The 57,671-nt window shown below is 71.5% G+C and carries 54 protein-coding genes and 1 tRNA gene (2 of these 55 cut by a window edge); 39 read left to right on the plus strand and 16 right to left on the minus strand.

Going from position 1 to position 57,671, the window contains the following annotated elements; all coding sequences use genetic code 11:
• The 13 genes in view from hutH to NYF13_RS29240 are tightly spaced (at most 17 nt apart) and all read left to right on the plus strand, a layout consistent with a single transcriptional unit that may run on beyond the window.
• Positions 1-1,142 carry the 3' portion of a histidine ammonia-lyase gene (hutH, locus tag NYF13_RS29180; protein WP_315661102.1) on the plus strand. The gene continues 394 nt to the left of window position 1, outside the view, so 1,142 of the gene's 1,536 nt are visible here — the last part of the coding sequence; its start codon lies off the left edge, out of view; its stop codon occupies positions 1,140-1,142.
• Complete coding sequence (locus tag NYF13_RS29185) at positions 1,142-1,384, plus strand: acyl carrier protein (protein ID WP_315661103.1); 243 nt, start codon at positions 1,142-1,144, stop codon at positions 1,382-1,384. Before hutH ends, NYF13_RS29185 begins: the two co-directional genes overlap by 1 nt.
• A gap of 2 nt (positions 1,385-1,386) precedes the next feature.
• On the plus strand, positions 1,387-2,499 hold the full coding sequence (locus NYF13_RS29190; protein WP_315661104.1) for a hypothetical protein: 1,113 nt from the start codon (positions 1,387-1,389) through the stop codon (positions 2,497-2,499).
• A complete protein-coding gene (locus NYF13_RS29195; protein ID WP_315661105.1) occupies positions 2,496-3,422 on the plus strand; it encodes a TauD/TfdA family dioxygenase in 927 nt (308 codons plus the stop codon). Before NYF13_RS29190 ends, NYF13_RS29195 begins: the two co-directional genes overlap by 4 nt.
• On the plus strand, positions 3,412-4,875 hold the full coding sequence (locus tag NYF13_RS29200) for an AMP-binding protein (RefSeq protein ID WP_315661106.1): 1,464 nt from the start codon (positions 3,412-3,414) through the stop codon (positions 4,873-4,875). Before NYF13_RS29195 ends, NYF13_RS29200 begins: the two co-directional genes overlap by 11 nt.
• Positions 4,872-5,825, plus strand: a complete 954-nt coding sequence (locus NYF13_RS29205; protein ID WP_315661107.1) for a TauD/TfdA family dioxygenase — start codon at positions 4,872-4,874, stop codon at positions 5,823-5,825. Before NYF13_RS29200 ends, NYF13_RS29205 begins: the two co-directional genes overlap by 4 nt.
• Positions 5,822-6,889, plus strand: a complete 1,068-nt coding sequence (locus NYF13_RS29210; protein ID WP_315661108.1) for a hypothetical protein — start codon at positions 5,822-5,824, stop codon at positions 6,887-6,889. Before NYF13_RS29205 ends, NYF13_RS29210 begins: the two co-directional genes overlap by 4 nt.
• Positions 6,890-6,906: 17 nt before the next feature.
• Entirely contained in the window at positions 6,907-8,898 is a 1,992-nt protein-coding gene (locus NYF13_RS29215; RefSeq protein ID WP_315661109.1) for a carbamoyltransferase C-terminal domain-containing protein, read from the plus strand.
• Positions 8,868-10,298 (plus strand): condensation domain-containing protein, encoded by a 1,431-nt coding sequence (locus tag NYF13_RS29220; RefSeq protein ID WP_315661110.1) that lies wholly within the window; start codon positions 8,868-8,870, stop codon positions 10,296-10,298. The genes NYF13_RS29215 and NYF13_RS29220 overlap by 31 nt, the downstream gene beginning before the upstream one ends.
• Positions 10,291-11,790, plus strand: coding sequence for an AMP-binding protein (locus NYF13_RS29225; protein WP_315661111.1), 1,500 nt, complete (start codon positions 10,291-10,293; stop codon positions 11,788-11,790). Before NYF13_RS29220 ends, NYF13_RS29225 begins: the two co-directional genes overlap by 8 nt.
• Positions 11,759-11,995, plus strand: a complete 237-nt coding sequence (locus NYF13_RS29230; protein ID WP_315661112.1) for an acyl carrier protein — start codon at positions 11,759-11,761, stop codon at positions 11,993-11,995. The genes NYF13_RS29225 and NYF13_RS29230 overlap by 32 nt, the downstream gene beginning before the upstream one ends.
• Positions 11,992-13,182 (plus strand): MFS transporter, encoded by a 1,191-nt coding sequence (locus NYF13_RS29235; protein WP_315661113.1) that lies wholly within the window; start codon positions 11,992-11,994, stop codon positions 13,180-13,182. The genes NYF13_RS29230 and NYF13_RS29235 overlap by 4 nt, the downstream gene beginning before the upstream one ends.
• Entirely contained in the window at positions 13,179-13,409 is a 231-nt protein-coding gene (locus NYF13_RS29240) for a hypothetical protein (protein ID WP_315661114.1), read from the plus strand. The genes NYF13_RS29235 and NYF13_RS29240 overlap by 4 nt, the downstream gene beginning before the upstream one ends.
• A gap of 73 nt (positions 13,410-13,482) precedes the next feature.
• Here the strand turns inward: NYF13_RS29240 and NYF13_RS29245 are convergent, their stop codons facing one another.
• The 7 genes from NYF13_RS29245 to NYF13_RS29275 form a co-directional block, all read right to left on the minus strand.
• Positions 13,483-13,884, minus strand: a complete 402-nt coding sequence (locus NYF13_RS29245; protein WP_315661115.1) for a VOC family protein — start codon at positions 13,882-13,884, stop codon at positions 13,483-13,485.
• Positions 13,885-14,245: 361 nt separating this feature from the next.
• A complete protein-coding gene (locus NYF13_RS29250; RefSeq protein WP_315661116.1) occupies positions 14,246-15,277 on the minus strand; it encodes an LLM class F420-dependent oxidoreductase in 1,032 nt (343 codons plus the stop codon).
• Positions 15,274-16,110 (minus strand): SDR family oxidoreductase, encoded by an 837-nt coding sequence (locus NYF13_RS29255; RefSeq protein ID WP_315661117.1) that lies wholly within the window; start codon positions 16,108-16,110, stop codon positions 15,274-15,276. The genes NYF13_RS29250 and NYF13_RS29255 overlap by 4 nt, the downstream gene beginning before the upstream one ends.
• Positions 16,110-16,991, minus strand: a complete 882-nt coding sequence (locus tag NYF13_RS29260; RefSeq protein WP_315661118.1) for an amidohydrolase family protein — start codon at positions 16,989-16,991, stop codon at positions 16,110-16,112. The genes NYF13_RS29255 and NYF13_RS29260 overlap by 1 nt, the downstream gene beginning before the upstream one ends.
• Positions 16,992-17,069: 78 nt before the next feature.
• Positions 17,070-18,659: an AMP-binding protein gene (locus NYF13_RS29265; RefSeq protein WP_315661119.1), complete on the minus strand. Its 1,590-nt coding sequence runs from the start codon at positions 18,657-18,659 to the stop codon at positions 17,070-17,072.
• Positions 18,660-18,739: 80 nt separating this feature from the next.
• Positions 18,740-19,471, minus strand: a complete 732-nt coding sequence (locus NYF13_RS29270; protein WP_396287759.1) for an AraC family transcriptional regulator — start codon at positions 19,469-19,471, stop codon at positions 18,740-18,742.
• Between the two features lie 190 nt (positions 19,472-19,661).
• Positions 19,662-20,462: a serine hydrolase gene (locus tag NYF13_RS29275; protein WP_315661121.1), complete on the minus strand. Its 801-nt coding sequence runs from the start codon at positions 20,460-20,462 to the stop codon at positions 19,662-19,664.
• A gap of 169 nt (positions 20,463-20,631) precedes the next feature.
• Between NYF13_RS29275 and NYF13_RS29280 the strand changes: the two genes are divergently transcribed.
• Together NYF13_RS29280 and NYF13_RS29285 are read left to right on the plus strand one after the other, a co-directional pair.
• Positions 20,632-21,318 carry a response regulator transcription factor gene (locus tag NYF13_RS29280; RefSeq protein WP_315661122.1) on the plus strand — a complete coding sequence of 229 codons (687 nt, stop codon included), beginning with the start codon at positions 20,632-20,634 and terminating at the stop codon, positions 21,316-21,318.
• Entirely contained in the window at positions 21,315-22,973 is a 1,659-nt protein-coding gene (locus tag NYF13_RS29285; protein ID WP_315661123.1) for an ATP-binding protein, read from the plus strand. The genes NYF13_RS29280 and NYF13_RS29285 overlap by 4 nt, the downstream gene beginning before the upstream one ends.
• Positions 22,974-23,277: 304 nt before the next feature.
• On the opposite strand, the gene NYF13_RS29290 is transcribed toward NYF13_RS29285, so the two are convergent.
• Positions 23,278-24,345, minus strand: coding sequence for an aldo/keto reductase (locus NYF13_RS29290; RefSeq protein ID WP_315661124.1), 1,068 nt, complete (start codon positions 24,343-24,345; stop codon positions 23,278-23,280).
• 117 nt (positions 24,346-24,462) lie between these two features.
• Here NYF13_RS29290 and NYF13_RS29295 point away from each other — a divergent pair, with 117 nt between their 5' ends.
• The 6 genes from NYF13_RS29295 to NYF13_RS29320 all read left to right on the plus strand — a co-directional run bounded on the left by NYF13_RS29295 (position 24,463) and on the right by NYF13_RS29320 (position 31,533).
• On the plus strand, positions 24,463-25,296 hold the full coding sequence (locus NYF13_RS29295) for a helix-turn-helix transcriptional regulator (RefSeq protein WP_315661125.1): 834 nt from the start codon (positions 24,463-24,465) through the stop codon (positions 25,294-25,296).
• A gap of 74 nt (positions 25,297-25,370) precedes the next feature.
• Positions 25,371-26,237, plus strand: a complete 867-nt coding sequence (locus NYF13_RS29300) for a helix-turn-helix transcriptional regulator (protein ID WP_315661126.1) — start codon at positions 25,371-25,373, stop codon at positions 26,235-26,237.
• 242 nt (positions 26,238-26,479) lie between these two features.
• Positions 26,480-27,394, plus strand: a complete 915-nt coding sequence (locus NYF13_RS29305; RefSeq protein ID WP_315661127.1) for an MBL fold metallo-hydrolase — start codon at positions 26,480-26,482, stop codon at positions 27,392-27,394.
• Between the two features lie 25 nt (positions 27,395-27,419).
• Positions 27,420-28,394: a fumarylacetoacetate hydrolase family protein gene (locus tag NYF13_RS29310; RefSeq protein ID WP_315661128.1), complete on the plus strand. Its 975-nt coding sequence runs from the start codon at positions 27,420-27,422 to the stop codon at positions 28,392-28,394.
• 95 nt (positions 28,395-28,489) lie between these two features.
• On the plus strand, positions 28,490-30,028 hold the full coding sequence (locus NYF13_RS29315) for a CocE/NonD family hydrolase (RefSeq protein WP_315661129.1): 1,539 nt from the start codon (positions 28,490-28,492) through the stop codon (positions 30,026-30,028).
• Between the two features lie 68 nt (positions 30,029-30,096).
• Positions 30,097-31,533 carry an amidohydrolase family protein gene (locus NYF13_RS29320; RefSeq protein WP_315661130.1) on the plus strand — a complete coding sequence of 479 codons (1,437 nt, stop codon included), beginning with the start codon at positions 30,097-30,099 and terminating at the stop codon, positions 31,531-31,533.
• A gap of 514 nt (positions 31,534-32,047) precedes the next feature.
• Here NYF13_RS29320 and NYF13_RS29325 read toward each other — a convergent pair.
• Positions 32,048-33,298, minus strand: coding sequence for an MFS transporter (locus NYF13_RS29325; RefSeq protein WP_315661131.1), 1,251 nt, complete (start codon positions 33,296-33,298; stop codon positions 32,048-32,050).
• A gap of 76 nt (positions 33,299-33,374) precedes the next feature.
• On the opposite strand from NYF13_RS29325, the gene NYF13_RS29330 reads away from it, so the two are divergent.
• Entirely contained in the window at positions 33,375-34,115 is a 741-nt protein-coding gene (locus tag NYF13_RS29330) for a helix-turn-helix transcriptional regulator (protein ID WP_315661132.1), read from the plus strand.
• A 239-nt stretch (positions 34,116-34,354) separates the two neighbouring features.
• Here NYF13_RS29330 and NYF13_RS29335 read toward each other — a convergent pair whose 3' ends face one another.
• Positions 34,355-35,836 carry an FAD-dependent monooxygenase gene (locus NYF13_RS29335; RefSeq protein ID WP_315661133.1) on the minus strand — a complete coding sequence of 494 codons (1,482 nt, stop codon included), beginning with the start codon at positions 35,834-35,836 and terminating at the stop codon, positions 34,355-34,357.
• A 76-nt stretch (positions 35,837-35,912) separates the two neighbouring features.
• Here NYF13_RS29335 and NYF13_RS29340 point away from each other — a divergent pair, with 76 nt between their 5' ends.
• The 5 genes from NYF13_RS29340 (at position 35,913) to NYF13_RS29360 (ending at position 40,105) form a co-directional block, all read left to right on the plus strand.
• Positions 35,913-36,536 (plus strand): TetR family transcriptional regulator, encoded by a 624-nt coding sequence (locus NYF13_RS29340; RefSeq protein WP_315661134.1) that lies wholly within the window; start codon positions 35,913-35,915, stop codon positions 36,534-36,536.
• Positions 36,537-36,587: 51 nt separating this feature from the next.
• Positions 36,588-36,746: a hypothetical protein gene (locus NYF13_RS29345; RefSeq protein ID WP_315661135.1), complete on the plus strand. Its 159-nt coding sequence runs from the start codon at positions 36,588-36,590 to the stop codon at positions 36,744-36,746.
• Between the two features lie 1,072 nt (positions 36,747-37,818).
• A complete protein-coding gene (locus NYF13_RS29350; RefSeq protein WP_315661136.1) occupies positions 37,819-38,691 on the plus strand; it encodes a DUF2637 domain-containing protein in 873 nt (290 codons plus the stop codon).
• A 589-nt stretch (positions 38,692-39,280) separates the two neighbouring features.
• The gene (locus NYF13_RS29355; RefSeq protein ID WP_315661138.1) at positions 39,281-39,592 is read left to right on the plus strand and encodes a hypothetical protein; all 312 of its coding nucleotides are present in this window, start codon (positions 39,281-39,283) and stop codon (positions 39,590-39,592) included.
• Between the two features lie 228 nt (positions 39,593-39,820).
• Positions 39,821-40,105 (plus strand): hypothetical protein, encoded by a 285-nt coding sequence (locus NYF13_RS29360; protein WP_315661140.1) that lies wholly within the window; start codon positions 39,821-39,823, stop codon positions 40,103-40,105.
• A gap of 247 nt (positions 40,106-40,352) precedes the next feature.
• On the opposite strand, the gene NYF13_RS29365 is transcribed toward NYF13_RS29360, so the two are convergent.
• Together NYF13_RS29365 and NYF13_RS29370 are read right to left on the minus strand one after the other, a co-directional pair.
• The gene (locus NYF13_RS29365) at positions 40,353-40,775 is read right to left on the minus strand and encodes a Scr1 family TA system antitoxin-like transcriptional regulator (RefSeq protein WP_315661141.1); all 423 of its coding nucleotides are present in this window, start codon (positions 40,773-40,775) and stop codon (positions 40,353-40,355) included.
• Positions 40,776-41,773: 998 nt separating this feature from the next.
• Positions 41,774-41,847 (minus strand) — tRNA-Leu (locus NYF13_RS29370).
• Between the two features lie 162 nt (positions 41,848-42,009).
• On the opposite strand from NYF13_RS29370, the gene NYF13_RS29375 reads away from it, so the two are divergent.
• The 6 genes from NYF13_RS29375 to NYF13_RS29400 all read left to right on the plus strand — a co-directional run bounded on the left by NYF13_RS29375 (position 42,010) and on the right by NYF13_RS29400 (position 48,061).
• Positions 42,010-42,621 carry a TetR/AcrR family transcriptional regulator gene (locus tag NYF13_RS29375; protein ID WP_315661142.1) on the plus strand — a complete coding sequence of 204 codons (612 nt, stop codon included), beginning with the start codon at positions 42,010-42,012 and terminating at the stop codon, positions 42,619-42,621.
• Between the two features lie 90 nt (positions 42,622-42,711).
• The gene (gene kynU / locus NYF13_RS29380) at positions 42,712-43,944 is read left to right on the plus strand and encodes a kynureninase (RefSeq protein WP_315661143.1); all 1,233 of its coding nucleotides are present in this window, start codon (positions 42,712-42,714) and stop codon (positions 43,942-43,944) included.
• A gap of 166 nt (positions 43,945-44,110) precedes the next feature.
• On the plus strand, positions 44,111-45,142 hold the full coding sequence (locus tag NYF13_RS29385; protein ID WP_315661144.1) for an iron-siderophore ABC transporter substrate-binding protein: 1,032 nt from the start codon (positions 44,111-44,113) through the stop codon (positions 45,140-45,142).
• Positions 45,139-46,149 (plus strand): iron ABC transporter permease, encoded by a 1,011-nt coding sequence (locus tag NYF13_RS29390; protein ID WP_315661145.1) that lies wholly within the window; start codon positions 45,139-45,141, stop codon positions 46,147-46,149. The genes NYF13_RS29385 and NYF13_RS29390 overlap by 4 nt, the downstream gene beginning before the upstream one ends.
• Positions 46,146-47,177: an iron chelate uptake ABC transporter family permease subunit gene (locus NYF13_RS29395; RefSeq protein ID WP_315661146.1), complete on the plus strand. Its 1,032-nt coding sequence runs from the start codon at positions 46,146-46,148 to the stop codon at positions 47,175-47,177. The genes NYF13_RS29390 and NYF13_RS29395 overlap by 4 nt, the downstream gene beginning before the upstream one ends.
• A complete protein-coding gene (locus tag NYF13_RS29400; RefSeq protein ID WP_315661147.1) occupies positions 47,174-48,061 on the plus strand; it encodes an ABC transporter ATP-binding protein in 888 nt (295 codons plus the stop codon). The genes NYF13_RS29395 and NYF13_RS29400 overlap by 4 nt, the downstream gene beginning before the upstream one ends.
• A 46-nt stretch (positions 48,062-48,107) precedes the next feature.
• Here the strand turns inward: NYF13_RS29400 and NYF13_RS29405 are convergent, their stop codons facing one another.
• Positions 48,108-49,070, minus strand: coding sequence for an Lrp/AsnC family transcriptional regulator (locus tag NYF13_RS29405; protein ID WP_315661148.1), 963 nt, complete (start codon positions 49,068-49,070; stop codon positions 48,108-48,110).
• Between the two features lie 85 nt (positions 49,071-49,155).
• Here NYF13_RS29405 and NYF13_RS29410 point away from each other — a divergent pair, with 85 nt between their 5' ends.
• Positions 49,156-50,631 carry an FAD-dependent monooxygenase gene (locus tag NYF13_RS29410; protein WP_396287745.1) on the plus strand — a complete coding sequence of 492 codons (1,476 nt, stop codon included), beginning with the start codon at positions 49,156-49,158 and terminating at the stop codon, positions 50,629-50,631.
• A gap of 28 nt (positions 50,632-50,659) precedes the next feature.
• Here the strand turns inward: NYF13_RS29410 and NYF13_RS29415 are convergent, their stop codons facing one another.
• The 3 genes from NYF13_RS29415 to NYF13_RS29425 form a co-directional block, all read right to left on the minus strand.
• The gene (locus tag NYF13_RS29415) at positions 50,660-51,331 is read right to left on the minus strand and encodes a TetR family transcriptional regulator (protein WP_315661149.1); all 672 of its coding nucleotides are present in this window, start codon (positions 51,329-51,331) and stop codon (positions 50,660-50,662) included.
• A 123-nt stretch (positions 51,332-51,454) separates the two neighbouring features.
• The gene (locus NYF13_RS29420; RefSeq protein ID WP_315661150.1) at positions 51,455-52,234 is read right to left on the minus strand and encodes an isocitrate lyase/phosphoenolpyruvate mutase family protein; all 780 of its coding nucleotides are present in this window, start codon (positions 52,232-52,234) and stop codon (positions 51,455-51,457) included.
• A gap of 81 nt (positions 52,235-52,315) precedes the next feature.
• Positions 52,316-52,765, minus strand: a complete 450-nt coding sequence (locus NYF13_RS29425; RefSeq protein ID WP_315661151.1) for a helix-turn-helix domain-containing protein — start codon at positions 52,763-52,765, stop codon at positions 52,316-52,318.
• Positions 52,766-52,856: 91 nt separating this feature from the next.
• Here NYF13_RS29425 and NYF13_RS29430 point away from each other — a divergent pair, with 91 nt between their 5' ends.
• The 5 genes from NYF13_RS29430 to NYF13_RS29450 form a co-directional block, all read left to right on the plus strand.
• A complete protein-coding gene (locus NYF13_RS29430) occupies positions 52,857-53,450 on the plus strand; it encodes a dihydrofolate reductase family protein (protein WP_315661152.1) in 594 nt (197 codons plus the stop codon).
• A gap of 279 nt (positions 53,451-53,729) precedes the next feature.
• Entirely contained in the window at positions 53,730-54,341 is a 612-nt protein-coding gene (locus tag NYF13_RS29435) for a response regulator (RefSeq protein ID WP_315661153.1), read from the plus strand.
• A 438-nt stretch (positions 54,342-54,779) separates the two neighbouring features.
• Entirely contained in the window at positions 54,780-55,958 is a 1,179-nt protein-coding gene (locus tag NYF13_RS29440) for a branched-chain amino acid ABC transporter substrate-binding protein (protein ID WP_315661270.1), read from the plus strand.
• Positions 55,959-56,052: 94 nt separating this feature from the next.
• Entirely contained in the window at positions 56,053-57,063 is a 1,011-nt protein-coding gene (locus NYF13_RS29445) for a branched-chain amino acid ABC transporter permease (protein WP_315661271.1), read from the plus strand.
• Positions 57,060-57,671: the 5' portion of a branched-chain amino acid ABC transporter permease gene (locus NYF13_RS29450; RefSeq protein ID WP_315661154.1), read on the plus strand. Its footprint extends 528 nt past the window's final position; 612 of the gene's 1,140 nt are visible here — the first part of the coding sequence; it begins with the start codon at positions 57,060-57,062; the stop codon falls past the right edge of the window. Before NYF13_RS29445 ends, NYF13_RS29450 begins: the two co-directional genes overlap by 4 nt.

The raw sequence follows: 57,671 nt of genomic DNA on the forward strand, positions 1-57,671 counted from the left end.
TGCACCCGGTCGTGCCCGAACGCGGCACCGTCGGGGCCAGCGGCGACCTCGCCCCGCTCTCGCACCTTTCGCTGCCGATGCTGGGCCGGGGCCGCGTCGAGTACGAAGGCCGGGTGCAGGACGCGGCGGAGGTGCTGCGCCGGCTGGGCTGGCCGCCGCTGCGGCTGACCGCCAAGGACGGTCTGGCGCTGACCAACGGCACGCAGTACATCACGTCGGTGGCGCTGGTGGAGCTGGGCCGGATCGTCCGGCTCGCCGAGACCGCGGACCTGGTCGCGGCCATGAGCCTGCAGGCGTTCAGCTGCGCCGAGCGGTTCTTCGACGAGCGCTACCACCGCCGCTCCGGCAACCGCTGGCGCGGCACGGTCGCCGGGGCGCTGCGCGAGCACACCCGCGGGGGCAACCACGCCCGGCTGCCCAGCGCGGTCCCGTCGATGCAGGACCCGTACTCGTTCCGCTGCATCCCGCAGGTGCACGGCGCCGCCCGCGAGCACATCGACCACGCTTGCACGTCGGTGCTCAACGAGGTCGACACGGTCGCGGACAACCCGCTGTTCTTCCCCGACGACGAGATCGCGTTGTTCGGGGGCAACCTGCACGGCGAGTCGGTGGCCCTGTCGGCCGACCTGCTGGCCATGGCGGTGACCGAGCTGGGCTCGATCTCCGAGCGCCGCACCTACCAGCTCCTGTCCGGCCGGCGCGGTCTGCCGGACTTCCTGACCACCGACCCGGGCGTCAACTCCGGGCTGATGATCGTGCAGTACACCTCGGCCGCGCTGGTCAACGAGATGAAGACGCTGTGCCACCCGGCCAGCGTGGACACCATCCCGACCTGCCAGCTGCAGGAGGACCACGTCAGCATGGGCGGCACCGCCGTGCTCAAGCTCCGCCAGATCGTCGACGACTTCGAGACGGTGCTGGCGGTCGAGTGGCTCACCGCCTGCCAGGCCGTGGACCTGCGGCCGGACCTGACGCTCTCCGGCCACTGCCGGGCCCTGCACGGGACCTACCGCGGCTTGGTCGCGCGCCTGGACGAGGACCGGGTGCTCAGCGACGACATCGAGCGCACCGTGGAGTTCCTGCGCGGCGTCGACGTCCGCTCGGGCGAGGAGCGCGCGCTGGTCGGACAGGGGGTCGGCTGATGGCGGGGGAGACGTCGGTGCTCGCCGAGGTCGAGGACTGCTGGCGCGGGATCGCGCCCGAGGCGGGGGCGCTGCCGGGCGCCGACGACAACCTCTTCGAGCAGGACATCGACTCGTTCGTGTTCATCCAGTTCGTGCGTGAGCTCGGCGTCCGGTTCGGGGTCGAGCTGCCGCTGGTCGAGATCTTCCGGAGCCCGACCTTCCGCACGGTGGCCGACCGCGTCGAGCGGGCCAGGGCGTAGCCGTGTCCGCTGTGGCCACCCGCGAGGAATTCGGGCTCTGGTACGAAGAACAGGCGGGCACCCCGGTCCGGCGGCTGTTGTGCGCCTTCGCCGCCGAACTGGCGGCGCCGGCCGGTCCCGGCCGGGTCGCCGGGGCGCTCGGCCGGGTCGTGGCGCGGTACCCGGAGTGCCGGGCGGTGTTCGGCCCGGACGAGGAGGGCACGCTCGTCCGCCGCCCCGGGCCGGACCTCGCCGCGACCGTCCTTTTCGGACCCGAGTGGTCCGTCGCCGAAGCGGCCGCCGCGCTCGGCGGGGAACCGCTGTCGGCCGAGACCGGGCCGTTGCTGCGGCTCGGTGTGCGGACCGGACCGGCGGGTGCGGCCGGACACGTCATCGGCGTCGCGCACCACGTCGTCTGGGACGGCCGTTCGGAGGAGCTGTTCTGGACGGCGCTGGCCCGCGAGCTCGCGGATCCGGGGCCCGACGGTCCGCTGCGGCCGCCACCGCCCGCCGCGCCGGCGGCGGAACCGGACCCGCAGTGGCGCGCCGTCGTGGCGCCGGGCCGGTGGGACGCGGCCCGGCGGCGGGCCCGGGCGCACGGGGTGACGCCGTTCAGCTGGCTCGTCGGGCACTTCGCGGCCGCCACGGCGGAGGCGGGCGGCCAGGCCGTCACGCCGTACGTCGACGTCGACCTGCGCGCGTTCGATCCCGGGGCCCGCGAGCGGGTCGGCTACTTCCAGACCCAGCGCGCGCTGGGGGTGGTCGAACCCGGCACGCCCGGGCCCGAGGCCGCCCGCGCGGTGCTGGCCGACATCGGCGCGCTGGCCGTGCTCGCCCTGACCACGGGCCTGCCCCCCGACCGGGAAGCCGCCGGTCCGGGCACCACCACCTGCAAGTTCTACGGGCGCGAACAGCTCTTCGCGCCCGGCGCGGCCCTGATTCCGATCGACACGGCCCTGCCCGTCGCCCGCAACGACTTGGCCGCCGGTCTGACCGCGGCGGGCGGCCGCACCCACCTGACCGTCACCGCCCGGCGCGGCGCGCCCGGCCCGGACCCCGCCGGGCTGGGCCGCGCGCTGCTGGCCGCGCTCGATCGCGCCGCGCACGGCGGCCCGCGAGGAGATGAGGACGCATGAAGCAGTTCACCGTCGACCGGCCGGTCGAGGCCTGGTGGCCGGTCCACGGCCCCGGCGTCGAGGCGGCGCTGGAGCACGACGGCTGGGCCGTCCTCGACGGCGCGGGCCTGACGGGCACCGCCGTCTTCCAGGCCCTGGCCGAGCGGGCGTGCGGGCCGCTCTCGCGCGACAACCCCGAGCACCGGAAGGTGACCGACGACCCGACCGGCACCGTCAACACCCCGGTCGAATTCTCCGGTACGCGGAAGCTGCTGTGGCACAACGAAAACACCTTCGCCGCGCAGTGGCCGCGGCGGATCGCGTTCGGCTGCGCCCGTCGCGCCGACACCGGGGGAGACACCCCCACCGTGGACATGGCGGCGGTGTACGACCTGATGGACCCGACGCTGCGCGGGCGGTTCGAGGACACCGGCGTGACCTACGTCCGCCGGCTCGGCGGGGACCTCGGCCTGGACTGGCGGACCCTGTACGGCACCGAGGACCGCGCCGAGGCCGAAGCCGCGTGCACGCGCGAGGGTGCGCGGTGGCACTGGGACGGGGATGTGCTGGTCACCCGCCAGCGCCGGTCCGCCGTCGTCGAACTGCCCGGGGGCCGCCGCTCGTTCGTGGCCCAGGTGCTGCACTGGCACCACCGGGCCATGGACGCCGACGTGCGCGCGTCGATGGCGGCGCTGATGCCGCCGTCGGAGTTCCCGAAGGACTGCACCTTCGGCGACGGCGAGCCCATCCCGGACTCCGCGATCGACGCCCTGATCGCCCTGTGCACGCGCCTCGAAGAGACCGTGCCGTGGGCCGAGGACCGGGTGACGCTGCTGGACAACCTGCGCCGCGCGCACGCCCGCGATCCCTACACCGGCGAACGCCGGCTGCTGGTCGCCATGGGCCGCCCGGCCGGGCCGGGGGAGGCCGGCCGTGCGCAGTGAACTCGAGGCCGCGATCCGGTCCGGGCGCGGCGATGCCGTGACCGAAGCCGGGCGGCGCACCTCGTATGCGGACTTGCTGGCGAACGCCGAAGGGCTGGCCGCCGCGCTGCGCGGGCACGGCGCCGGGCCCGGGACCGTCGTGCCCGTCCAGGGCGTCGGCACGACCGAGACGGTGACCCAGATCGTCGCCGTGGTGCTGACCGGCGCCGCCTACGCCCCGGTCGACTCGCGCACGCCCGACCGGACCGTGGCCGCCTTCGCCCGGCTCTGCGGCGCCTCGGTCGTGCTCGGATCCCGGCGCGACGCCGCGCACGGGGTGCGCTGGATCGACTCCGCCGCCGCCGTCGGGGAAGCCGGCGACACGCCGTGGGTGAGCCGGACCGTGCCCGCCACCACCGCGTACGTCATCGCCACCTCCGGGACCAGCGGTGCGCCGAAGGGCGTCGTGGTCCCCGAATCGGCGGTACTGGCCTACCTCGGCTGGGCCATGGCCGAATACGGCGGCGGTTACGGCGCGCCGCTGTTCACCTCGCTGGGCTTCGACCTGACCGTGACCAGCCTGCTGGGACCGCTGGTGTCCGGCCGGACCGTCGCCGTCCTCGATCCGGTGCGGTGGCCGCTGGACGTCGCGACCGACCCGCGGCCGTTCGACGAGGCCGGATTCGTCAAGCTCACGCCGAGCCAGCTCGACATCGTCTGCCGCCTGATGACCGAGACCGGCACCCGCTCCGGCGCACCGGTGCTGGTGGTGGGCGGCGAGGCGATGCGCGGATCGGCGCTCGCCCGGTGGCGCGACCGGTTCCCCGCCGCGGCGATCGTCAACGAGTACGGCCCCTCGGAGGCGGCCGTCGGCTGCTGCCGCTACACCGTCCCCGACGGCTTCGCCGGAGACGACGTCCCCATCGGCACGCCACCGCCCGGGGTCGGGCTGGAGCTGGCGCCGCTGCCCGAGGGCTACGCCGGCCCGCGCGAGCCCGGCGGCGAGCACGGCGAACTGGTCATCACCGGTGCCCAGGTCGCCACCGGCTACCTCATCGCCGACGCCGCCGGGCGCGGGGTGCTCGCCCCGTTCGCCGCACGGGCCGGACAGCGCCGTTATCCCAGCGGGGACCACGTTTCCCGCCGGACCGGGGGCCTGTTCACCTATCACGGCCGGATCGGCCGCGAGGTCAAGGTGAACGGGTTCCGGGTCAATCTGGCCGCGGTCGAGTCGCGGCTCGCGGACTGCCCGGGGGTGCTCGCGGCCGCCGTCGCGGCCGGCCCGGACGGGCTCACCGCCCGCGTCGCCGCGAATCCCGAAGTCACCGCCCGCACGGTGCGACGCCACCTGCTCGAGTTCCTGCCGGTCTACGCGGTGCCGGCGAAGATCGCCGTCGGCCCGGAGATCGCCGTGACCGAGCGCGGCAAGCTCGCCGCGGACCTCTCGCCCACCCACCCCGAGGACCGGTCATGACCACTCTGCCCCTGCGCGCCACCCCGGCCACGCTGACCCCGGCCGATCTCGGCCACGACCTGCGCACCCCGCCGCCCGGCCCGGTCGAGGCCCGCGTGCGGTCCGCGATGGCCGAAGCGGGGGCCGTGCTGCTGCGCGGGTTCGAAGTGGACGGTACCGACGACTTCGCCGCGGTCGTCGCCGCGTTCGGCGGGGAACGCCTGGAGTACTCCGAGCGCTCGACGCCGCGCAAGTCCCTCGGCGGCCGCGTCTACACCTCCACCGACTACGCCAAGGACAAGGAGATCTTCTTCCACAACGAGAACTCCTACCAGGCGTCCTGGCCGCGGTGGCTGTACTTCTACTGCTCGGTCCCGGCCGCCCGCGGCGGGGCGACCCCGCTGGCCGACATCCGCGAGGTGACCCGGCTGCTCGACCCGGACGTGCGGGCCCGGTTCGCCGAGCGCGGCTGGCTGCACCTGCGCACCTACCAGCCCGGTTTCGGCCTGCCGTGGCCGGAGGTGTTCGGCACCGAAGACCGCGCCGAGGTCGACCGCTACTGCGCGGCCGCCGGGATCACCGCGGACTGGAGGGCCGACGGCGTGCTCCGGACGCGGGCCCGGCGGGCGGCCTTCCACCGGCACCCCGACACCGGGGAATCGTTGTGGTTCAACCACATCGCGTTCTTCCACCCCAGCACGCTGCCGCCCTCGGCGCTGGCCGTGCTGACCGGGATGCTCGGACCGGACGAACTGCCCAACGACACCCGCTACGGCGACGGCGAGCGCATCCCCGACGACGTCTGCGCGCACCTGCGCGACTGCTACCGGCGAGCGTCCTCGCGGTTCGACTACGAGCGCGGCGACGTCCTGCTGGTGGACAACATGCGCACCGCGCACGGCCGCGAGCCCTACGAGGGCGACCGGAGCATCGCGGTCGCCATGACCGGCCTGGTGCGGGGGCCGGCGTGACCGCCACCGCCACCGAGATCGACACCGCCACCGAGACCGCCACCGCAGCGCCCGGGACGGCCGTACGCGTCCGGCTGCCGGTCAACGAGGACGTGACCACCCGGGCCTACCAGTTCTACGCGTTCCCGGTGTCGATCATCGAAGCCCACGACCCGGCCAAGGTCGAGTGGACGCTGACGAACTTCATCCACCTGGCCTACGACCAGCGCCCGGACACGCCGGTGCCGATGTGCTTCTACCTCTTCGACTACACGGCGAACCCGCACCTGGAGACGCTGCGGACCGACGCGGAGCTGATGCACGAACTGCTCGGCGCCCGGCTGGCCGCCTTCGCCGCCCGGCAGCTCGCCCAAGGCTGGTACCTGTACCTCAACGTCGACGAGCAGCACATCCCGCGCCGCTACGCCTTCGGGCGCAAGCGGATGTCGCACGACCTGCTCGTGCACGGCTTCGACGCCGAAGCCGGCACGGTCGACGTCCTGGGCTACGACGAGACCGCCGCGTTCCGCTCGGTCACGATCCCGGCCGGCGCGCTGGACACGGCGTTCGCCGAGCACCGCGCGCTCGGCAGCGGATGCCGTCAGTTCGTGCTGTACCGGTACCGGCCGCGCAGCACGTTCGCCTTCGACCGGGGCTTCGTCGCCGGGGAGATCCGCACCTACCTGCGGTCGGAGAACCCCACCGCCGCGCTGCGCGCGTTGCGCGAACCGTGGGACCGGGTGTACGGGCTGGCCGTCTGGGACTGCCTCGCCCGGGAGCTCGCCGCGGCCCGTGCGGGCGAGCGCGAGTACGACCACCGTTCGGTCCGGGTGCTCTTCGAGCACTCGAGCCTGATGCTCGACCGGATCCGGCTGCTGCTCGCCGACGATCCGGCCGCCGCCGAGGAGGCCACCCGCGCCTACCGCCCGGTGGTCCGGTTCTGCCGCAGCCTCGGCTTCGCCGTGCTGGCCGCCGCGAACGCCGGCGACCACTCCTGCCTCGACCGCCTCACCGGCGAGTTCGCCGGCGTGACCGACCGGCACGCCGCCGTGCTGCGGGCGCTCGTCGGCCCGGACGCCCCCTGACCGCAAGGAGAACTGTCGTGTACGTATTGGGAATCAGCGGGCTGGACCGCAGCGAAGCCCGCCTGCGCCGGGAGTACCCCGGCCTGGAACGCCGCCAGTACCGGCTCGCGCAGGGCGCGGACTCCGCCGCCGCGCTGGTGACCCCGGACGGCGTCGTCGCCGCGGCCGCCGAGGAGCGGTTCGTCCGGGACAAGGGCACCGGCCGTTTCCCCCGGCAGGCGGTGGACTACGTCCTCGCCGAAGCCGGGATCAAGCCGCAGGACGTCGCGTTCGTCGCGCACAACTTCGACTTCGCGCCCTACCGCCCGTTCTTCGAGACCGAGGGCACGCTCGACGAGTACGAAGAGGTGTACTCGCCCGAGACCGTGCTGCGGGACCTGCACGCGGAGCACACGTGGGACCCGGCGATGCGGGTCGTGCCGGTCGCCCACCACCTCGCGCACGCCGCGAGCGCGTTCTACTGCTCGGGCTACGCCGAAGCCGACGTCCTGGTGGCCGACGGCATCGGCGAGTTCGAGAGCACCTCGCTCTACCGCGCCGACGCCGAAGGCATCCGCACCACCGCGCAGATCCGCGGTCTGCACTCGGCCGGGCTGGCCTACGGACTGGTCACCATGCACCTCGGGTTCTGGATGAACATGGACGAGTACAAGGTGATGGGCCTGGCCCCCTACGGCGATCCGGCGCCGCTGCGCGAAGCCGTCGCCGAGATCGTCCGGCTGCGTGAGGACGGCACCTACAGCACGCCGTTCACCTACCTCAACCAGACGCCGCTGGAGCGCGCCACCTACTCGCGTTCGCTGGCCTACCTGGCGGAGCTGCTGGGCCCGGCGCGGCCGCCCGGGGAGCCGATGGAGCAGCGGCACCTCGACCTCGCCGCCGCCCTGCAAGAGGCGACGGAGCAAGCGGTCCTGCGGTTCCTGTCGGTGGACCGGCCGCGCGCGGAGTCGCTGTGCCTGGCCGGCGGGGTGGCGCTCAACTGCGTGGTCAACAAGGCGATCCGCGCGAGCGGGCTCTACCGCCGCCAGTTCGTCCAGCCCGCTGCGGGCGACGACGGCACCGCGCTCGGCGCGGCCCTGGCCGTGCTGCACCGCGCCGACCCGCGGCTGCCCGAGGTCCCGGCCCCGGTGCGCCGCACGCCCCGGCTGGGCCCGCCCTACCTCGGGCCGTCCTACGGACCCGGGGAGGTCGCGGCGGCGCTGAACGGCATCGACGCCACGGTCACCCGGCCCGATCCGGGCGCGCTCGCCGCAGAGGTCGCGCGCCTGCTCGCCGACGGCCGGGTGGTCGCCCTCTTCCAGGGGCGCATGGAGTACGGGCCGCGGGCGCTGGGCAACCGCAGCATCCTCGCCGATCCCTCCACCGTGGAGATGCGCGACCGGATCAACGCGATGGTCAAGCACCGCGAGGACTTCCGGCCGCTGGCCCCGGCCGTGCTGGAGGAGTTCACCCAGGACTGCTTCGTGGTCGACGACCCGGCCGAGTTCCTGTGGATGGTCGAGACCGTCGACGTCCGTCCGGAATGGACGGACCGGCTCGGCGGCGTGACGCACGTCGACGGCTCCGCGCGCATCCAGGTCGTCCGGCGCGCCGACAACGAGCTGTACTGGCGGATCATCGACGGTTTCCGCGAGCTCACCGGCACGCCGGTCGTGCTCAACACCTCGTTCAACGTGCGCGGCGAGCCGGTCGTGTGCTCGCCCTCGGACGCGGTGCGGACGTTCCTGAGCAGCGACGTGGACGCGCTCGTGCTCGGCGGCCACCTGGTGGTGCGCAAGACCGGCGACGCCGCGCAGGTCATCGCGCGGCTGTGGGCGGAGATCCTGGGCATCGACCCACCGGCCCCGGACAGCCGGTTCTTCGCCGTCGGCGGCGACTCGATCACCTCGGTGCGGTTCGTCGCCCTCGCCCGCGCCGAAGGACTCGCGCTCACGCTGCGGGACGTGCTCGCCGACGACCGGCTGGACGTGCTCGCCGAGTGCGCGCGGCAGCGGCCGGCGGCGTCGTGACCACGGCCCCGCCCGAGATCGGCGTCGACGCGGCCGACCGGCCCGACGACCACTGGACCGGCGGCCCCGCGTTCGGTCTGCTCGACGCCGCCGACCGGGCCCGGGTGCCCGCCGGCGCCGTCGACGCCTTCCCCATGACCGCGCAGCAGGTGGCGATGGCCGCGCAGCTGGTGCTCGGTTCGGCGCGGCGGCGCAAGGGCGCGGCCGGGGTGCCGCCGTACCACAACGTGGCCATGTCCCGGATGTCCGTGCCGAAGGTGGACACGGCGGTGTTCGCCGCGTGCGCCGAGGCGCTCGCCGAACGGCACGAGATGTTCCGCTCGGTGCTGGACCTCGACACGTTCTCGCGGCCGATGCAGGTCGTGCTGGCCCGCGCGCCCGAGCCGGTGCTGACCGTGCACGATCTGCGGGACCGGGACGCGGCCGCGCAGGAGACGGAGCTGGCGCGGTTCGCCTCGGCGGAGAACGCGAAGACCCTGTCGCTCACCGCCGCGCCGCTGACCCGGTTCACCCTGCACGTGCTGAGCGAGCGGGACATCGCGTTCACCATCACCGAGCCGCACGCGATCGCCGACGGCTGGAGCACGCACCTCAACCTCGTCGAGTTCTTCGACACCTACGTCGCCGCGCTGGGCGCCGGGCGGGTCGTCGCCGCTGCGGCGCCATCGGCCCGGCTGCGCCACCACAGCGCCCAGCAGGCGGCCATCCTGGAGTCCACAGTGGATAACCAGTGGTGGCGGGACCGGCTCCGGCCGTGGACCGCGGCGGAACCCGTGGAGCCGGCGTCCACCGGGCCGTCCTGGCACACCACGCTGGTGATCACCGGCGCGGAGTACGCGGCCCTGGAGGCGCTGGGGCGCACCTCCGGCACCGGGCTGAAGACCGTCCTGCTGACCGTGCACCTGACGGCGCTGCGGGACCTGCCGGGCGCGGCGGGCACGCTGAGCGGCGTCACGGTCAACACCCGCCTCGCGGTCGAGGACGGCGTCGACGCCCGCGGCATGTTCCTCAACGTGGTCCCGCTGCCGTGGACCGGCGACGTCCCGGAGCCCGCCGCGGTGCACGCCGTGCTGCTGGCGGCGACGGCCCGGGGCCGGGTGCCGCTGGCCCACCTCGTCCGCACGCTCGGCCCGGCCGCCGCGCCCCGGTCGTTCTTCGTGTTCAACAGCTTCCACAGCATCGCCGGTGCCGCCCGGCGGCTGGGCGTGGACACGTTCGAGGAGGTGGCCGACTGGTCGCGCACCGACTTCCCGTTCGAAGCGAGCTTCAACCGCAGCGAGGAGTCCGCCGGCCGGATCGACCTCCAGCTCTACTCCGACGGCCGGTTCGCCGTCGAGGACGACGCCGTGCGCGCCTACCGCGCCGCCGTCCGCGCGGTGGCGGGGCTCGGCGATGACTGAACCCAGTTGCGGGGCCACGCTGTGGCGGGCCCTGTGCGCCGCCGCGGCGGCCGGCCCCGGCGAACCCGCCATCCGGGACGGCAGCCGCTCGCTGACCGGCCGGGAGCTGGCCAGGGCCGTGGGCGCCGCCGCGCTGCGGCTGCGGGAAACCCTGGCCCCGGCCTCCCGCGTCGGCGTGCGCCTGGCCCCGGGCGCCGACCAGCACGTCGCGATCCTCGCCATCCTGGTCGCGTCCTGCGTGTACGTTCCCCTCGATGTGACGTGGTCGGCGGAGCGCACGGCCTACGTGTGCGGCGACGCCGAGGTCGCCCTGGTCATCGGCGACGGGCCGCCGGGTACCCGGTCGCTGCCGTTCGCCGAGCTGGGCCCGGACGCGACCGTCCCGGACCTCGGCGCGGCCGTCGCGCGGCTCGACACGACCCCGGTGCCGCCGGTCTACGTGATGTACACCAGCGGGACCACGGGCGCGCCGAAGGGCGTCGAGACGACGTGGCAGGCGCTGCGCAACCGGCTGGCGTGGATGCAGGACGTCCACCCGCTGGGGCCCGCCGACGTCGTGCTGTCCAAGACCTCCTGCGGGTTCGACGTGTCGGTGTGGGAATACCTGTGGCCCCGGCTGCACGGCGCGCGCACCGCCGTGCTCGACGTCCGGGCGGCGGACGGCTGGTCGGCCCTGTGGCGGATGCTGCGCGAGGAGAACGTCACCGTGTGCCACTTCGTCCCTTCGGTGGCGCGGGCCGCCCTGCGGGACCCGGAGGCGGGCCCGGTGCCGGGCCTGCGCCTGGTCGCGCTGTCCGGCGAGGTGCTCGACCGCGACACGGCGGCGGCGCTGCAGCGGCTGGCCCCCGGCGCGCGGATCGTCAACATGTACGGGCCGACCGAGTGCGCGATCGACGTCAGCCACTGGACGTTCGACGAGCGCGAGCGGTGGGACCCCGTGCCGATCGGCGGCGGCGCGCCGGGCTGCGGGCTGACCCTGCGCCCGTCCGGTGAGCTGGTGATCTCCGGCGTCCAGGTCGCTCGCGGCTACCTCGGCGCGGCCGCCGGGTCCGGCGGGTTCACCCCCGACGGCACCGCCTACGCCACCGGGGACACCGCCGTCGAGGTCGAACCGGGCGTCTACTCCGTGCTGGGCCGCGCCGACCGGCAGGTGAAGCTGAACGGGGTGCGCGTGGAACTGGACGGCCTCGAAGCCGTGGTGCGCACCCACCCGCAGATCGAGGACTGCGCCGCGGTGCTGGACGGCGAGGACCCGGGTTCGCGCCGGCTGGTGCTCGCCTGCCGCCTGCGCGACCCCGGCTCGGTGCCGGGCACCCGTGGCGTCCGGGAGCACGTCCGGGCGACCTCGGCCATGGAGGACGTCGCGTTCCGGCTGGTCCCGGTGGACCGCCTGCCGCTGACCTCCTCCGGCAAGACCGACTACCGGGCCCTGGCCCACGACCTCTTCGAACGGAGCGACCGTGCCCCTCACGCCGGACACCGCATTCACTGACCTGGAACGGGAGTACGCGACGGTCGTCGGCCGGCCGCTCGACGAGCCGGAGCTGGACGTGTTCGACCTCGGCCTGGCCTCGATGGCCGTGCTGGAGCTGATCAGCCGGCTGCGCGGGCTGGGGTACGAGGTCCGGATGGACGACTTCGTCAACGCCGGGAGCATGCGCGAGGTGGCGCGGACCATGGCCGGAACCGGGTCGTGAAACTGCTGTGGGCCAACGCCCGGTTCCGGGTGCTGTGGGCGGTCAACCTCGTCTCGTCGATGGTGGGCTGGTCGCTGGGCATCGCGCTGTCGGTCCACGTCTACCTGCTGACGAGGTCGGCGTTCCTGACCAGCGTGCTGGCGGCGACGTCCACAGTGGCCGGCATCGCGTTCGGCGCGCTGGCGGGGTCCACCGCGGACCGCTACGACCGGCTGCGCATCGTGCGGTCCGGCCTGCTGGTCCGGGCGCTGCTGCTGGTGGCCCTGTTCGGCCTGGCGGACTCGGGACCGGGCCTGGTGGCCGTGGTGTTCCTGCAGGCGACGGTCCAGCAGTTCTACGGGCCGGCCGAGCAGGTGCTCATCGCGTCCTACGTGTCCGGCGACGAGCTCTCCGACGCCAACGGGCTCAACTCGTTCGCCTCCAACGCCACCCGCCTGATCGCTCCGGCGCTCGGTGGCTTCGTCATCGCCTGGGCGGGCTTCCGCTGGACGGTCGCCGGCATGTCGGTGCTGATGGCGGTGTCGTTCCTGCTGAGCCTCCGGTTGCCGGCCGGCCCGGCGGAGCGGACGTCCCGGGCTTCGGCCGGGCCCGGCGGGGGAGTGCGGGAGCTGGTGCGCACCAACGCCCGCGTCCGCGGACTGGTGCTGCTGCAGTTGCTGGACGCGCTCAAGGAGGGTCCGCTCTCGGCGTTGTTCCCGGTCCTGATGCTCGGGGTGATCGGCGCGACGTCGGGCGAGATGGGCACGGCCAACAGCGCGTTCGCCGTCACGGCGGTGATCGCCGGCCCGGTCGTGGGGATCACCGTCCGCCGCCTCGGCTACCGGCTGCCGGTGGTGGCCGGGGCGGCCATCGCCAACGCGCTGATCGTGGTGCTGGCGGTGTGGCCGTCGACCCCGATGGCGCTGGTCGTCTTCGCGCTGTCCGGCCTGCCGTTCACCTTGTCCTGGGTGAGCACGCAGACGTGGCTGCTGCTGACGGTCCCGGAGACCAGCCGCGGCCGGATCGTCGGCACGACCGGAGCGTTGTACGCGGCGATCCTGCTGGTCACGATGCTGACCGCCGGGGCGCTGGCCGACGTGGTGGGCGTGCGCTGGGTCCTGGGCGCGACCGCGGCCGCGGCGGTGCTGGGCCTGCTGGCGGTGGAACGCCTGGTGCGCACGCCGGTGGAGGGCCCGGTGCCGGCGTGACCCCGCCCGTCACGGCGTCCCGGGGGCTCACGCTGCCGGTGATCCCGGACCCGATGAGCGCGTCGGTGCGCCGGGTCATCGCGCTGACCCGCGGAATCCGCGCGGCCGACGTCCCGGACGCGGCGGTGGCCGAGGCCCTGCGCGCCGACCACAGCCCGATCTGCTGGCCCTGCCACGAATCCCGCTTCGACCCGGCCACCCCGCGCTGCCCCCGCCACGGCGGCTGAGCCCCCGGCGGCCGGTCTCGCCGAGCGGGGCCCGTCCTCGCCGCCGACGCTGTCCAGGGCGCCGGGAACCCCGTCAGGTGAACCGGTCGGGCTGCAGTTCGTCGATCTTGATGAGCAGACCGTCGGGCGTGGTGAGCTGGAGCTGCCGGCCGAAGCCGGTGTCGGTCACCGGCTGGGTGGGGGTCAGCCCGGCCGCGCGGAGGTGGTCTTCCACCTCGTGCAGCGGCTGGTCGGCTTGGAAGTTCAGTTCCACCCGGCCCTCGTCCTGCTGCGGATTGGGCGGGTGGGCCAGCAGCCCGAACCGGGTGCCCGCCAGCTCGAGCAGCGCCCAGTCGCCGTCCCGGCTGCCGTGCACGACGTGGGCCCCGAGCCGCTCGTAGAACGCCACCGAGCTGCTCATCTCCTGCACGTGCACCATCGGCCGCAACCGTATGCCGGTCACGGCCGGTGAGCCGGCATCTTCGGAGTTCGGCACGGCGGCTCCTGGCGGTCTCGGGACGAGGTCCACCCAACATGCCACGGGCGCCGCATTCCCGCAGCCCAGCCCCGGTCCGGCGGGACGCGAGCGGCTCCGCCGGACCGGGGTCGGCTCGCGCTCGGAGGTCACCGGCGTCGATCGTGCCTCCGCCGCCCGTACCGGTCCAGATCCGCGCGGTGTCCGTCCCGGCCCTGGTCCCTCCGGTGAGCCGGCGATACGCCGTCGGTGCCGTGGACCCGTAGCCCGAGTGGCGATGCGGCCGATCATTCGGCACAGCTGCCGCCGTTTAGCCGGATTTCCCGGGCCACGGCAAAGAATTCCAGCAGAACAGCGTGAGCGCACCGCCGAAGGTCGAGGGTCAGCTCGACCAGTCCTTCACCTGGCTGATCAGGCGGGCGGGGTGCTCACCGATCGGTGTCACCTGGAGGTTGGTCACGCCGGATTCGCGGAAGGCCGCGATCCGCTCTCGGACGTAGGACGCCGGGCCGATCAGGTTGAGCTGTTCGAGCAGTTCGTGGGGGACCGCGGCCTCGGCTTCCTTCGTCTTGCCGTCCAGATAGAGGTCTTGGATGGCGGCGGCCTCGGCTTCGTAGCCGTAGCGGCCGACGAGGTCGTTGAAGAAGTTCTTCCCGCGGGCCCCCATGCCGCCGATGTAGAGGGCGAGCGCGGGGCGGGCCCGGTCGAGTACGCCTTTCACGTCCTCGCCGACGGCGACCAGGCCGCCGGCCACCACCTCCAGCGGCGCCAGATCCGCGGAGCGCCGGGCGCGTCCGGCGGCGAGGGCGTCACCCCAGACCCGGGATGAGCCTTCCGGGGAGTAGAGGAACGGCAGCCAGCCGTCGGCGTGGGCTGCCGCGCCTTCCGCTGCTCGGGGCCCGAGACCGGCGACATAGAGCGGGACGGTCTCGCGGACCGGCGTCGCCATCATCGGCAGCGGCACGCCCACGCCGGTGCCCTGGCCCGCGGGCAGCGGGACCCGCACCGTCGAACCGGTGTACTCGACCGGTTCGCCGCGCAGGGCCGCGCGGACGAGGTCCACGGTCTCCTTGACCCGTTGGACCGGCCGGGTGAAGGGCAGCCCGTGCCAGCCTTCGATGATCTTCGGGTTCGAGGCGCCCAGGCCGATGATCGCCCGGCCGCCGGAGACGCTGTCGAGTCCGGCGGCCGTCGAGGCGAGCATGCCGGGGGTGCGGGAATAGACGTTGAGGATCGCTGCGCCGATCTCCACGGTGGTGGTGCGCGCGGCGAGATAGCCCAGGAGGGTGGGGGAGTCCAGGCCGTGGCCCTCCGCGACCCACACCGTGTCGAGACCGGCTGACTCGAGGTCGGCGACGTGGGCGGCCGACTGCCGTGGGTCGGCGCCGTGGTCGAGCATCGTCGAGATCTTCACGAGCGCGCCTCACTGCCGGTCGGGGCCGCCGGGGTGGCGGGGGCGGCCGAGCCGAAGGCCGGGCCCAGGCCGACGCCGGCCCCGCCGTCCACCGGTACCACGGTGCCGGTGACGTACCGCAGCAGCGGGGAGACCAGTGCGGCGACGGTGCCGGCGAACTCCCGCGGCTGTCCGATCCGGCCCAGCGGCAGCGTCCGGGCGAGCCGTTCACCGGAGAGCTCGGGCTGTCGCGCGCCCAGCTGGTCCAGGAGCGGGGTGTCGAAGTAACCGGTCAGCAGGGTGTTGACGTTGATGTCGTGCTCGCCGACCTCCAGGGCCAGGGTCCGGGCGTAGCCGATCACCGCCGACCACACCGCGACCGGGGCGGCCATCCCGGCGGCCGGGCGCCGGGTGACCGCGGAGACCACGTTGAGGATGCTGCCTCCGTCGGCCTTCATGTGCGGCAGCGTGGCCCGCACCGACCGGACCACGAAGAAGAAGTGGCGCTCGAAGGCGGTGAGCCAGGTCCGGTCGTCGAGTTCGGAGATCGGGCGGATGGGAGGGCCGCCGTCGTTGGTGACCAGGACGTGGACGGCCGGGCCGAACCGGTCGAGCGTCTGAGCCGTCACCCGCTGCAGGTCGTCGTCGACGGAGCAGTCGGCGGCGAGGCCGAGGATCCGGTGCGCGCCGTGCTGCCGGGAGAGCCGGGCCGCCGCGTCGGCGACCTTCTCGGCGCGCCGGGCGAAGATCGTGACGAAGGCACCTTCGGCGAGGAGACGGTCGGCGATGGCGAAACCGAGCCCGTCGCTGCCGCCGCCGACGATGGCCACCTTGTCCCGCAGTTCGAGATCCATCAGCGCACTCCGATCGAGGCGAGGTAAGACTCGGCGTTACCGGTGAAGACGTCTTCGAGGACGTCGGGGGCGAAGCCCTGGTCGCGCCAGTCCTGCACCAGCCGTTCGTGGCTGAGCATCGGGTAGTCGGCGCCGAAGAACACCCGCTTGCGCAGCCGCTTGGCGATTTCGTGCTTGAGCTCGCCGGGGAAGTAACGCGGTGACCAGCCGTGCAGCTCCAGCCACACGTTCGCCTTGTGCAGGGCGATCGCGATCATCTCCGGCTGCCACGGCCAGGCCACCCGCGCCGCGATCACGTCGAGGTCGGGGTGGGCCGCGGCGACGTGGTCGACGTAGCGGGGGTGGGAATCCTGGAGCGTCACGCCCATTCCGCCGCGGGTTCCGGCCCCGGTCGCCGACATGCCGACGGGCATCAGGACCGGCCGTCCGGCTTCGGCGCACAGGCGCAGGCACGGCCGCCAGGCCGGCTGGTCGGCCGGGCCGGCCGGGGTGAAGGAGTGGACCGCGAGCCCGGTCAGCCCCGGCCCCTCCCGCAGGCAGCGTTCCAGCTCGCGGACGTGGCCGGGCTGGGTCGGATCGATGCCGATCCAGTTGCCGAGCACCACGTCCGAGTGGCTGCGGGCGTAGTCGAAGGCGTAGTCGTGCTGGTCGCGCAGGGCGGCGGCGTCCATCGTGTGGGTGAAGGCGAAGTCGAGCACGACCCTGGCGTTGGCTCGGCGGAACTGAGCGGCCTGCTCGTCTTCGCCGACGAAGCCCATGTCCCACTTGAAGTAGCCGCGCAGGGCTTCCCGATCCGCTGCGGACTGGTAGGGACTGCCGCGCCAGCCGCGCTCGGTGCCCCAGTGGGAGTGGAAGTCGATCAATCGGGGTGGGGTGGTCAACGCCGGTTCCTCTCGGTGATCGAGCCGGCCGGGAACGGCCGCGCTCGCGGACAGCGGGGAGATGCGGGTGCGGGCGGGTCAGTGGACCTCGCGGTCCGCAGCCGCCCAGAAAGGCGCCCGAAGGGCCTTCTTGTCGACCTTCCCGACCGGTGTCCGAGGAAGCGAATCGACGATCAAGATCTTCTTCGGCGCGTACAGCGATCCCTTGAGCCGCTTGACGAACGACTGCAGGGCGGGTGCGTCGGGCGTGGACCCGGGGCGGGCGACGACGAAGGCGGTGACCACCTCGCCCCACCGCTCGTCGGGCACGCCGATGACGGCCGCGGAACCGACCGCGGGGTGGGCCGCGAGGGCGGTTTCGACCTCTGCGGCGTAGACGTTGAACCCACCGGAGACGATCATGTCCTTCTTGCGGTCCACGATGTGGAGCAGGCCGTCCTCGTCCTGGCGGGCCAGGTCTCCGGTGTGGAGCCAGCCGTGGCGGAGCGCGGCTTCGGTCTCTTCCGGGCGGCCCAGGTAGCCGAGCATCACCCCGCGGTTGCGCATGACGATCTCGCCGACTTCTCCCGGCGGCACGTCGTGGTCGTCCTCGTCGACGAGGCGGACGCGGTTGCCGACGACGGGCCGGCCGCAGGAGGCGAGCTGCCCGGTGTCCGCGCTCTCGTGGGCGGCTTGGGACAGCACGGTCCCGATTCCGGTCGATTCCGTCTGCCCGTAGATCTGGGTGAAGACCGGTCCGATCCGGGCTCGGGCCTCGCTCAGGCGCGCCGGCGACATGGGGCCGGTGGCGTACCAGAGCACTTCGAGGCTCGACAGGTCACGGGACTCGGGCCGCTCGTCGTCGAGGAGGGCGTAGATCATCGTCGGGAGGCCGGTGACGCAGTTGATCCGCTCGGCCTCGACCACGTCGAGGAACCGCCCGGGGTCGAAGCCCCGCTCGACCACGACGGTCCCCCCGCGCAGCAGCGTCGGCACCACCCCGAGCCCGGCGGGGTGGGTGAGCGGTGCGGACGCGAGGTAGCGCGGCAGCCGGGGCAGCTCGAAGTCGCTCAGGTACGTGTGGACCATCTGCACCATCGAGCGGTGGGGTTGCAGGACGCCTTTCGGCCGCCCGGTCGTGCCGCCGGTGTACTGCAACCAGGCGAGGTCCAGCTCGGTCGCCGGACCGCGGGTGAGCGGAGCGACGGCCCCGGACTCCGCGGGGGGCGGTCCGCCGCCGTCCGGGACCACCACGAGGTGATCCAGCCCGTCCACGGAGTCGAGAACCTGCCGGCCGTGCTCCTCCAGCGAAGCGGTGACGACGAGGACGGAGGCTCGTGAGTCCTGGCAGACGACGATGTGGTCATGGATCGACGCCAGCGGCTGCAGGCCGGTGAACCGGCCGCCCAGCAGGTAGGTCGCCGCCTGAACGATCCACGACTCGGGCATGTTCGGGCTGAGCATCGTGACCCCGGACCCCAGCTCCACCCCGCGGACCGCCAGCGCCGCGACGTAGCGCGAGACGAGCTCGCGCACGTGGGAGTAGGTGAGCCGCCGGTCTCCGGCGACGAACGCCTCGGTCCGGTCGTGCCGCGTCAGGGCCTGCAGGATCAGATCGGCCAGGGTCACGCCGGACGAAGCGGTCCGGGCGGCGGCGGAGGCACCCGATGCCGGGGGAAGAGGAGGCATGCCTTCACGATGGGCGCTGCCCGGGTCGGCGCGCCACCACTATGCCGCCAGGAAATACGGCAAAGCCGCCAGACTCGGGGCTACGTCGCGCCAATAGCGGGACGGGGGGTGTACGCAGCCGCCCGGTAGCGGCCGGGGGTCTGACCGACCAGGTCGGTGAACGCGTCGATGAAGCTGCTCGGGTTCGTCCACCCCAGCAGCAGCGCGGTGTCGGTGACCGACCGGCCCTGACCCAGTTCGAGCAGGGCGTGCTGCACCCGCAGCAGCGTGCGCCACTGGTGGAAGCTCATGGACAGCTCGCGGCCGAACAACCGGCTGAGCGTCCGCTCGCTCGCTCCGCTGTGCCGACCGAGCTCGGCCAGGGTCAGGGAGCCGGCGGGGTCGGCGCGCAACTCGTCGGTGACCGCCCGCAGCCGCGGGTCGCTCGGCTCGGGAAGCCGCAACGGCTCCAACGGCGCGCGCGCCAGCTCGCTGATGACGACTTCGAGCAGAAGACGAGCGCGGGCCGTGTCGCCGGACTCCCGCTCCTGGGCCAACTCCAGGTAGGCCTCGCGCACCAGCGCACTGGCGACGAACACCGACGGCTCGGCCGGGAGCCGCTGGGCCGGGCCCGGCGCGACACTGAGCAGCCGCACTTCGGTCTCTCCGTGGGAACGGCTGCTGTGCACGGAAAAGGCGGGAATCCAGGTGATGCGGCTCGCCGGCGCCACCCACGTGCCGACCGACGTCGCTGTCACCAGGGCGCCCGACGAGGCGTAGCGCAACTGCCCGAAGTCGTGGAAGTGGGCGACGACGTCGTCCCCGTGCCCCAAGGGACGGCAGACCGACGTGTCGTCGGTGGAGAACACCGGGCTGCGCACGCCTCCCGCAGTGGTCACCCCGACAGTCTGGCTGAAGGCCCGCAGGTTGTCGATTTCACCAGGACGAGTCACCGACGCGCCGGGACGAGGACTTCGGTACCGCGGTCCTGCTGCGTACCGCGGAGGGCCGGTCGGCCGATCCTCAGCCCTGGTCGAACAATTGCTGGGTCACGGTCTCGCACACCGAAGCGCCGTAACGGTGTTCGTCGCCCTGGTCCGGGTAGTGGACCATCACCGCGAGCACCCAGTGGTCCCAGATGCCCAGGCAGTTCACCGCCCACTCGCCGCCGTGCCGGGTCCAGCCGTTCTTGATCGCCGGGTGCCGGCCGGCCAGGGCCGGGGCCTGCGGGATGCCGAAGGCGTTGCTCGGCTCGACCGAGGTCATCAGCTCGTGCAGTTCGTCCCGCCACCGTGGGCTCACCCCGGGGGCGCGGGCCGCGCACTCGCCGAGCAGGGTGGCGTCGGTGGCCGGCATCGTGGTCTTGGACCACCAGTGGTGGTGGACCTCGGTGTCGTGCAGGCCGCAGGTGGCGATCATCCGCAGGATCGACTCGTCACCGCCCAGGCGCTGGTACAGCGTCTGGGCGGCGTGGTCGTCGCTGGCCCGGATCATCCGGGTGATCATCGCCTCGTCCGGGGCGGACACCGCCGGGCCCCGCTGGGCGAGGTAGTCCACCGCCAGCCAGGCCTTGACCATGGATTCGGTGGTGTTGCGCAAGGTGCCGGCCCCGATCGTGGTGCCGGTGTCGCGGTCGCGCAGCGCCCAGGACCACTCGCCGCGGACGTCGACCGACACCCGGGCGGCATCCGGTTCCGGCGTGGCGCCGTGCGCCGTAGGCGGCCGGGTCGCCGCCCACGGTGTGGTGGTGCCCATGAAGTAGGCCGCGGCGATCGCGGCGACGAAGGTGCCGCTGAGCACGGCAACCAGGATCCGACGCAGCATCAGCTCTCCTCAGATGTCAGGCGATGAGCCGATGCTGGGCCGGTCGTGATGAAGGATCGACGAAGAAGTGGTCCTCCGCGGATGCGGAGGTGCAACCTGACCGCTACCGCATGGATGCTTCACTGATCCTTCACGGCGAGGTCGGGTTTCCTCCGGCATGATGTAGTGGATGGGCGCACGCATACTGGTGGCCGAGGACGACGCGAAGCAGTCGAAGCTGATTCGCGCCTACCTCGAACGCGAAGGACACAGCGTGCTCATCGCCCCGGACGGCCGGTTGGCGCTGGAACTCAGCCGCGCCCGCGGTCCGGACCTGGTGGTGCTGGACGTGATGCTGCCCGAAGTGGACGGTCTGGACGTCTGCCGGGTGCTGCGCACCGAATCGGTGGTGCCGATCCTGATGCTCACCGCCCGCTCCACCGAGCCGGATCTGCTGCTCGGCCTGGATCTCGGCGCCGACGACTACCTGACCAAGCCCTACAGCCCCCGCGAACTGACCGCGCGGGTGCGGGCGCTGCTGCGCCGCGCCGGGGCCGAGCGGCCGGCCGCGGGCCCGATCCGGGTGCTCGACGTCGAAATCGACCCGGACCGCTTCGAGGTGCGGGTGGCCGGGCGGCTGATCGGGCTCACCGCCAAGGAGTTCGAGCTGCTGCGGGTGCTGGCCGCCGAACCCGGCCGGGCGTTCACCCGGGCCCAGCTGATCGACCGGGCCTTCGGTTTCGAGCAGCAGGTGCAGGAGCGCACGATCGACGCGCACGTGATGAACGTGCGCCGCAAGATCGAAGCCGCCCCCTCGCACCCGAAGTACGTGCTGACCGTGCCGGGCCGCGGCTACCGGTTCGCCGAAGATTCGTGAAGCGACTGAGCTTCCGGGCCCGGGTCATCCTGCTGCTCTTCGTGGTCGCGGCCGCCTCCGCCGGTGCGACTGCCGCGCTCACCGTCCGGCAGACGGCGCAGCAGGTCACCCAATCCGCCGTGCTCGACCAGCAGGACATCACCGAGGCCGCGGATGCGATCACCAGGTATGGCCTGCTGAACAAGACCTGGCAGGGCGTCGACACCGAGGTGGCCGTGCAGGCGGAGCGGATCAACCAGCGGGTACGCCTGCAGACCACGGACGACCAGTTGGTCGCCGACAGTGACCCAGCGGCCGGGCCAGCACCCCCGCGGGAGACCTTCTCGGTGCAGACCCGCGTCCCGCTGCCCCCGGTGCGACAAGGTTCGAGCAGTCCCCAGCAGACTTACGGCCCGCTCGAACCCGGCGAATACGATCCGGCCGTTCTCCACCGATTGCTCTCGACGGAACTCGTACCCTACTTCCTGAGTCGCGCCGCGGCGCGCTGCGCGAACCGCGGTTACCCCGTCAGTCTGTTCACCGACATCGCGGGACTGCGGCGGTTGACTCAGCAGCAACGCTGCGACGGCGGGAGCGAGCCGGACACCGAGAAAATCGTCTCCATGATCGAGCAGGAATGCCGATCCGACCAGACGTGCATACTGCGGGAGTACGACGCGCAGGTGGCGGCGCTGACACCGCCACCGGCGCAGTTGCTCGTCGGCAGCGTGGACCAGCCGCCCCCGCCGGCGCGTATCTCAATCGTCCCGGCCCTGGTCGTCGCCGGGCTGGTCGCGCTCGTCGCGCTGGCCGCGGGCCTGCTGATCAGCCGACGGGTGCTCCGGCCGATCGGCGCGCTGGCCGGCGCCTCCCAGCGGATCGGCGATGGCAACCTCGACGAGCGGGTACCGGTCCGTGGTGGCGACGAGCTGGCCCGGCTCGGCCAGTCCTTCAACCGGATGGCGGCCTCCCTGCAACGCAGCAAGGAGCAGCAGCACACCATGATCGCGGACATCGCCCACGAGCTGCGCACCCCGATCGCGAACATCCGCGGCTACCTGGAAGCGTTGCAGGACGGTGTGTTCTCGCCGGATCAGGAGCTCTTCCACTCGCTGTACGAGGAAGCACTGCTCCAGCAGCGGCTGATCGACGACCTCCAGGAACTCGCGCTCGCCGAAGCCGGCTCCCTCGAATACCACCCGGTCCGGCTGGACCTGGCCGAACTGCTGCGGGCGAGCGGCATCGCCCACTCCGGCAGCACCACGGTGCGGATCGAGGTCGACGCACCGGAACCGGTGGTCGTGCTGGCCGATCCGGACCGCTTCCGCCAGGTCACCGCGAACCTGCTCACCAACGCGGTGCGGGCCACCTCGCCGAACGGGGTGGTCCGCCTGCGCGCCGGCATCGAGGACGGTTCCGCGCTCGTGCAGGTCGCCGACACCGGGCACGGCATCGCTCCGGCCGACCTGCCCCACGTCTTCGACCGCTTCTGGCGCGCGGACGCCGCCCGGGGACGGCACTCCGGCGGCCGCGGCCTCGGACTCGCCATCACCCGCGAAATCGTCACCGCGCACGACGGCACGATCACCGTCGCGAGCGCCCTCGGCGTCGGCACCGTCTTCACCGTGCGCCTGCCCCTGGCCGAGGAAAACCCCGAACCCCCGGCGATTGCCTGAGCGCCTGCCGCTCGGCGGACCGGCGACCGCGATCATCTCCCACTACCCGGTACGAGCCGCGGAGCGGCCGGGCGCGAGTTCCGCCACCGGTCGGCCGCACGAGTCTCCGCCCGTACCGCCACACTGCACACCGACTGGGGCATGTACCCACCGGTCGCTCAGTCGAACGGCATGATGGCCACTCACCGCATTCTCGCCGACCGGCCGGGCGGGGGCGCAGGGTCAGTCCGAAGTGGAGGGTGCCAGGGTCCGGTGACCACGCGGCGACCGCGAGCACGGATGGGGACCAGGGTTGCGGTGCCGGTCACGGGCGGCGCGGGTCGATCTTCAGGTTGCCCGACGTGGCCGCACGCATGTTGTCGCTGGCGAGCAGGTCGTGGGGGTAGCCGAGGTCGATCGCGCTGGCGGTGTCGAGCCGGGTCAGCTGGCCGCCGGTCAGTTCGACCTCCAGCGCGGCCAGGTTCCCCAGCAGTTGCTCCTTCGTGCGAGCGCCGATGACCGGGGCCGTCACGCCGGGGTTGCGCAGGACCCAGGCCAGCGCGAGCTGGGCGGGGGTGCGGTCGACCTCGGCGGCGATGTCCTTCACCACGTCGGCGATGCCCAGGGTGCGCTCGGTGACCATGCCGAGGCCCGCGTTGAAGCTCTTCCGGTTGCTCTCGCCCGTCTCGGCTTCGGCCCCGGCCAGGTCGGCGCGGGTGTACCGGCCCGCGAGCACCCCGCCGCCGATCGGCGAGAACGGGGTGACCCCCAGCCCCACGGCCCGGGCCATGGGGATCAGGTCGCGCTCCGCGGCCCGGTTGATGAGGCTGTATTCGACCTGGAGCGCGACCAGCGGGCTCCAGCCGCGCAGGTCGGCGATCGCCTGCATGCGGGAGATCTCCCAGGCCGGAGCGCTGGACATCGCGACGTAGTGGACCTTGCCCTGCCGGACCAGGTCGTCCAGACCGCGCAGGATCTCTTCGGCCGGGGTCGTGAAGTCCCAGACGTGCAAGTAGAGCAGGTCGAGGTAGTCCGTGCCGAGCCGGCGCAGGCTGGCTTCGACCGAGGCGAAGAGGTTCTTGCGGTGCGGGCCGCCGGAGTTCGGGTCGCCCGGCGTGCGGTGCGTGGAAAACTTCGTCGCCACGACCAGCCGGTCGCGGTGACCGCGGAGGAACTCGCCGAGCAGCCGTTCGGAGCTGCCGTCGGTGTAGGTGGGCGCGGTGTCGAGGAGGTTGCCGCCGTGTTCGACGTAGGTGTCGAAAAGCTCGCGGGCTTGGTCCTTCTCCGCGCCCCAGCCCCATTCGGTGCCGAACGTCGCCGTGCCGAGGGCCAGTGGGGAAACCCGCAGACCGGAACGACCCAGCAGCCGGTAGGTGTCAAGGGTGAGCGACATGGTGCCCTTCTTCGAAGATGATCGATGCCGAACACCAGATTGGGGCGGCCGCGAGCCGCGGACAAGGGAACGCATTTCCTAGGAATAGGGCTCCCACCCCGGAGGTTGAGCAGGATCGTGACGACGAACCGCGTCGATGCGACGCACCAGCTGGCCGCTTTCCTGCGGGCCCGGCGTGAGCGCCTCACCCCGCCGGAGGTGGGCCTGCCGGTCCGGGGGCGGTCCCGGCGCACCCCGGGACTGCGCCGTGAAGAGGTCGCCGAACTGGCCGGGGTCAGCACCGACTACATCATGCGGTTGGAACAGGCGCGGGGCCTGCGGCCGTCGCTGGTCGTGGCGGAGGCGCTGGCCCGGGCCCTGCGCCTGGCTCCCGACGAGCGCGCCTACTTCTTCGGCCTGGCCCAGCCGCGCCCGCGCGTGGCCGAACAGCCGGCCCCGGCCGCCGCGCCGGCCCTCGCGCGGTTGATCGCCGACCTTTCCCCGCTGCCCGCCGTGCTGCTGAACCACCGCTACGACGTGCTGGCCTGGAACAACTCGATGGCGGGCCTCATGATCGACTTCGGCACCGTACCGCCGGCCCAGCGCAACGCCATCCGGCTGTGCCTGCTGCATCCCGCGATCCGTCGGTCCTATCTCGACCAGGAGAGGGTGGTGCGAGACGGGGTCGCCCACCTCCGCGCCGCCTGGGCCCGGCACCCGGACGACCGGGCGCTGGGCGATCTCATCGACGAATGCATCACCCGCGACGCCGAGGTGGCGAAGTGGTGGAATGCGCGCGACCTCGCCCTCACCGGTCGCGGGCCCAAGACCGTACGGCATCGCGAACTCGGCGTGATCACGACGGAATTCGAGGTGCTCACGCCGCTCGGCGACCCTGACCAGATCGTGGTCGTGCACCGCGCCGCCGACGAAGCGAGCCGGGCGGCGCTACGCCGGTTGAGCGGGGAATGACCGCAGCTGCGCGAACGCGGCCGCGATGAGGTCGTCTCCCGAGGGCGATGCTTGATCGGGTGCATACTGGTTCGATGGAGCGAGCGGAGGTCGCGAAGGAGCTGGGGCACTTCCTGCGCACCCGTCGCGAACGTCTCGGCCCGGACGGCGGATCCGGCCGTCGGCGGACCCGCGGGCTGCGCCGCGAGGAGGTGGCGGAAAAGGCCGCGGTCAGCCGCGAGTACTACACCAAGCTGGAGCAGGGGCGCGCGCCCAACCCGTCCTCGGACGTGCTCGGGGCGGTCGCGTCGGCGCTGCTCCTGTCCAGCGACGAGGTCGGGTACGTGGAAGACCTGGCTGTGCTGCTGAGGGGCGGGAGCGTCCCGGAGGGCGCCGGCGATGCCCCCGACGGGGTCGGCGCGCGTCTGGTCGAGGCCATCGGGGACCGCCCCGCGTTCGTCGTCGACCAGCGGCTGGACCTCACCTCGTGGAACGACATGACGTGCGAGCTCCTGGTCGACCTGGAGTCCCTGCCTCCGCACCACCGCAACCTCTCGTGGCTGGTGTTCACCGACCCCGAGGTCAGATCACGATGCGTGGAGTGGGACGAGGTCGCGCGGCAGAACGTCGCCCTTCTCCGAGGGGGAGCCGGACGTCATCCAGACGATCGCCGGATCGTGCAGCTCGTCGGTGAGCTGTCCGCGCGGAGCCGTTCGTTCGCCCGCCTCTGGACCTCCCACGACGTGCTGGGCCGCAACCACGGCTCCCGCCTCCTCGAGCACCCTCGCGCCGGTCGGTTCGAGGTCCACTACGACGCGCTCCGCCTCCCCGGACCGTTCGAACGGCACCTCACGGTCTACTCGGCCCGCGACTCCGTCGGTGAGCGAGCGCTGAGTCTCATGAAGTCCCTTTGCGAGGCCAGGCGGCAGGACGAGACCGGGCCGGGCCGCGCCTGCCGCTGAGCCTCGATCGCGGAGCCCGGCTCCCTGGTGCTCCGCGACTTTCTCTCGGCCGAGGACGGTCCCTTCCTGGTCCACACGCCAGGACCAGCTCGCCGACGCCGAACGCGGGCCGGTGCCATGGGTGGCTCTCGCAGGGTGTGGTTGGGGCCGCACCGGAGGCATAGCTTCCAGAAGTCGAGTCCGGCAGCGCCCGAGCCCCCCGCTCGGGCGGGTCCGGGGCCGCCCCGACCTCAGGAGCAGGAATGACCGACGTGCTCGCGCGGATCGCGCCCGGTGCCTGGGCGTGGATCCAGGGCGACGGCTCGTGGTGGATCGGCAACGCCGGTCTGGTCGCGGGAGACGAGGGGGACATCCTCATCGACACCTGTGCGACCGAGACGCGTACCCGCCGATTCCTCGACCAGGTCAAGGCCGTGCGGCCCGGCTCGCCGATCCGGTTCGCCGTGAACACCCATCTCCACGGCGACCACACGCACGGCAACAGCCTGCTGCCGGGGAGCACGATCATCGTCGGGCACTCGCAGATGCGGGCGGGCTTGGCCGAGGACACCATCATCGACGGGTGCCCGCCGTTCTGGAACCCGGTCCCCGACTGGGGCGGGGTGCGCAAGCGGCTTCCCTCGGTCACCTACGAAGACCGGCTGGTGCTCCACAGTGGATCGACGGAGGTGCACGTCGTGCACCCCGGGTGCGTGGCGCACACTCCCGGCGACTCGGTCGCCTTCGTTCCCGCGGCCGGCACCCTGTTCACCGGGGACCTGTTGTTCCACGGGGTCACGCCCCTGGTCTTCATGGGCTCGCTCGACGGTGCACTCCGATCCTTGGACCGGATCGCGGAATTCGACGCGGACGTGGTGGTCCCCGGCCACGGTGCGGTGCTCCGGCGGGAAGACCTCGACGCGGTTCTGGAAGCGCATCGCCGGTACTACCGCCTGATCCGGACCGCCGCCCGAGCGGGGGTCGCGGCCGGGATCCCCCCGCTGGAAGCGGCGAGACGGGCCGAACTCGGCGATTTCGCGGCGTTCCCGGACGCCGAGCGGATCGTGCTCAACCTGCACCGCGCTTACGTCGAAATCACGGACGGGACCTTCGATCTCCTCGCGGCGTTCGAGGACGCAGTGCTTTACCACGGAGCGCCGCTGCCCACCTCGGTTTGACCGACCCACTCCACAGGGACACGGCATGCGATTCATGACCTTCTCCGACAACGGCACCGAGCGCCTGGGTATCGCCGCTGACGGCAGGCTGTACGCCCTCCCTAAGGGGACAACGCTCCTGGGCCTGCTCCAGGAAGGCGGAGAAGCACTTCGCCGAGCAGGCGAGGGCGCGTTGAAGGAGCGGGACGAGGTGCTCTCCCCGGAGGACCTGGTGGTCCTGGCGCCCATCCCGACGCCACCGACCGTGCGCGACTACACGACCTTCGAGCAGCACGTCGAGGGGGTCATCCGGCTGGCCGATCCCGGCGCCGCGGTGCCCGAGCAGTGGTACGCCGCGCCGATCTTCTACTTCACCAACCCCTACGCGACGCTGGGCCCGTACGACGATGTGCCGCTTCCCCCCGGCGAAACCCGGTTCGACTTCGAGCTCGAGATCGCCGCCGTGGCCGGTGGACCGGGGCGGGACCTCGGCGTCTCCGAAGCCGAGGAGCTCATCGCCGGCTACACGATCCTCAACGACTGGTCGGGCCGCTCCGTGCAGTTCCAGGAGATGACGGTGCGCCTCGGACCGTCGAAGGGCAAGGACTCGGCGACCTCGATGGGCCCCTGGTTCGTCACGCCGGACGAGCTGGCGCCCTTCCGGCAGGGGACCTCGTTCGATCTCCGAATGCGGGCCTCCGTGAACGACGAGCTCATCGGCGCCGACACGTGGTCGAACATGGCGTTCGGCTACGGCCAGATGATCGCCTACGCCTCGCGCGGCACCCAAGTCCGCCCGGGAGACGTCTTCGGCTCCGGGACCGCGGGGCACGGCTGCTTGGCGGAAGCCTGGGGCCACAAGGGTTTCGACGCGCACCCGCCGCTCACTCCCGGCGACGTCGTCACGCTGGAGGTCGAACAGCTGGGCGTGCAGCGGTCGAAGGTCGTCGACCGGCCCGAGCCCGCCCGTGACGTGGAGATCTACCGGTCGAGATCGGCACGAAATCCCCTGGGGCGGTGACTACCTGCAGTTCGTTCCCGGGCCCGCCTCAGGCGCCCCGCGCTGAGCTGCTTCGCCCGACCTCCCACGCCCATCGCCGAATCGAAGGAGCATCGATGCACATCGAACGCGACGTGGCCGTCCCGACCCGTGACGGTTCCCCGATCGTGGTCGACGTCCTGCGCCCCGAGGGGACCGGGCCGTTCCCGGTCATCACCTCGATCAGCCCCTACGGCAAGGACGTGCACTGGCCCGACCGCTACCCGCTCTACGAACTCGTGGCCAACCACGAGAACATGGTCTGGGAGACCCCCGACCCCGCCTGGTGGGTCGAGCGCGGGTACGCCCTGGTGCGCGCCGACACCCGCGGCACCGGCAAGTCTCCGGGCCGGCTCGACCTGTTCGGCCGGCGCGACGCCGAGGACTTCTACGACGTCATCGAGTGGGCCGCCGATCAGCCCTGGTCCAACGGCAAGGTGGCCACCAGCGGCATCTCCTGGCTGGCGCAGATGGGCTGGCGCGTGGCCGCCCTGCAGCCACCGCACCTGGCCGCGGTCGTGGCCTGGGAGGGGGCCACCGACTTCTACCGCGAGCTGGTCTACCAGGGCGGCCTGTACGCCAACAGCTTCATCGACTTCTGGTGGGCCCGGCAGATCGAGCCGCAACGCAACGGCCCCGACGGCGACGACTGGCGGGACGAGCTCCCCCGGCACCCCCTCATCGACGACTACCACCGCGAACGCACCGTGGACCTCGAACAGGTCACCGTCCCCGTCCTCTCGGCGGCCAACTGGGGCGCGCTGCACGTACACCTGCGGGGCAACATCGAAGGCTGGCGCCGGGCCGCGTCGAGGGACAAGTGGCTCGTCGTGCACACCGGCACGCACGTCGACCCCTACTACGCCGACTGGGCCCAGGAACTGCAGCTCCGGTTCCTCGACCGCTACCTCAAGGGGCGGACCGACCGCATGGACGGCGTCGCCCCCGTACGGCTGGCGATCCGGCGCGGCCGCGAGACCACCTGGCGCGACGCCACGGACTTCCCGCTCCCCGGGACCTCCTACCGCGAGCTCTACCTCGGCGAACAGACCCTCGACTGGACCCCTCCCGCCCAGGCCACCTCGATCACCTACCCCGCCGCCTTCGACACCGCCCCCGCAACCGAGACCCTCGAGCTGACCGGGCCGATCGCGCTGCGCCTGTGGATCTCGGCCGACCAGGACGACCTCGACGTCCTGGCCCGCATCGAGCACCTCGACGCCGACGGGAACCCCATCCCGGGCATCGGGCCGCAGGGCGGACCCGTTCCGATGACCATGGGGTGGCTCAAGGCTTCCCACCGGGCCGTCGACGTCGAGCGCTCCACCCCGTCGCGGCCCTGGCACCCCCACGACCGCGCGATCCCGCTCCCGGCCGGGGAACCCACCCGGCTCGAAGTCGAGATCTGGCCCACCAGCATCACGATCGGACCCGGCGAGCGGCTGCGCCTCGCGCTGGTCGCCGGCGACAGCGACCTCGGGGTGCTGGCGCACGACCACCCCACGCTGCACCGCCCCGCGAGCGGAGCCACCCTGCACCTCGGCGGACCCAAGCCCGCGCACCTTCTCGTCCCCGTCATCGCGCCGCCGGACCCTTCGCGCGCGCGTGCGAACTGACCGGCGGTTTCGCCCCGACTCCGTACTCCGACCGACACCGCACTCCGGATGAACAGAGGAAACCTCAGATGACCACCCCAGCACCGATGACCACGCCGAAGCCCGGTGGACTCCGGGACGCCCCGATGAACCCGGGCGCTGTCCTCATCCGCGGGGGAACGGTCCTGAGCATGGACCCCGCGGTCGGGGACCTGCGGCGGGGGGACGTCCTCGTCCGCGACGGCGTCGTCGTCGACGTCGCGCCGCGCGTGGAGGCCGAGGACGCGGAGGTCATCGACGCCACCGGCCTGGTCGTCATGCCCGGGCTGATCGACGGGCACCGGCACATGTGGTACTCGCCGCTGCGCGGGATCGGCATGGACGCGACGCTGGTCGACATGATGACGGCCTTCTGGCCCCGGATCGCCGCGCACTTCACCCCGCGCGACGTCTACGTCGCGAACCGGGCGTCGATCCTCGAGGCGCTGGACAACGGCATCACCACCGTCCTCGACTACTGCCACATCATCCACACGCCGGACCACGCCCCGGAGGCCGTCCGCCCGTACCTCGAGCTGCCGATCCGGGTGCTGTTCGGGGTGACCCAGCCGGCGGGGGCCGCCGACGGCCCGGGGGAGACCGACGGGTGGGACGTGGCGCGGAACCTGCTCCGCGACGTCATCCCGGTGGACCACCCGCGCATCCGGCTCGCCCTGGCCGTCGACGGCCCGGACGTGGGCCCGTGGGACCGGACCGTGGTGGACGTGCGGGCCGCCCGGGAGCTGGGGCTCCCGATCACGATGCACATCGCCGGTTACGCCGACCCGCCCCGCGCCACCGTGGGCCGGCTGCACGAGGCCGGTCTGCTCGGCGCCGACATGTCGTTCGCGCACTGCAACCCGACCTCGGTCGAGGAGTTCGCCCTCATCGCCGAGGCGGGCGCACGCGTCGTGATCAGCCCGCAGGCGGAGATGAGCATGGGCATGGGGCTACCGCCGACAGCGCGGATGCGCGCAGCGGGCGTGCCCGTCGCGGTGGGCGCCGACGCGGTGTCCTCGGCGACCGGCGATCAGTTCGACGAGGCACGCGCGGCATTGCTGACCGAACGGTGCACCCAGGCGGTTTCGATGATCGAGCGTGGTGAACCGGTGGTTTCGGCGGCGCAGCTCGGGATGACGACCTACGAGGCGCTGCAGGCGATCACCGTCAACGCGGCGCGCTCGGTCTGGCTGGAGGACCGGATCGGTTCGCTGACCCCGGGCAAGGCCGCGGACATCATCCTGCTCCGCGGCGACGACCTGAACCTCGCGCCCCTGGTCAACGTGCACCAGACCGTGGTCGGGAACGCACACGGCGGGAACGTCGACACCGTCCTGGTGGGCGGCGAGATCGTGAAGCGCAACGGGCGGCTGCTCGTCGACGTCGATCGCGCGCAGGCCGCGCGCGAGCTGCGCGAGACCCGGGACCGGATCTACGGGATCGAGTTCGAGCACGCGATCGTCCCGCCCACCGGGCCCGCCGAGTAATCACCACCGCCCCGGCCGAAGAACTGCCGGCCCGAGTGGCCCTCGTCGCGGGCGCCGTCCGCGACGAGGGCCACGCTCACGGCACGCGGTCTCGCGGGCCGGCACCGGCATCCCGTTCGGCATTTCCAAGAAACACCGGACCGATCCTCCTGACAGTCTCGCTTCGATCAAGAACTGCCCCGATCGGAGCGCCTGCACGGCGAGCCAGGCGGACCTGCTGGTCTTCGTGGCGCTGATCGACGTGTTCTCCGACAGCGCGGCCTCATCCCGCTGATCACCCACCGGTGTGAGACACCGTCCCGCCTCCTGCGAGGCCAGACGCTGACTTCAGCCGCACTTTGTTGTCGGGGGGTACCGCCTGGTTGGCCTGGTGATCGCCGATGATGTGGCGCGCTGCGCCTATTGCAGCGTCATCGGACGGGGAAGACGTGCGGCTGCGGCCCCGAATGGAACGCCGACCCGAAATCATCCGGGTGAACGAAGACCGCCCACGACATCCTCGGCTGCGGCCGGATCAGCTCAGGACACTAGCGCTCCTGTAACGGCGGAAGGGACCGGCCAGAGTGCCGCCGACGATGACGAGGATTGCGCAGAGGAGTGCGGGCGCGGACCACGCGATCGTGAGTGGCAGCACCGCGGCGAGCGCCCCGGCCCGCAGGTCGCCCAGGCTCGGACCGCCTGCGACGACCACCGTGTAGACCCCTTGGAGCCGGCCACGCAGGTGGTCGGGCACGGAAGTCTGCAGGATCGTCTGCCGGTAGACCGCGCTGACGAGGTCGGCCGCGCCCGCGACGCCGAGCAGGCCGACCGCGAGCCACAAGCTCGGGGCGACGCCGGCCAGCGCGACCGCGCCGGCCCACACCGTCACGGCGACGGTGAGCGCCATCCCCTGCCGCCGAACGCGTCCGATCCAGCCGCTGAACACGCCCGCCACCACCGCGCCGAGCGCGATCGACGAGTACAGCAGGCCCGCGCCGCCGTGCCAGCGGGTTTCGGCGGCTTCGGGGAACAGTGCGCGCGGCATCGCCAGTACCATCGCCGCGATATCGACCAGAAACGACATCAGCAGGACCTTCCGGCCGGCGAGGAACCGCAGACCTTCTCCCACCGCCCGCAGCCCCGCCCGGCCGAGCGACGAGGTCGGCGGCAACGGAGGCAGGCGGAACGCGGAGTAGAGCGTGGCGGTGAACAGCACCGCGTCGGCGCCGTAGGCGTACCCGAAACCGCCGGGGAGTCCGATCAGGACACCTGCGATCATCGGCCCGAGCACCTGCCCGACCGTCGAGACGGTGTAGCTCAGCGCGTTGGCGGCAGGCACCAGGTTCGCGGGCACGAGGGCCGGGGTGATGGCCCCGCGGACCGACGAGGACACGGCGAAGCCGCCGGCCTGGACGGCGACCAAGGCCAGGATCAACGGCACCGAACGGAGCCCGGCGAGCGCCTGGGTGAGCAGCGCGAGCGTGATCGACCAGGTCAGCACCGACGAACCGAGGTTGAGGCGGCGCCGGTCGACCGCGTCGGCGACAGCGCCGCCGTAGAGACCGAACACGAGGATCGGGACGAGCCCGGCCACACCGACCAAGCCGACGTCGAACGACGACCGCGAGATGTCGTACACCTGCACCGGGACGGCGACCTCCGTCACCATCGTCCCGATCACCGCGGCGCCCTGACCCACGACGGTCCGGCGGTAGGCCGGAACGGCCAGCGGCCGGGTGTCGGCGGCGAAGCCGCGCAACCGCTTCACCGGACCTGCCGACGTCATCGGACTGCTCGTGCGATCGGCATGCCCTCACCGTGGCACCTGCACCGGTGGCATGCTTCCGGTAATCTGCCCTCTCGTGTCGCAGTCTCGCCATCAGCACTTCGCCGGTCAGGTGATCGAACGGCACCGCCACGATGAACACCAGCTGGTGTACGTCAGCCGCGGCGTCCTCGCGGTGCACACCGAGCGCGGCGCTTGGATCGCCTCCGCCGACCGAGCCCTGTGGATCCCCGCGCACACCTGGCACGAACACCGCGTGTACGGCGACGCGGAGGTCCTCACCTTCATGTTCCCCGGCCAGGATTCGCCGCTGGCCTCCGATTCGCCCGCGGTCGTCGCGGTCAACCCGTTCCTTCGCGAGCTGCTCATCGCCCGCACCGAACCCGGCCTCACCGCCGCGGAGGCCGGCCCGCTCCAGGCCGTGCTCCAGGACCGGCTCCGCCGCGCCCACGACCGCCCTTTGACCCTGCCCACCGCCCGCGACGCCCGGCTCGCCCACGCCTGCCGGCTCGTCACCGACGATCTGAGTACCCCCCGGACCATCCGGTGGCTCGCCCAGCACGCCCGCACCAGCGAACGCACCCTCGCCCGATTGTTCCGGCTGGAGTTCGGCATCACCTACCCGCAGTGGCGCACGGCGACCCGCGTGTTCCACGCGATGATCCACCTCGCCGAAGGCGCCACGGTCACCCAGACCGCCCACCGCTGCGGCTGGGCGACCACGAGCGCGTTCGTCGACACCTTCGCCCGCACGATGGGACAGACCCCCGGCACCTACCAGCGACGGCCGAAGCCCCCGGGTCACCCAGCGCGGTAGCTCACCTGAAGTGCCGGCACACCGAGATCTCTGCGACCCCGGACGCATCCGAGCCGTCCCGCGCACGGCCGAGATCCAACCGAGGCCGGGTGCCGGGGTGCGGTGCCGGGAATGGGCACGCGCGGACCGGGGCCGGGGTGGCGGCGACAGGAGTGCCGCTGCCACCGCGACCGTCGGCGAAGGCGCTCAGTGATCGAAGGGGTTCCCCCTCGTTGCCGGTGGGGGAACCCGGACGGCCTCTACCGGCCGAACCATTGGCGCAGCGCGGTTTCCGGGTTTTCGGCGCCCGCTGCCCAGCATATGTGGCCGTCCGGGCGGACCAGTACTGCCCGCGCGTCCACTGCGTCCCGCCAGTCTTCGGTCACGGTCGCCGGTACGTGGTCGACCCGGTCTTGCGCGTGGCCGGCCAGCGTCGCTTCGCCGTCGAGTTCCAGCAGCAGGCCCCGGCCACCGCGGAGCAGGTCGAAGGTGCGGGTCGGGCCGGTGGCCGTGATCAGCCCGAGGTCGGGCATCCGGGAGCCCACCAGGGGATGGGGCGAGTCGCCGTAGCGCACGTCGAGGCCGGAGATCAGGCCGGCCAGGTAGCGGTTGCCGTCGGGTGTCCGCGCGAGATCGAGGACGATGTCGCGCAGCGCAGCGATGTTCTCGTCTTCGATCACGTTCATCAGCACGCCTTGGGCTTTGGTGTTGTCCAGCACCCGGGCGGCCACCGGGTGGCGCTCGGCGTGGTAGCTGTCCAGCAGCGCGTCTCCCGCCCGGTCACGCAGCCGGGCCGCGAGCTTCCAGCCGAGGTTGACCGCGTCCTGGATGCCGAGGTTGATGCCCTGCCCCCCGGCCGGGAGGTGGATGTGCGCCGCGTCGCCGGCGAAGAACACCCGATCCGCCCGATACCGGTCGACCTGCCGCGAAGCGTTGCTGAACCGTGATGCCCACCGGATTTCCTGGAGGTCGGTGTCTTCGCCGTGTACGGCGTGCAACGCGGTGCGCGCCTCGGCCAAGGTGACCGGGGTGTCGCGGGGGACGCGGTTCGGTGAGCTGAACATCAGCCGGTAGCACCCGTTGTCCAAGGGGGACAGTGCCGTCCAGTGGCCGTTCTTGCCGCGGACGTGCCGGCTGAAGTGCTCCACTGTGGCCGGTACCGAGTCCGACCGGCTGGTCAGCACGACATCGGCGACGACCGCGGAGAGCGTGCCCGCCGTGCCGGGGAAACCGATCCCGGCCAGCTTGCGCACCCGGCTGTGCGCGCCGTCGCACGCGGCCAGGTATGGCCCGCGTATCCGCACCGTCTCGCCATCCGGGCCGGTGACGGTTGCGGTGACGCCCTCGGTGTCCTGATCCAGGGTGACCAGTTCGTGCCCGCGCAGTACTGGGATGCCGTGCTCGACGACCCGCTTCTCCAGCACGTCTTCGACCCGGTCCTGCGGAATCGGGACACCCCACGGATGCCGGGTCCGCCAGGGCCGGCAGTCCAGCGGCACCGGCAGCGCCGCGAAATGACCGCCCGCCCCGTGCCGCGCCGTCGCGCGGTCCAGCACGTTCTCGAGCAGGCCCCGCTGGTCCAGCACCTCGGCGGTGCGCGGCTGCAGGCCGCCGGCCTTGGACTGGCCGCTGCGCTCGGCCAGCTTGTCCACCACCACGGTCCGCACCCCGGCCAGGCCCAGCTCGGCGGCCAGCATCAGCCCGGTCGGCCCGGCGCCCACCACGATGACTTCGGTCTCCATCGCCCCTCCACTTCTTAGGTATACTCGGTATATATGTATACCAGGTTTACCTAAGGTCTTGGGATAGGATTTCCCGGTGGCCGGGTTGCGAGAGCGCAAGAAACTACAGACCAGGACCGCGATCTCCCAGGCGGCGATCACGCTGTTCCTGCGGTCCGGCTTCGACCGGGTCTCGGTCGTGGAGGTGGCCGAGGCGGCGCAGGTCTCCAAGCGCACCCTGTTCCAGTACTTCCCGACCAAGGAAGACCTGGTGCTGCACCGCTTCGCCGATCACGAGACCGAGACCGCCCGGGTGGTCTCGGACCGTACGGCGGGGGAGACGCCGCTGACCGCGCTGCACCGGTTCTTCCTGGACCGCCTGGCCGAGCGCGATCCGGCCTACGGCCTGTGCGACGCCCCCGAGGTGCTCGCCTTCTACCGGATGGTCTCCACGACCGACAGCCTCATGGCCCGCTTGCGGCAGTACGGCACCCACGGCGACGCGGCGCTGACCGACGCGTTGTGTGCGGCCGGGGCCGCTCACACGACCGCATACCTGGCCGCCCGCCAGATCAACCGGACCTTCCAGGCCCTGGTCGAGCTGAACTGGCGGCAACTGGCCGAGGGCCGCCGCCTCGACGACCTGTACCCCGAGTCCGTGGCCAACGCCGACCACGCCTTCGACCTGCTCCGTGGCGGACTTGACCGCCAGATCGGCTGACCCCGGAAGAAGTCCCCGGCCGACCATGCACTCCTGGGTTCGGCAACACGTGTGCTTTCCCGGGCCGCCGCGTTCGTCACGCACGCCGGCATGGGCGGTGTCGCCGCGGCTCTGTACTACGGCGTTCCGATGATCGCCGTACCCTTTACCGCCGAGCAGGAATTCGCCCCGCGCGCATCGAAAACCTCGGTCCGGAGTCCGGATCGCTGAGCACGAGGTCACCGCGGAATCGCTGCGGACCGGGGTGACGCCGTACCGAAGGGTGCTTACCGCCTGGCCCTCCTTCGCCGCGAGACGCACGACGCGGGCGGGATGCGCCGGGCCGCGGCGATCATCGAAGAGAGCTTGGCCTGACGGCCGGTCAGGCAGCGGAAGACTGCTGCGACAACGCCGGACCGCTTCTCGCGTCGGCTGATCATGGTGGCCGCCGACCTGGTGCGCTCGAGCAGCCAAGGCGTTTCGGCGACGTTGCCGCTCAGCGGCCACGCTTGCATCTGGCAGCTGTCCGTTCTCCAGGCGGTACACGCCGCCGCAAGCGCCACCTTCGGCCCGGCCGCCATTGGTCTCGTGCCCGCACTGGTTCCCGGCGAACGACTGCAGTCGACCAACGGCGCGCAGTGGCGTTGTCCGACAGCACCGTCGTGGGCCCCGCTTTCACCGGTCTCCTGGCTTTTCTCACAGGCCCTGGCTGGGTGATCGCAGCGGACGCGACGAGTGTCAGTGCTCTCATGCTCGCGACGATGCCGCCGCGCGAGCAACCGCGGATTCGGGGCGACTCCTTCATCCGGGATCTCTGCGGGAGGGGCGGAGCAAGTTTCGCGGCCGGAGCTGGTCGTGGGTGACCGTCGCCGCTTTTCCTTCAACATCTCGCGCTCGCTCTGGCGCTGCGGCTTCCACGGCTCCCTGCGGGCCACGACGCTGCAACGGACCAAAACTGTCCGGAGTGAGCGCATTCGCCACCTTCGGCATACTGGCCAGCCATCCGGCCGGACAAGCGCTGGCGGCTCCGGCGGTCGCCGCAATCGGGGTCGGCTCGACGCCGTGGTCGACCGGATGCGCACAGCTGCCGTCGACCGCTGCGGCGCTCTGCCCGCCGTCAGTCCGGAAGCTGCGAATCAGATGCTCTCGCAAGAGAAGCCCGGCGCTGACGCCAGGGCGCTTGTGGCGTTCTGGAGTGTGCCCCCGGCGCGATTCGCTCCACAACCCCACGGCAGTAAAAAGCCTCCTGAGCTGCAGTTTTCCGGTGTAGTCGACATCGAGCGGTACCGAAGGGGTGGGCAACGTGCTCTTCACCGAAGACGGAGAGTGCGTTTGGTCACTGTGGGTTCAATGCTTTTGCACCGCTCTGGTGGCGCTCGGAGCCGCGTACGCCTCGTATCGGCACGGTCGCGAGTTCGCGCTGCACTCTGGCGCCGACGGGGCGACCGCATCGATCTGGCCCTTGATCGTCGATGGTCTTCTGACCACGGCCGTCGATGGTCTTCTGACCACGGCCACCGTCGAGCTGTGGAAGCCATCGCCCGGGAGGCACCTCGGCGGGCGGTGTACTGCCTGGGTTGCCTTCGGTTTCGGCATTTCGCTGTCACTGTGCGCAAACATCGGATCGGCGCCGACGCTGACCGTCTTCTCGGTCGCGGCCTGTCCTCCTCCTGCCCTGCTCCTGGCGGTCGAGTTGCTGAACCGGGCGTTGAAGCGCTACCGGCAAAGCCTGGAGGGCAATCCGAGCCGCCGTGAAGAAGAGGCCGACGAGACGGGCAGCGACCCTGAGTCAAATACTTGCCCTCGGCAGGTCGCGGAGGATTTCGAGCTCGGCGCCGAATTATCTGCGGAAGAGCGAATGTGGGCTTATTACCAGGCTGAACGTGCCAAAGGCCAGACTTCTACGGGAGCGAACCTGGACCGGATCGCCGGCACGAACAATTATGGCGACGCGTTCTTCGACGCTGGCGCGCTGACGGCTGCGACCCAGCTGGGTGCTCGACCCGAAGTGATCCCTCGCCAACGCTCGCTCCGATACCTGTCTCGGCAAGCTGAACGCAGCCTCGCGAGCCTCACCCGCTGGTTAAGAGTCGGCTGCTTGATCTGTCGGATAATGTCAAATGATGCCGGGCAAAATCTTTTCCTCTGCTCGGCGGCGGTCTCGGTCGTGCGTTGATGCCGGTGGGTGTCGTGGTGTGTCGTCGCGTTTCGGACGGCTCGGGCTCGGCTCGGGCTCGCCAGTGTCGGACCTCGCCAGTGTCGGACTCTGCCGTCGAGTTCATGGTTTCTGCGTGTTGCTGCGCGGGGTTGAACGGGGAATTTCGAGGCAGCCGGTTAATTGATGTTGGTTGCAGGTTTGAATCCTGGGCGGGAATACCAAAGGATTGAACAGGGTTGACCAGCTTTTTCGTACTGGAAGCCTAGTAGTTGGGTCACATTTCGAGTTGTCTTCGCGCCCGTGACGGCAACCGGGGGGGCGACTAGCCCGTCCCAGGTTGGCAGGATCGACTGTCAGAAGCTGCGTGGGGAGACTGCCACGGTGCTTGTGTCCATGATCACTTAGGTCAGGGACCACCCCCGCTCGCGCGCGGAGAACATTTCGTGACTTGAGATTTTACGCGCTGGTCGGCTGGTTTTCATTCACTTTCGTAGAACGCGTGCATGGGAGCTAGCGCGCTCGCGTGGCAGCTTGCCTGCTCGTGCGGGGTAGACGAGAGGTGCTTGGTCACTGCTGCGACGACCGCTGTCAGTCGCGAGATTGCAGCGTGCCTGCGCGGGGGAGACTCCCGAACCGCCGCGACGGACTCGGGCACCAGCTGCGCGGCACCGACCACCAGCTTCGCTTCACCGTCTACGACCTCACCGGCAACGAACCCGTCCCCGCTGGGACCACCGCGGTCCTGATCGACCACCACACCCGCGTCGGCGAGTTCGTCATCCAGCTCGCCCCCCCGCACACTGCGGCCACGGCCACGGCCACGGCCACGGCCACGGCCACGGCCACGGCCACGGCCACGGCATCGGCACCGACGCCACCCATCTCACCCTTGACTACGCCTTCCGTATCACCGCGCTGACCTGCATCCACCTCTCCGTCCTCGCCCCCAACTACGGCGCGGTCCGTGCCTACGAGCGGGCCGGCTTCCGCACGATCGGCGAACGCCGCAACTCCGGCCCGTGGCTCGACCAGCGCGTCAACGAAATCCTCATGGACGCCATCCCCGACGATTTCCTTGGCGGTTCCCGCATCACCGCCCCCTGAGTGATTTGGTGTTCCAGACCGGCGACACCCACCGTCCGGCCTCATGAGCGACGATTCATCCCCGGCCATGGCTGCCTACTTCAACGACTTCAGGGAAAGCCTCGCTGACCTGCAGGAGACCTTCTCCGTGCTGCGCGAGCAACACGGCTACGACGACGCTGTGTTCGACCTGATCCGCATCGTCGGTACCAAGTCAAGGAGCTGGACCGCCGTCCACCTCGCGGTCGCCATTGCCGACCTGCGCGATCAAGACCCCCGACGGCGAGCAGAAGCACCGTTGCCTGCCGCACCACGGGTGACCTTGAACGGCAGCTGGCAAGAGTCCTGACTTGAGCGTCGAAGGCGGACATCAGCTGCTGCATCGCTGCCAGCGAATTTTCCGCGCTCATGGCCAACCCGCCCGAGATCATCAACGATCTTTCGGTAAGGCAAGAGCTGACTGGGTGAGGAGAAGTCCACGTTGCAGGGCCAGAACTTCATGATCACTGCCGAACCCCGGTCGTGGTGAAGCCGGAAGAAGGCGAATCCGTCGACTGTGCCGCGCTGGTGCCGATCGATCGCGACGAGCCGAATGGTCACCCTTCGTTTCCGGCCCAGCGCAGCAGGTTCCGGACCGGATCCACCGCGGTCCCGAGGTGTACGCCTTCAGGAAGGAGTGCCGCTGCGCCGAGGAAAAGCGTGTACTCCGGCCCGTCCTCGGCGGTCAGGATGTCCTCGCGTGTCTGCTGGAAAAAGACCTGGCGATAGATCTCATTGTGGGAAAGGAAAGACGAGATCAAGACCTTATTGGAGTACTCGGGTGTGCGCAACAGATTCGTCGATAGGCGAGACGCCCATTCGACGATATGGATAGAAACCTGCTCGTAGGCCCACGCCAGAGGCGTTCGATCGGCCGTGATCAGCTCGGCGTGAACGTCGCTACGCAGGTGCCGGAAGTTCTCCAGTACTTGAACGAAATCTCTTTCGGACAAGCGCAGTGCGCCGAGGATCCGCGGCACTTCCTGTTCGGCCGGAGTCCGGTAGCCCTTCTACCAATTGGAGGGCCTCCAGCCTGGATGTGCAGCTAACGGCTCAACTCATGCAACTCTAACCTGTGCCTCTCACGGACAGTGCGGAGCCTCAAGCCGAATGCAACGGCAGAAGGCGTTCCTGCGACACTGGGTCTCTCATCGTCCTGACTCTTCCTCAGGTGAAGGCCGAATGACGTGGTTGTTGAGGTCATCGACATAGGAGCTGAGAAGCTCCTCGACGTTGGCAGGTCGAGCGGCAAATGAGGCAGTGCGTCTGCGGGTGTGAGTGTGTCGAGGTCAATGCGTCGAAGTTTGGTGATCACGATTTCAGCGGTGAGATCCATCGTTCCCCATCGATCAGTGATGGCGCGCGCCGTGTCACGGGCGGATTTTCTAGGAGCTGAACCCGCCGCGGCGCAGTAGGAGGTAGGGGTGGGGACTCCGCGTGTTGAGCTGAAACGCTCGCAAGGAGAGCACTACACCCAGGAAAGCTTCGTCTTTGCCCTCGGTGTGGATCCGAGTACCGAACCGCTGTGAGCCATCACTGGCTGAAGATCGCCAAGTCTTCGGACCTGAGCGGCGGGCGATCCTCGAACACCGGCTGGCAGGCGCCGACAATTACGAAGCCGAAGAGCCGAAGTCCAGAGCGAGCGGATCCGGCGGAATCAGGCCATGGACGGCGACCCTGACGACGCTTTCATCAAGGCTCTACGCAGCCCGCTGCAACGACTTCGAAGCTCAGCGCATCGATCTGGCCGCGAAGCTGACGGCGGTGAGGAGGTGCGCCGACCTCCTTCGAACGTTGTTCGAGGTGGTTCAGCTACACGCTCAGATCCATGACCAGGGAGAACAAGGCACACTGACAGTGACCTCGCCCGCAGAACACGAGCCTGAGATCGCAGGCACCGCAGAAAGGATCCACGAACAGAAGAACCCACAGGAGCAGCCCGGCGCTAACGCCACGGCACTTGTGGGGTTCTGGAGTGTGCCCCCGGTGAGATTCGAACTCACACTGGACGGGTTTTGAATCCGTTGCCTCTGCCAGTTGGGCTACGGGGGCGTGGCTGCCGAAAACCTTACGCGATCACCCTCGCTGCCGGAGCGCCGGGGGATAGGTGTCGGTGGCCTGCGCCCGCGTGGCGCGGCCGTCGCCGGGTTGGTGGGGCATCATGCAACGGGGGGCCGGCCCCGGCCCCAGTGACCTTTCCGGGGGTGAACGACGGTGGCCGAGTCGAGTGTGGCGAAGAAGGCGGTTCCGGCCCGCCGGCCCGGTGGGCGGACCGCGGTCCTGCGTGAGCGGATGCTGGCGGCGGCCACCGAGCTGGTGGCCCGGCACGGGGTCGACGGGTTCAGCTACGAGCAGGTGGCCGAGCTGGCCGGGGTGAACAAGACCAGCGTCTACCGGAATTGGCCGGACCGCGCGAAGCTGGTGGTGGACGTGTTCACCTCGTTCGCCGCGGAATCCATCGGGGTGCCGGATTCCGGGGACCTCCACGCGGACTTGGTCGAGTTCCTGGTGACGATGGCCGAGACGCTGTCCACGCCGCAGGGCCGGGCGCTTTCGAGCGTCGCGAACTCGGCGGTGTCGAACGCGGAACTGGACGCGATCGTGGACACCGCATACGCGCAGCGGGTGGTGATCGTCCACCGGCGCCTGGCGGTGGCGGTCGAGCGCGGGGAACTGCCACCGGTGGACGCCTACTTCCTCACCGAGCTGCTCTCCGGGCCGGTGCACCTGTTCATGAACCGGGGGAAGCGATCCTTCACCCGGCCGGACGCGGAGCAGGTGGTGACGGTGGTTCTGGCCGGTCTTCGGGCCGTTCACCGCGGGTAATGGGGGGCAGCGGCCGGATCCGGTCGGGCGATCCGGGACCCGCCGTGTGCCACGATGGGCCGGACGGCGGGCGAAGGGACGGCAACGGTGGTGGCACACCTTGATCGGGCGGTGGCCGAGGAGCAGGACGCGCGTGATCCGCTGGCGTTCGCGCGCGAGCGGTTCTCGGTTCCCGAAGGGCTGATCTACCTGGACGGCAACTCGCTCGGGGCGTTGCCGTCCGGGGTGCGGGCGGCGGTGCTGGACGCGGTCGAGCGGCAGTGGGGCCAGGACCTGATCGGCTCGTGGAACGGCAACGGCTGGTGGACGCTGCCGGAGCGGGTCGGCGACCGGATCGGCGCGCTGGTCGGCGCCGCGCCGGGGCAGGTGCTCTGCGGGGACTCGACGAGCGTGCAGTTGTTCCAGGCGCTCACCGCGGCCGCGAGGTTGCGGCCGGACCGGCGGACGCTGCTCACCGACGCGGCGAACTTCCCGACCGACCAGTACCTGTCCGACGCCGTCGGGCGGCTGCTCGGGCTCGAGGTCCGCCGGGTCGACCCGGCGGACCTGGAGGTGGGCCCGGACGTGGCGGTGGTGACGCTGAGCGCGGTCGACTACCGCACCGGGCGGCTGTGGGACCTCGAGGCGATCACCCGTCAGGTGCACGCGGCCGGCGCGGTGGTCGTCTGGGACCTGTGCCACGCCGCCGGAGTGCTGCCGGTGGACCTGGACGGGCTGGGCGCCGACGCCGCGGTCGGCTGCACCTACAAGTACCTCAACGGCGGCCCGGGCGCACCGGCCTGGCTGTACCTGGCGCGCCGGCACCAGCGGGCGGCCGACCTGCCGCTCACCGGCTGGATGGGCCGGGCCGACCCGTTCGGGCTGGCCGGGGCGTACACGCCGGCCGAGGGGATGGCGCGGGCGAGGATCGGCACGCCGCCGGTGCTGTCCATGGTGGCGGTGGAGGCGGCGCTCGAGGTGTGGGACGGGGTGGACCCGGCGGCCGTGCGCGCGAAATCCCTGGCCCTGGGCGAACTGCTGATCACCTTGGCGGACGGGCTGCGCGCGCACGGGCTGACCGTGGTGACCCCGCGAGAGGGCCGGCACCGCGGTTCCCAGGTTTCGCTGCGCCACGCCCGGGCTTACGAGCTCAGCCAGGCGTTGATCGCCCGGGGGGTGGTGGGCGATTTCCGGGCGCCGGACCTGCTGCGGCTCGGACTGGCCCCGCTCTACCTGAGCTACACCGACGTGTGGGACGCGATGCACGCGCTGGAGGAGATCCTCACGACGAAGGAACACGAGGCCCCGCAGTACCGCCGGAGTCAGACCTCGGTCGTCACCTGATCTGGCCGGTCGGGCCGCACCCGCTGGGGCGGCGCCCACCGCGGAGGCTCACGTCACAGCGGGCGAAACTTCCGATTCACCCCTTTCCTGGATAGGTTAGCCAAACCTAATTCGACGCGGGCGATCCGGCCTGCGTCGAGGAAGCCGAGGGAAAGGGGTGGGCCGCGTGCGTTCACGTCGTCTGCGGGCCGGGCTCGTCGCCGTCTTGGCCGGACTGGTGCTCAGCGCTTGTTCTTCCGGCGGCGGGAATTCCGCTGCCGCACCGGAACCGGCTGCGGGGGACCGGTTCCCGGTCACCGTCCAGCATGCGTTCGGGACCACCACGATCCCGAAGCCGCCGGAGCGGATCGCCACTGTCGCGTGGGCCAACCAGGAGGTCCCGCTGGCGCTCGGCGTCGTGCCGGTCGGGATGGCCAAGGCCAACTTCGGCGACGACGACGGCGACGGGGTGCTGCCGTGGGTCTCGGCCAGGCTCAAGGAACTCGGTGCCCCGACCCCGGTGCTGTTCGACGAGGCCGACGGCATCGATTTCGAAGCCGTCGCCACCACGAAGCCGGACGTGATCCTGGCGCCCTACTCCGGGCTCACGCCGGAGGACTACCGCACCCTGAGCGACATCGCGCCGGTCGTCGCGTACCCCAAGACCGCTTGGGCCACCTCGTGGCGCGACAGCATCAAGCTCAGCAGCAAGGCGATGGGCCGCTCGGCCGACGGGGCGAAGCTGATTTCCGGCATCGAGGGCCGGATTGGCGCGGTGAAGGCGAAATACCCGCAGCTGCGAGGGAAGTCGGCGATGTTCATCACCCACTTCGACACCACCGACCTGAGCCAGATCGGCTTCTACACCACCCACGACACCCGCACGGAGTTCTTCACCGACCTCGGATTGAAGCTGCCGGGCAGCGTCGAGCGGGCGTCGGCGGGCACCGACAAGTTCACCCTGCGCCAGAGCGCCGAGCAGATCGACGCGTTCGACGACGTGGACATCGTGGTCGGCTACGGCGAGGCCCCGGTGGCCGGCCGGCTGGCCGGGGACCCGCTGATGTCGAAGCTGCGCGCGGTGGCCAACGGCTCGATGGTCATGCTGCCGGCCAGTTCCCCGGCGGGCACCGCGGCCAACCCGACGCCGATGTCGGTGTCCTGGGTGCTCGACGAGTACGCCCGCCAGCTCGCCGTCGCGGCCGACAAGGTCAAGTGAGCACCAGCGAAAACCGGACGCGCGGGCGGGCGCTGGGGCTGCTCGCCCTGTTCGTGGTCCTGCTCGTGGCCACGGTCCTTTCGGTGGTGGCCGGCGCCCGCGGGGTGTCGGTGGCCGACGTGCTGAGCGGGCTGGGCGGGGGCCGGGAAACGCTGGCCGAGGCGGCGGTCGGGCAGCGCGTCCCGCGGACCGGGCTGGCCGTGCTCGTCGGCGCGGCGCTCGGGCTGGCCGGCGCGGTCATGCAGGGCGTGACCCGGAACCCGTTGGCGGACCCGGGAATCCTCGGGGTGAACCTGGGTGCGTCGCTGGCCGTGGTGACCGGCATGGTCTCCTTCGGGCTGGTCAGCGCCTCGGCGCACGTGTGGGTGGCGATCCTCGGCGCGGCCGCGGCCGCGGTGTTCGTCTACGCCATCGGCTCGCTCGGCCGCGGCGGGGCGACCCCGCTCAAGCTCGCCCTGGCCGGGGCGGTCACCTCGGCCGCGCTGGCCTCGCTGATCAGCGCGACCGTACTGGCCGACAACGCCGTCGCGGCGACGTTCCGGTCCTGGCAGGTCGGCGGGGTCGGCGGGGCCTCCTTCGACCGGATCGGCCAGGTGCTGCCGTTCCTGGCCGCCGGCGCGGTGCTGTGCCTGGTCACCGCGCGCGGGCTCAACTCGCTGGCCCTGGGCGACGAACTGGCCGCGGGACTGGGCGAGCGGGTCGCGCTGGTCCGGCTCGGGGCCTCGCTCGGCGGGGTGGTGCTGTGCGGGGCGGCCACCGCCGCGGCCGGGCCGATCGGGTTCGTCGGACTGGTCGTGCCGCACCTGGGCCGGCTGCTGATCGGGGTGGACCACCGGTGGCTGCTCCCGTTCTCCGCGCTGGGCGGGGCGGTGCTGCTCACCTTCGCCGACGTCGTCGGCCGGCTGGTCACGCGGCCGGAAGAGGTCGACGTCGGCATCATCACCGCGCTGGTCGGCGCACCGTTCTTCGTCTGGATCGTCCGCCGCCGGAAAGTGCGCGAACTGTGAACGCCACCGCCGAACTCGTCGTCCGCGCCCGGGCCGGGCGCGCGGTGCGCCGCCGGACCGTGCTGACCGTGCTCGCCGTCCTGGTCCTGGCGGCCATGGCGGTGTCCTTGATGGCCGGGCAGCGGTTCTACCCGCCGGGTGAGGTGCTCCGCGTGATCCTCGGGGAGCAGGTGCCGGGCGCGTCGTTCACCGTCGGGCGGTTGCGGCTGCCGCGCACGGTGCTGGCGGCGCTGGTCGGGATCGGCTTCGGCCTGGGCGGCGTGACGTTCCAGACCCTGCTGCGCAACCCGCTGGCCAGCCCGGACGTGATCGGCATCAGCGCGGGCGCGAGCACGGCGGCCGGGTTCGCGATCGTCTCGCTCTCGCTGTCCGGGGCGGCGGTCGAGGTGTCCGCCATCGTCGCGGGTCTCGGCGTGGCGCTGCTGATCTACTCGCTGTCCCACCGCGGCGGCGTCGCGGGCACCCGGCTGATCCTGATCGGCATCGGGATCAGCGCGATGCTCGACAGCGCGCTCGACTGGGTGCTCAGCGGGGCCGGGGAGTGGGACCTGCAGCAGGCGCTGCGCTGGCTCACCGGCAGCCTCAACGGCGTGGACTGGCCCGACGTGCTGCCGGTGCTGGCCGCGGTGCTCGGGTTCGGCCCGCTGCTGCTGGCCCGAAGCCGCGCTCTGGCCACCCTGCGGCTCGGCGACGACGCCGCGTCGGCGCTCGGCGTGCGCATCGGCCCCACCCGGCTGATCGTGATCGTCTGCGCGGTCGGGCTGATCTCGTTCGCCACCGCGGCCACCGGGCCGATCGCCTTCGTCGCGTTCCTGTCCGGGCCGATCGCCACCCGGCTGGCCGGCCCGGGCGGCTCGCCGATGCTCCCGGCCGCGCTGGTCGGCGCGCTGCTGGTGCTGGTGGCCGACTTCAGCGGCCAGTACCTGCTGGGCGCGCGGTACCCGGTCGGCGTGGTCACCGGGGTGCTCGGCGCGCCCTACCTGATCTATCTCATCATCCGCACGAATCGCGCCGGAGGCTCGCCGTGACCGCCACCCACACCCTCGCGGTGCAGGACCTGACCGTCGGCTACGGCGAGCGCGCGGTGATCACCGCGCTCGACCTGGTCGTCCCGCCCGGCGCGATCACCGCGATCGTCGGCGCGAACGCCTGCGGCAAGTCGACCCTGCTGCGCTCGATGTCGCGGCTGCTGGCGCCGCAGGCGGGCCGGGTGCTGCTGGACGGCAAGCTCGTCCACCGCACCCCGGCGCGGGAGCTGGCCCGGAAGCTGGGGCTGCTGCCGCAGTCGCCGCTCGCGCCCGAGGGCATCACCGTCACCGAGCTGGTCAGCCGGGGCCGCCACCCGCACCAGGGCTTGATGTCGCGGTGGCGCCGGTCCGACACCGACGCCGTGGCCGCCGCGCTCGACGCGACCTCGACCGCGCACCTGGCCGATCGCGCGGTCGACGAGCTCTCCGGCGGCCAGCGCCAGCGCGTCTGGATCGCCATGGTCCTGGCCCAGCGGACCGATCTCCTGCTGCTCGACGAGCCCACCACGTTCCTCGACGTGAGCCACCAGATCGAGGTGCTGGACCTGCTGACCGACCTCAACCGCACCCGCGGCACGACCATCGTGATGGTGCTGCACGACCTCAACCTGGCCGCCCGGTACGCCGATCACCTGATCGCGCTGGCCGGCGGCGGCCTGCGGGAGGCCGGCCCGGCCGAGGCGGTGCTGACCGCCGAGACCGTGCACGCGGTGTTCGGCCTCGACTGCGACGTCATCACGGATCCGGTGTCGGGCAAGCCGTTGATGCTGCCGCGCGGGAAGTACCACGTCCGCGCGAAGCAAGCGCCGCCCGGTCGAGACCTTGGCACGACGGGGTTTCCGCCTCGTGCCGTCCGAGCCACCGGTGCGGGCCAGGTCGACTGACGTCCTTTGTAGACTGACTTGAACCCCTCGCGCCCGGTGTCCGTTGCTACAGCCCGGCGGCGCGCTTGACCGTCCGGATCACCGGTGCCGTCTCGATGTGGGTGATGGCGGGTAGCGCGGCCACCCGGGTGGTCAGGTACCGGTAGAGCTCCCGCTGGTCCGCGCACACCACGCTCGCGCACAGGTTCGTCGGCCCGGTGGTCGCGGCGGCGAAGGCGATTTCCGGGTGGCCGGCCAGGGCCGCCCCGGTCTCCGCCAGGTGCGCGGGGGGTACCGAGAGCCAGAGCACGGTGCGGGTGGCCAGGTCGAACATGCGGCCGTCCACATCGATGTCCAGGTAGAGCACGCCGGATTCGCGCAGCTCGCGCATCCGCCGCCGGACGCTGGTCGGCGACCAGCCGGTCACCGCGGCCAGCCGCTCGAACCCGGTCCGCCCGTCGACCGCGAGGGCGGCGAGCAGCTTGCGGTCGCCGTCGTCGAGCTGCACCGGGCCGGGACGGTGGGCCGCCGGCGGCGGGCGCAGCCGTTCGGTCGCCTCCGCGCCCAGCGAGCCGAGCTTGGCGATCAGGCTGTCCGGGCCGCCGTAGAAGGCGTGCAGCACGGAGTGCGCGGTGACCCCCTCCACCCGGGGCGTGCGCGGTAGTTTGGCCAGCAGCAACGCTTCGCTGTCGGCGGCGGTCTCGGTGTCGACCGTGCAGGTGATCTCGGTGCCCCCGGAGGTCAGGCTCACCCAGGAGGTGTCGCGCCGCCGGGCCAGCGCTTCGGCGACCGGCACGGCCGTGCCCGGCGCGCAGCGCACCCGCAGGAACCACTGCACGGCGCCGAGCGCGGTCGGGTCGAACCCGCCGAGCACCCGCACCGCCCCGGCGGAGCGCAGCTTCGCGTACCGGCGGGCGATGGTGCGATCCGACACGCCCAGGACTTCGGCAATAACGCTGAAAGCGGCCCTTCCGTCGAGCTGGAGGGCGCGCACGAGCCGGCGGTCGAGCTCGTCGTAGTCGGATTCCACTCGGCCGAGGGTAGCCCGCGTCGGATACCGCCGCGATCAGGCCGCTTTCTGGCCCCGGGGGTTCGATGGGGCGAACGGTGTCCCCATGCCGAACAACGAGATCCCGGGAGCGGTCATGAACACCGAAGTGCTGATTGCCGGCGCGGGCCCCACCGGCCTGATGATGGCCAACGAGCTGAACCTGGCCGGGGTGCCGAGCGTGCTGGTGGACAAGCTGCCCGAGCGCAGCCGGCTGTCGAAGGCGGGCGGGGTGCAGTCGCGCACGCAGGAGGCGTTCGACCAGCGCGGGCTGCTGGAGCCGCTGCTGGCCACCGGCGACCACCCGATCGGCACCGCGCACTTCGGCGGCATCCACCTCCCGCTCACCCGCGGCCGGCACCGCTTCCCGTGGCGCTCGGTCCCGCAGGTCGTGATCGAGGGCTTCTTCGAGGAACACCTTGCCGCACAGGGAATCCACGCCCTTCGCGGAATGGAGCTGACCGGCCTCGGACAGGACGCGGACGGGATCGCCGCGACCTTCGCCGACGGCACCACCGTCGGCGCCCGCTACCTGGTCGCGGCCGACGGCGGGCACAGCACCGTGCGCAAGCTGCTGCAGGCCGAGTTCCCCGGCCAGGCCGGCACCGCGACGGTGATCGCCGCCGACGTCCGGCTGAGTGGGGTCGAGCCCACGATGACGCACCGCTGGAACGAGGCGGGGGACTGGGCACACCTGTTCCCGCTGGGCACCGACGAGCGGGGCCGCCCGCTGCTGCGGCTGGCCATGGGCGGTCCGGGCCGGGCCCGGCCGCGCGAGGTCGAGGTGACCGGGACGGAGATCCGCGACGGCCTGCTCGCCGTCTTCGGACCCGGGGTCGAGCTGACCGAACTGCGGTACGCCCGCCGGATCACCAACGCGGCCCGCCAGGCCGCGCGGTACCGGCACGGCCGCGTGTTCCTGGCCGGCGACGCCGCGCACGTCCACCTCCCGCTCGGGGCGCAGGGCATGAACACCGGCCTCCAGGACGCGCTGAACCTCGGCTGGAAGCTCGCCGCCGCCGTCCACGGCTGGGCGCCCGAGGGCCTGCTGGAGACCTACCACGCGGAACGGCACCCGGTCGGGGCCGCGGTGCTGCGCAACGTCCAGGCGCAGAGCCTGCTGATGGACTGGGAGGGCACCCGCGCCCCGGAGGTCACGGCCACGCGGGCGCTGTTCACCGCCATGGCGCAGCTCGAAGACGTGCAGTTCCACCTCGACGACCTGTTGTCCGGCATGGGCATCCGCTACCCGATGGCGGAGGCCGGCCCCCGGTCGCGGACCGGCCTGCCCGCCCCGGACGCCGATCTCGGCCCGGCCCGGCTGAACGAGCGGCTGCGCGCCGGCCGTGCCCTGCTGATCGACCCGGACGGCGCGTTCGCGCAGGTGGCCGGCCGGTGGGACGACCGGGTGGACCACGTGGCCGCCGGTTCCGAGCCGATGCTGGTCCGGCCGGACGGCTACGTCTGCTGGTCCGGCTGCGGGGACGGCCGCGGGGAAGACCTGGAGGCGGCGCTGCAACGCTGGTTCGGCCGGGCCCGGTGAGGGCCGGGTGGCCCCGGGCCGCCGGGGGCTACCCGAGCGTGGCGATCCCGGCCAGGATGAGGTCGATCCCGGCGAGGAACTGTTCGCGGTCGTCGTGGTCGGCCATCCGGGCGGCCATCCGGTGGGCGAACGGGGCCTTCTCCGGACCGGACCCCATCCACTGCCCGGCCACGGCGGCGAGGAAGGCCGAGCGGTCCGTGCCGGGCTCGACCATCCGGGCGTTCGCGGCGTTCTGCCCGGCCACGCCGAGGATGTAGCTCAGCAGCGCGGAGGCGGAGTCGAACAGCGCGTCGTCGGGTACGCCGAGGACCTGGAGACGGCCGCCGATGCTTTCGAAGACCTGTAGCACGGCGGGCTGCCACGGCACCCGGGACAGATGAGTGCCCACCCAGGGGTGCGCGTCGATCGCATCGAACAGCCCCAGGGCGAGGGCCCGGATCGCCTCCCGCGGCTCCGGACCGCCCGCCACCCCGGTGAGGATCCGGCCGATCACCGCCTCGGTGGCGGCGGTGAGCAGCTCGTCCTTGTTCGCGACGTGCCAGTAGATCGCGCCGGCCCCGGTGGCCAGGCGGGCGGTGAGCGCGCGGAAGGTCAGCGCGCTCTCACCGTCGGTGTCGAGGATTTCGATCGCCGATTCGACGATCCGCTCCTTGGACAGCGCGTCGGCGCGCCGCTCGCCGCGCTGCCGCCTGGTCGCCATGGGTACCGTCCCGGGTATTGTTGGAACTTTGTTCCAACAATACCCCGCCCCGGCAGGCCCCGGCCCGGCCCGCATCGCGCGAGCCGGAAAAGCGCCGGGGAAAACGCGGAACCGAAGTGGGAATCAGTTCAGCTTCCGCGTATCCGCCGGCAAGCCGCCACCCGCGTACACGTCCTCCGCGAGCTTCGCCAGCGCGGTGAGCGCGACGTTCTGGCTCCACGGCCCGTAGGAAACCCTGGACACGCCCAGGTTCTGCGCGACGTCCAGCGGAATCGAGCCGGGAATGCCGATCAGGTTGACCTTGCGCTCGCCCAGCGCCTCGACCAGCCGCCCGACCTGGTCGGCGTCCAGCTTGCCCGGCACGAAGAAGTTCGACGCGCCCGCGTCCAGGTAGGCGTGGCCTCGGGTGATCGCTTCGGCCAGCAGGTCCTCCGGGTCGCGGCCGGCGCCCTTCAAGAAGGCGTCGGTGCGGGCGTTGAGGACGAAGTCGACGCCTGCGGACTGCGCGGCGGCGACCGCGGCCTCGACCGCCTTCACCGCTTCGCCGAGCGGCTTCATCTGGTCTTCGAGGTTGCAGCCGACGGCACCGGCTTCGATCGCGCGGGCGACCGTGCCGCCCGGGTCGCCGTAGCCGCCTTCGAGGTCGGCGGAAACGGGCAGGTCGCCCGCGGTCCGCACGATCAGCGCGACCTCGGCGATCATCTCGTCGCGGGGGATCTTCTCCCCGTCCGGGTAGCCGCGCGAAGCGGCGATGCCGTGGCTGGGCGTGGCCAGCGCCTGCGTGCCCGGCGTCTCGGCCACCACCTTCGCGGTGATCGCGTCCCAGACGTTGACCACGAGCAGCAGTTCCGGAGCTGCGTGCAGTTCCTGCAGGCGCACGGCTTTTTCAGCGGTGGAAGTCATACCGGCCAATCTAGGCGGAAACCGCACCGCGCACCCGGTGCGGGACGGCCGGCCCGGTCACCGGGGCCGTGGGGAGGGCGGCTACCGCGCACCCGGCCCGGGCAGGATGTCGATGTCACCCGCGTGCATCGGCTCCCCGCAGTGCGCACAGCGGAGGTCGACGCGGCTGACCTCGCCGCAGGCGTGGTGGCGGTAGAGCACCGGAGGCCCGGCTTCGCCCGCGAGCCACCGGTCGCCCCAGCCCACCATGACCATCAGCAGGTCGGCCAGTTCGGTGCCCTTCCCGGTGAGCGCGTACTCGTACCGCGGGCGCCGGTCGTAGGGCCGCCGCTCCAGCACCCCGCGCTCGACCAGGTGGCTCAGCCGCTCGGTCAGGACCTTGCGGGAGATGCCGAGGTCGGCCTGGATCTGGTCGAACCGGGTGGCCCCGGCCAGCACGTCCCGCAGGATCAGCGGCGACCAGGGCTCCCCGATCACCTCAAGGGTCCGCGCGATCGAGCAGGCCATTTCCCCGAAGTCGGTGCGCTGCATTCCCTCAGTCTACCGATTGGGGTTCCCTCGGGGAACTCACGGGTGCTACGGTTTTCGAGTCTCCTCAAGGAACTTCGAAAGGACCACGGCGATGAGCAAGGTCTTCGGCGCCCACTCGGTCTCGGTCGACGGGTACATCACCGGCCGCGACCCCCGGGCCGGCCACGACCTCGGCGACGGGACCGCGCTGTTCGACTGGTACTTCGGCGGTGACACCCCCAGCCGGGTCTACGACGGGTTCAAGCTCAGCGAAGCCAGCGCGCGGGTCTTCGACGCCGTCGCCGCGCGGGTGGGCGCGACCGTGGCCGGTCGGGCCACCTATGACGACTCCGGCGGGTTCGGCGGCGGCGGTCCGCACCCGGCCGCCCCGCTGTTCGTCCTCAGCCACCGGCCGGTGCCGGACCTGGGGGAGCGCCAAACCCTGGTCACCACCGGCATCGAGGACGCGATCGCCGCGGCGCGCGACGCCGCCGGCGACCGTGACGTCGCCCTGATGGGCGGCGTGGTCCTGACCGAGGCGCTGAAGGCCGGGCTGGTCGACGAGCTGGTGCTGCACCAGGTCCCGGTCCTGCTCGGCGCCGGACGGCCGCTGCTGCGGGAGCTGCCCGCGCACGTCCGCTTGAGCCTGGTCGAAGCGGTGCCCGCCGCGGGCGTCACCCACCTGCACTACGCGGTCCGGTCCTGAACCGGGCCCCCACCGGGAAATCCCGCACCGTCCCGGTCCGGATCGGCCCCCGCGGCGATTTCCCTGACCCCGCCCGGCAATCCGTTCCGAGCCGCGAACGCGCCGGGCCCCGGTGGCCCGGCATCACTGTGCCATGTGGACCTCCGGTCGGACTCCGGAGGTGTCGCGCCCGCCACTTCGTGGTGAACGCCATCTCGGTAACCGGTTCGTTCCCGGTAGGCTGCGGGTTCGCGGGCGACCGCGTGTCCACCGTTCCGCCGAGCCTTCAGGAGGACCCCGGTGACCGAACCGGCTACCGAGGCCAGCGACGCCCTCACCACCCCGGCGCGCCGGGTGCTCGTCGCCGAGGACGAGGCGCTGATCCGGCTCGACCTCGTCGAGATGCTGCGCGAGGAGGGCTACGAGGTCGTCGGCGAGGCCGGCGACGGGGAGCAGGCCATCGCGCTGGCCACGGACCTCAAGCCCGATCTCGTCATCCTCGACGTCAAGATGCCCAAGCTCGACGGCATCGAGGCGGCTTCCAAGATCACCGGCGACCGGATCGCGCCGGTGGTCATCCTCACCGCGTTCAGCCAGCGCGACCTGGTCGAGCGGGCCCGGGACGCGGGCACCATGGCCTACCTGGTCAAGCCGTTCGCCAAGCGTGACCTGGTGCCGGCCATCGAGCTGGCCGTGAGCCGCTTCTCCGAGCTGCAGGCGCTGGAGGCCGAGGTCGCGGGTCTGACCGACCGGCTCGAGACCCGCAAGGTGATCGACCGGGCCAAGGGCCTGCTGATGAGCCGCCAGGGTCTGACCGAGCCGGACGCCTTCCGCTGGATCCAGCGGACCGCCATGGACCGCCGCACCACGATGAAGGCGGTGGCCGAGGCCGTGGTGGAGAGCATCGGCTGAGTTCCCGCCGGACCGGACGGGCGCGACCAGGGGGTCGCGCCCGTTTTTTCGTCCCCGGGGGTCGCCACGGTCAGTGGCGAAGGGGTTAAAGGGCAGCCTTCGGCCCCGGTCCGGGGCTTCCGGCCGATTCGGTGAGTGACGCGCCTTACACTGCCAACACAGACCGAGTCAGCGGGCAAGGGGCCGGAAGGGTCATCACCGGGCACGCAGTGTTATCACCTGTTCGTCACGATCCGACGAACGGGTGTAAAACGTTCGTTACCGTTCGTGACCACCGTCACGATGTGGCTACAAGACTCGCTGTGACTCTGTGCAACACCCGGCTGGGCGGCTACTTTCAGCGGCCAGTCAGGTCCCACGTGGGGACCAGCCGTTCATCCGGGCGGCTGTTGGCATTTGGAGGAACGAGTGCAGAAAGCACGACTCACGAAGGTCATCGTGCTGGCCGCCGCCGGGGTCATCTCCCTCAGCGCGTGCGCGGCGCGTGACAACAGCGGCTCCGGTGGCGGGGACAGCTCCGCCCCCCAGGCCGCGGCCCCGTCGGCCGCCGCCGACGCCGCCGACCCCGCGGGCGACGGCAAGGCGCAGTGCGCGCCCACCTCCATCGCGTACGCGGGCACCATCAACGGTGCGAACGCCGCGCTGGGCCAGAACATCCTCAACGGCGCGAAGCTCGCCGTGGACCAGCACAACGCCGCGAACAAGGGCTGCCAGGTCAAGCTGGAGCAGTTCGACACCGAGGGCACGCCGGACAAGGCGCCCGGCATCGTGACGCAGATCGTCAACACCCCGTCGATCATCGGCGTCGTCGGCCTCCCGTTCTCCGGTGAGTCCAAGGCCGCGGGCAACATCTTCAACAGCGCCGGCCTGGTCAGCGTCACCCCGTCGGCCACCAACCCGTCGCTGAGCCAGAACGGCTGGAAGACCTTCTTCCGCGGTCTGGGCAACGACAACGTGCAGGGTCCCGCCGCCGCGAAGTTCATCACCGGCGAGCTCAAGGCCGGCAAGGTCTGCGTGATCCAGGACGACTCCGACTACGGCGTCGGGCTCGCCACCGCCATCACCCAGGCGCTGGGCTCCAAGGTCACCTGCAACGACAAGGTGAAGACCAAGCAGACCGACTTCTCGGCCGTGGTCAACAAGGTCAAGAGCGCCGCCCCCGACGCGGTGTTCTACTCCGGCTACTACCAGGAAGCCGCGCCGTTCGCGCAGCAGCTGAACGACGCCGGCGTGACCGCGAAGTTCGTCGGCCCGGACGGGGTCAAGGACGACGAGTTCGTCAAGGGCGCCGGTGACGCGGCCGCGAACGCCTACTTCACCTGCCCCTGCGTGCCGGCGGACCAGTTCACCAAGTTCACCGACGCCTACAAGGCCGCGGCGGGCAAGGACCCGGGCACCTACTCGCCCGAGGCCTACGACCTGGCGACGATCCTGCTCAAGGGCATCGACTCCGGCAAGAAGGACCGCGCCGGCCTGCTGGACTTCGTGAAGACCTACGACGGCCAGGGCATCACCAAGCACTTCAAGTGGGACGACAAGGGCGAGCTGGCCTCGTCCACCGTGTGGACCTACAAGGTCGAGGGCGGGAAGATCGTCCGCAACACCGAAATCAAGTAGCGCAAGGCTTCCGCTCTCGTTACCGGGGTGCTCGACCGGCGGCTCGATCCCGCCGGACGGGCACCCCGGACCCACATGGAGAACTAGTGTGTCGATGATTCACGAGCTGAGCACGGTCGTTCTGGCTCAGAGCGACAGCTGGATCACGTTCGACGTGAATTCGTTCCTGCAGCAGTTCTGGAACAACACGTTCGACGGTCTGGCCTACGGCAGTATCTACGCCCTCGTGGCACTGGGCTACACCCTCGTCTACGGCGTGCTGAAGCTGATCAACTTCGCCCATTCCGAGGTGTTCATCTACGGCGCCTACGCGACGTGGTTCACCTTCTACTTCCTCGGCTTCCGGCCCGGCAGCACCCCGGAGCTACCGGTGTTCGAGCTGATCGGCTTCCTGCTGCTGGCGTTGATCGCGTCGATGGTCGTCTCCGGCGGCACCGCGGTGGTGCTGGAGCGGGTCGCCTACCGTCCACTCCGCAAGCGCGGCGCCCCGAAGCTGGTCTTCCTGATCACCGCGATCGGCGCCTCCTTCGTGCTGCAGCAGCTGCTGTTCATCTGGCGCGGCGGCAACGCCGAGCAGGGCATCCGCCTGATGCGCAACGAAGAGGTGTTCAGCCTGTTCGGCGGCAGCATCACCAACGTCACGATCGTCACCGTGGTCGCCGCGGTCGTGCTCATGCTGGGCGTGAACTACTTCGTCAACAAGACCAAGTTCGGCCGCGGCATCCGCGCGGTGGCGCAGGACCCCGACACCGCGATGCTGATGGGCGTCAACAAGGAGCGCGTGATCACCACGACGTTCCTGATCGGCGGCCTGCTGGCCGGCGCGGCGGCGCTGTTCTACATGATGAAGATCCCGCAGGGCGCCTCGTACCAGGGCGGGTTCCTCCTCGGCATCAAGGCGTTCACCGCCGCGGTGCTGGGCGGCATCGGCAACCTGCGCGGCGCGCTGCTGGGCGGCCTGCTGCTCGGCATGGTCGAGAACTACGGCCAGTCCCTGTTCGGCGGCGGCTGGCGCGACGTGGTCGCGTTCGCGCTGCTGGTGCTGGTCCTGATGATCCGGCCCACCGGCATCCTCGGTGAGTCGCTCGGAAAGGCCCGGGTATGACCACGACCCTCGCCCCGCCGGCGCCGGCCAAGAGCCGCCGCCCGGTCCGTGAATGGTGGAGCAGCCTCAGCCGGCTGCAGCAGTGCCTGATCCTCATCCCGCTGGTGGTGCTGATCTACCTGCTGCCGGTGCTGAACCCGCCGATCCTGACCACGCAGCCCGGCTACAACTTCCCGATCGCGATGTTCGAGGTGGCCCGCTACGCGCTGGTCGCCATCGGCCTCAACGTCGTGGTGGGCCAGGCCGGTCTGCTCGACCTCGGCTACGTCGGGTTCTTCGCGATCGGCGCCTACGTGATGGCGCTGTTCACCAGCCCCGACTCCGCGCTGTCGAAGCTGCCGTTCCTCGTCGTGCTCCCGATCGCGATGGTGATCACGATGATCTTCGGGGTGATCCTCGGAACCCCGACCCTGCGATTGCGCGGGGACTACCTGGCCATCGTGACGCTCGGGTTCGGCGAGATCGTCCGGCTGCTCGCCGACAACATCGAACCGCTGCGCGGCAACAGCGGGTTCTCCCGCGTGGGGCACCCACCGGGCGCGAAGGCCGACGGCACGCCGTTGTTCAACAACTCCGACGGCATCCCCTGGTACTGGCTGTGCGTCACG

This window comes from Amycolatopsis sp. PS_44_ISF1, assembly GCF_032335455.1.
In the GTDB taxonomy this organism is placed as follows: domain Bacteria; phylum Actinomycetota; class Actinomycetes; order Mycobacteriales; family Pseudonocardiaceae; genus Amycolatopsis.

Coding starts and splice junctions, on each gene's coding strand:
- NYF13_RS29185 (WP_315661103.1), top strand. CDS start 1,142: ATGGCGGGGGAGACGTCGGTGCTCGCCGAGGTCGAGGACTGCTGGCGC.
- NYF13_RS29445 (WP_315661271.1), top strand. CDS start 56,053: ATGATTCACGAGCTGAGCACGGTCGTTCTGGCTCAGAGCGACAGCTGG.
- NYF13_RS29425 (WP_315661151.1), bottom strand. CDS start 52,765: ATGCAGCGCACCGACTTCGGGGAAATGGCCTGCTCGATCGCGCGGACC.
- NYF13_RS29415 (WP_315661149.1), bottom strand. CDS start 51,331: ATGGCGACCAGGCGGCAGCGCGGCGAGCGGCGCGCCGACGCGCTGTCC.
- NYF13_RS29420 (WP_315661150.1), bottom strand. CDS start 52,234: ATGACTTCCACCGCTGAAAAAGCCGTGCGCCTGCAGGAACTGCACGCA.
- NYF13_RS29300 (WP_315661126.1), top strand. CDS start 25,371: ATGGAGCGAGCGGAGGTCGCGAAGGAGCTGGGGCACTTCCTGCGCACC.
- NYF13_RS29225 (WP_315661111.1), top strand. CDS start 10,291: ATGACTGAACCCAGTTGCGGGGCCACGCTGTGGCGGGCCCTGTGCGCC.
- NYF13_RS29315 (WP_315661129.1), top strand. CDS start 28,490: ATGCACATCGAACGCGACGTGGCCGTCCCGACCCGTGACGGTTCCCCG.
- NYF13_RS29310 (WP_315661128.1), top strand. CDS start 27,420: ATGCGATTCATGACCTTCTCCGACAACGGCACCGAGCGCCTGGGTATC.
- NYF13_RS29410 (WP_396287745.1), top strand. CDS start 49,156: ATGCCGAACAACGAGATCCCGGGAGCGGTCATGAACACCGAAGTGCTG.
- NYF13_RS29275 (WP_315661121.1), bottom strand. CDS start 20,462: ATGCTGCGTCGGATCCTGGTTGCCGTGCTCAGCGGCACCTTCGTCGCC.
- NYF13_RS29205 (WP_315661107.1), top strand. CDS start 4,872: ATGACCACTCTGCCCCTGCGCGCCACCCCGGCCACGCTGACCCCGGCC.
- NYF13_RS29265 (WP_315661119.1), bottom strand. CDS start 18,659: ATGCCTCCTCTTCCCCCGGCATCGGGTGCCTCCGCCGCCGCCCGGACC.
- NYF13_RS29195 (WP_315661105.1), top strand. CDS start 2,496: ATGAAGCAGTTCACCGTCGACCGGCCGGTCGAGGCCTGGTGGCCGGTC.
- NYF13_RS29280 (WP_315661122.1), top strand. CDS start 20,632: ATGGGCGCACGCATACTGGTGGCCGAGGACGACGCGAAGCAGTCGAAG.
- NYF13_RS29255 (WP_315661117.1), bottom strand. CDS start 16,110: ATGGATCTCGAACTGCGGGACAAGGTGGCCATCGTCGGCGGCGGCAGC.
- NYF13_RS29290 (WP_315661124.1), bottom strand. CDS start 24,345: ATGTCGCTCACCCTTGACACCTACCGGCTGCTGGGTCGTTCCGGTCTG.
- NYF13_RS29430 (WP_315661152.1), top strand. CDS start 52,857: ATGAGCAAGGTCTTCGGCGCCCACTCGGTCTCGGTCGACGGGTACATC.
- NYF13_RS29305 (WP_315661127.1), top strand. CDS start 26,480: ATGACCGACGTGCTCGCGCGGATCGCGCCCGGTGCCTGGGCGTGGATC.
- NYF13_RS29325 (WP_315661131.1), bottom strand. CDS start 33,298: ATGACGTCGGCAGGTCCGGTGAAGCGGTTGCGCGGCTTCGCCGCCGAC.
- NYF13_RS29360 (WP_315661140.1), top strand. CDS start 39,821: ATGAGCGACGATTCATCCCCGGCCATGGCTGCCTACTTCAACGACTTC.
- NYF13_RS29335 (WP_315661133.1), bottom strand. CDS start 35,836: ATGGAGACCGAAGTCATCGTGGTGGGCGCCGGGCCGACCGGGCTGATG.
- NYF13_RS29320 (WP_315661130.1), top strand. CDS start 30,097: ATGACCACCCCAGCACCGATGACCACGCCGAAGCCCGGTGGACTCCGG.